Source organism: Vagococcus allomyrinae (genome assembly GCF_017829975.1).
GTDB classification, from domain to species: domain Bacteria; phylum Bacillota; class Bacilli; order Lactobacillales; family Vagococcaceae; genus Vagococcus_D; species Vagococcus_D allomyrinae.
In genome coordinates this window covers 115,343-170,976 of record NZ_JAEEGA010000014.1, presented here as the reverse complement: position 1 = coordinate 170,976, position 55,634 = coordinate 115,343, and the positions used below count along the sequence as shown (strand labels likewise).

Annotated in this window: 55 protein-coding genes (1 of these 55 cut by a window edge); 16 read left to right on the top strand and 39 right to left on the bottom strand. The window is 41.0% G+C overall.

Features of this window, described 5'->3' with window-relative positions; genetic code table 11:
• Positions 1-1,023 precede the first annotated feature (1,023 nt).
• The 4 genes from I6N95_RS19505 to I6N95_RS19490 all read right to left on the bottom strand — a co-directional run bounded on the left by I6N95_RS19505 (position 1,024) and on the right by I6N95_RS19490 (position 3,691).
• Positions 1,024-1,389 carry a hypothetical protein gene (locus tag I6N95_RS19505; protein ID WP_209531016.1) on the bottom strand — a complete coding sequence of 122 codons (366 nt, stop codon included), beginning with the start codon at positions 1,387-1,389 and terminating at the stop codon, positions 1,024-1,026.
• A gap of 75 nt (positions 1,390-1,464) precedes the next feature.
• Entirely contained in the window at positions 1,465-1,833 is a 369-nt protein-coding gene (locus tag I6N95_RS19500) for a CvfD/Ygs/GSP13 family RNA-binding post-transcriptional regulator (RefSeq protein WP_209531015.1), read from the bottom strand.
• A 362-nt stretch (positions 1,834-2,195) separates the two neighbouring features.
• On the bottom strand, positions 2,196-3,056 hold the full coding sequence (locus I6N95_RS19495) for an ROK family protein (protein WP_209531014.1): 861 nt from the start codon (positions 3,054-3,056) through the stop codon (positions 2,196-2,198).
• Positions 3,057-3,106: 50 nt separating this feature from the next.
• Positions 3,107-3,691, bottom strand: a complete 585-nt coding sequence (locus tag I6N95_RS19490) for a peptidylprolyl isomerase (RefSeq protein ID WP_209531013.1) — start codon at positions 3,689-3,691, stop codon at positions 3,107-3,109.
• Between the two features lie 170 nt (positions 3,692-3,861).
• Here I6N95_RS19490 and I6N95_RS19485 point away from each other — a divergent pair, with 170 nt between their 5' ends.
• The gene (locus I6N95_RS19485) at positions 3,862-4,860 is read left to right on the top strand and encodes an NAD(P)/FAD-dependent oxidoreductase (RefSeq protein WP_209531012.1); all 999 of its coding nucleotides are present in this window, start codon (positions 3,862-3,864) and stop codon (positions 4,858-4,860) included.
• Positions 4,861-4,979: 119 nt separating this feature from the next.
• On the top strand, positions 4,980-5,468 hold the full coding sequence (locus tag I6N95_RS19480) for a phosphatidylglycerophosphatase A family protein (protein WP_209531011.1): 489 nt from the start codon (positions 4,980-4,982) through the stop codon (positions 5,466-5,468).
• Between the two features lie 61 nt (positions 5,469-5,529).
• On the opposite strand, the gene I6N95_RS19475 is transcribed toward I6N95_RS19480, so the two are convergent.
• From I6N95_RS19475 to I6N95_RS19430, 10 genes are all read right to left on the bottom strand, one after another.
• Positions 5,530-6,198, bottom strand: a complete 669-nt coding sequence (locus I6N95_RS19475) for a TIGR01906 family membrane protein (RefSeq protein WP_209531010.1) — start codon at positions 6,196-6,198, stop codon at positions 5,530-5,532.
• Positions 6,199-6,963, bottom strand: a complete 765-nt coding sequence (locus tag I6N95_RS19470) for a TIGR01457 family HAD-type hydrolase (RefSeq protein WP_209531009.1) — start codon at positions 6,961-6,963, stop codon at positions 6,199-6,201.
• Between the two features lie 106 nt (positions 6,964-7,069).
• Positions 7,070-7,741, bottom strand: a complete 672-nt coding sequence (locus I6N95_RS19465) for a YutD family protein (protein WP_245249707.1) — start codon at positions 7,739-7,741, stop codon at positions 7,070-7,072.
• 44 nt (positions 7,742-7,785) lie between these two features.
• Positions 7,786-9,165, bottom strand: a complete 1,380-nt coding sequence (locus I6N95_RS19460) for a bifunctional metallophosphatase/5'-nucleotidase (RefSeq protein ID WP_209531008.1) — start codon at positions 9,163-9,165, stop codon at positions 7,786-7,788.
• Positions 9,166-9,317: 152 nt separating this feature from the next.
• Complete coding sequence (locus I6N95_RS19455; RefSeq protein WP_209531007.1) at positions 9,318-10,064, bottom strand: tyrosine-protein phosphatase; 747 nt, start codon at positions 10,062-10,064, stop codon at positions 9,318-9,320.
• 27 nt (positions 10,065-10,091) lie between these two features.
• The gene (locus I6N95_RS19450) at positions 10,092-10,784 is read right to left on the bottom strand and encodes an MgtC/SapB family protein (protein ID WP_209531006.1); all 693 of its coding nucleotides are present in this window, start codon (positions 10,782-10,784) and stop codon (positions 10,092-10,094) included.
• A 435-nt stretch (positions 10,785-11,219) separates the two neighbouring features.
• On the bottom strand, positions 11,220-13,565 hold the full coding sequence (locus I6N95_RS19445; protein ID WP_209531005.1) for an HAD-IC family P-type ATPase: 2,346 nt from the start codon (positions 13,563-13,565) through the stop codon (positions 11,220-11,222).
• A 167-nt stretch (positions 13,566-13,732) separates the two neighbouring features.
• Entirely contained in the window at positions 13,733-14,059 is a 327-nt protein-coding gene (locus I6N95_RS19440) for a PTS sugar transporter subunit IIB (RefSeq protein ID WP_209531004.1), read from the bottom strand.
• 162 nt (positions 14,060-14,221) lie between these two features.
• Positions 14,222-14,872, bottom strand: coding sequence for a beta-phosphoglucomutase (gene pgmB, locus I6N95_RS19435; RefSeq protein ID WP_209531003.1), 651 nt, complete (start codon positions 14,870-14,872; stop codon positions 14,222-14,224).
• Between the two features lie 12 nt (positions 14,873-14,884).
• Positions 14,885-17,566: a glycoside hydrolase family 65 protein gene (locus I6N95_RS19430; RefSeq protein WP_209531002.1), complete on the bottom strand. Its 2,682-nt coding sequence runs from the start codon at positions 17,564-17,566 to the stop codon at positions 14,885-14,887.
• Positions 17,567-17,884: 318 nt separating this feature from the next.
• On the opposite strand from I6N95_RS19430, the gene treP reads away from it, so the two are divergent.
• Together treP and treR are read left to right on the top strand one after the other, a co-directional pair.
• Complete coding sequence (gene treP, locus I6N95_RS19425) at positions 17,885-19,849, top strand: PTS system trehalose-specific EIIBC component (protein WP_209531001.1); 1,965 nt, start codon at positions 17,885-17,887, stop codon at positions 19,847-19,849.
• Between the two features lie 211 nt (positions 19,850-20,060).
• Entirely contained in the window at positions 20,061-20,780 is a 720-nt protein-coding gene (gene treR, locus I6N95_RS19420) for a trehalose operon repressor (RefSeq protein WP_209531000.1), read from the top strand.
• 31 nt (positions 20,781-20,811) lie between these two features.
• Here treR and I6N95_RS19415 read toward each other — a convergent pair whose 3' ends face one another.
• Positions 20,812-21,339, bottom strand: coding sequence for a chromate transporter (locus tag I6N95_RS19415; RefSeq protein WP_209530999.1), 528 nt, complete (start codon positions 21,337-21,339; stop codon positions 20,812-20,814).
• Complete coding sequence (locus I6N95_RS19410) at positions 21,336-21,887, bottom strand: chromate transporter (protein WP_209530998.1); 552 nt, start codon at positions 21,885-21,887, stop codon at positions 21,336-21,338. Before I6N95_RS19410 ends, I6N95_RS19415 begins: the two co-directional genes overlap by 4 nt.
• Before the next feature lie 104 nt (positions 21,888-21,991).
• Here I6N95_RS19410 and I6N95_RS19405 point away from each other — a divergent pair, with 104 nt between their 5' ends.
• The 6 genes from I6N95_RS19405 (at position 21,992) to I6N95_RS19380 (ending at position 27,491) form a co-directional block, all read left to right on the top strand.
• On the top strand, positions 21,992-22,861 hold the full coding sequence (locus tag I6N95_RS19405; RefSeq protein ID WP_209530997.1) for a LysR family transcriptional regulator: 870 nt from the start codon (positions 21,992-21,994) through the stop codon (positions 22,859-22,861).
• An 80-nt stretch (positions 22,862-22,941) separates the two neighbouring features.
• Entirely contained in the window at positions 22,942-24,105 is a 1,164-nt protein-coding gene (locus I6N95_RS19400; protein WP_209530996.1) for an efflux RND transporter periplasmic adaptor subunit, read from the top strand.
• A gap of 2 nt (positions 24,106-24,107) precedes the next feature.
• Positions 24,108-24,824: an ABC transporter ATP-binding protein gene (locus tag I6N95_RS19395; protein ID WP_209530995.1), complete on the top strand. Its 717-nt coding sequence runs from the start codon at positions 24,108-24,110 to the stop codon at positions 24,822-24,824.
• A complete protein-coding gene (locus tag I6N95_RS19390) occupies positions 24,817-26,028 on the top strand; it encodes an ABC transporter permease (protein WP_209530994.1) in 1,212 nt (403 codons plus the stop codon). The genes I6N95_RS19395 and I6N95_RS19390 overlap by 8 nt, the downstream gene beginning before the upstream one ends.
• 457 nt (positions 26,029-26,485) lie before the next feature.
• Positions 26,486-27,094: a sugar O-acetyltransferase gene (locus I6N95_RS19385; RefSeq protein WP_283808999.1), complete on the top strand. Its 609-nt coding sequence runs from the start codon at positions 26,486-26,488 to the stop codon at positions 27,092-27,094.
• Positions 27,095-27,107: 13 nt separating this feature from the next.
• Complete coding sequence (locus tag I6N95_RS19380; protein ID WP_209530993.1) at positions 27,108-27,491, top strand: VOC family protein; 384 nt, start codon at positions 27,108-27,110, stop codon at positions 27,489-27,491.
• Positions 27,492-27,582: 91 nt separating this feature from the next.
• On the opposite strand, the gene I6N95_RS19375 is transcribed toward I6N95_RS19380, so the two are convergent.
• The 3 genes from I6N95_RS19375 to I6N95_RS19365 all read right to left on the bottom strand — a co-directional run bounded on the left by I6N95_RS19375 (position 27,583) and on the right by I6N95_RS19365 (position 29,057).
• Positions 27,583-27,990 (bottom strand): hypothetical protein, encoded by a 408-nt coding sequence (locus I6N95_RS19375; protein ID WP_209530992.1) that lies wholly within the window; start codon positions 27,988-27,990, stop codon positions 27,583-27,585.
• A 73-nt stretch (positions 27,991-28,063) separates the two neighbouring features.
• On the bottom strand, positions 28,064-28,627 hold the full coding sequence (locus I6N95_RS19370; RefSeq protein WP_209530991.1) for an NAD(P)H-dependent oxidoreductase: 564 nt from the start codon (positions 28,625-28,627) through the stop codon (positions 28,064-28,066).
• A 1-nt stretch (position 28,628) separates the two neighbouring features.
• Positions 28,629-29,057, bottom strand: coding sequence for a MerR family transcriptional regulator (locus I6N95_RS19365; protein WP_209530990.1), 429 nt, complete (start codon positions 29,055-29,057; stop codon positions 28,629-28,631).
• 213 nt (positions 29,058-29,270) lie between these two features.
• Between I6N95_RS19365 and I6N95_RS19360 the strand changes: the two genes are divergently transcribed.
• On the top strand, positions 29,271-30,572 hold the full coding sequence (locus I6N95_RS19360; protein ID WP_209530989.1) for an NCS2 family permease: 1,302 nt from the start codon (positions 29,271-29,273) through the stop codon (positions 30,570-30,572).
• A gap of 39 nt (positions 30,573-30,611) precedes the next feature.
• Here the strand turns inward: I6N95_RS19360 and I6N95_RS19355 are convergent, their stop codons facing one another.
• From I6N95_RS19355 to yeiL, 13 genes are all read right to left on the bottom strand, one after another.
• The gene (locus I6N95_RS19355) at positions 30,612-31,550 is read right to left on the bottom strand and encodes an alpha/beta fold hydrolase (RefSeq protein WP_209530988.1); all 939 of its coding nucleotides are present in this window, start codon (positions 31,548-31,550) and stop codon (positions 30,612-30,614) included.
• A 9-nt stretch (positions 31,551-31,559) separates the two neighbouring features.
• Complete coding sequence (locus I6N95_RS19350) at positions 31,560-32,075, bottom strand: DUF3278 domain-containing protein (RefSeq protein WP_209530987.1); 516 nt, start codon at positions 32,073-32,075, stop codon at positions 31,560-31,562.
• Positions 32,065-32,277, bottom strand: a complete 213-nt coding sequence (locus tag I6N95_RS19345) for a helix-turn-helix transcriptional regulator (RefSeq protein WP_209530986.1) — start codon at positions 32,275-32,277, stop codon at positions 32,065-32,067. The genes I6N95_RS19350 and I6N95_RS19345 overlap by 11 nt, the downstream gene beginning before the upstream one ends.
• Before the next feature lie 104 nt (positions 32,278-32,381).
• Positions 32,382-33,623, bottom strand: a complete 1,242-nt coding sequence (locus tag I6N95_RS19340) for a condensation domain-containing protein (protein WP_209530985.1) — start codon at positions 33,621-33,623, stop codon at positions 32,382-32,384.
• 14 nt (positions 33,624-33,637) lie between these two features.
• Positions 33,638-34,912 (bottom strand): phenylacetate--CoA ligase family protein, encoded by a 1,275-nt coding sequence (locus tag I6N95_RS19335; protein ID WP_209530984.1) that lies wholly within the window; start codon positions 34,910-34,912, stop codon positions 33,638-33,640.
• Between the two features lie 18 nt (positions 34,913-34,930).
• Positions 34,931-35,509 (bottom strand): DUF6320 domain-containing protein, encoded by a 579-nt coding sequence (locus I6N95_RS19330; RefSeq protein ID WP_209530983.1) that lies wholly within the window; start codon positions 35,507-35,509, stop codon positions 34,931-34,933.
• Between the two features lie 103 nt (positions 35,510-35,612).
• On the bottom strand, positions 35,613-35,786 hold the full coding sequence (locus I6N95_RS19325) for a hypothetical protein (protein ID WP_209530982.1): 174 nt from the start codon (positions 35,784-35,786) through the stop codon (positions 35,613-35,615).
• 2 nt (positions 35,787-35,788) lie between these two features.
• The gene (locus tag I6N95_RS19320; protein WP_209530981.1) at positions 35,789-36,364 is read right to left on the bottom strand and encodes a DUF1700 domain-containing protein; all 576 of its coding nucleotides are present in this window, start codon (positions 36,362-36,364) and stop codon (positions 35,789-35,791) included.
• Entirely contained in the window at positions 36,357-36,674 is a 318-nt protein-coding gene (locus tag I6N95_RS19315; RefSeq protein ID WP_209530980.1) for a PadR family transcriptional regulator, read from the bottom strand. The genes I6N95_RS19320 and I6N95_RS19315 overlap by 8 nt, the downstream gene beginning before the upstream one ends.
• A gap of 182 nt (positions 36,675-36,856) precedes the next feature.
• Positions 36,857-37,090, bottom strand: coding sequence for a hypothetical protein (locus I6N95_RS19310; protein ID WP_209530979.1), 234 nt, complete (start codon positions 37,088-37,090; stop codon positions 36,857-36,859).
• 71 nt (positions 37,091-37,161) lie between these two features.
• Positions 37,162-37,809, bottom strand: coding sequence for a TetR/AcrR family transcriptional regulator (locus tag I6N95_RS19305; protein ID WP_209530978.1), 648 nt, complete (start codon positions 37,807-37,809; stop codon positions 37,162-37,164).
• A gap of 109 nt (positions 37,810-37,918) precedes the next feature.
• A complete protein-coding gene (locus tag I6N95_RS19300) occupies positions 37,919-38,491 on the bottom strand; it encodes a TetR/AcrR family transcriptional regulator (protein ID WP_209530977.1) in 573 nt (190 codons plus the stop codon).
• Positions 38,492-38,563: 72 nt separating this feature from the next.
• The gene (gene yeiL, locus I6N95_RS19295) at positions 38,564-39,235 is read right to left on the bottom strand and encodes a transcriptional regulator YeiL (protein ID WP_209530976.1); all 672 of its coding nucleotides are present in this window, start codon (positions 39,233-39,235) and stop codon (positions 38,564-38,566) included.
• Positions 39,236-39,315: 80 nt separating this feature from the next.
• Here yeiL and I6N95_RS19290 point away from each other — a divergent pair, with 80 nt between their 5' ends.
• Both I6N95_RS19290 and I6N95_RS19285 read left to right on the top strand, forming a co-directional pair.
• Entirely contained in the window at positions 39,316-39,963 is a 648-nt protein-coding gene (locus tag I6N95_RS19290; protein WP_209530975.1) for a DUF6198 family protein, read from the top strand.
• Positions 39,964-40,527: 564 nt separating this feature from the next.
• On the top strand, positions 40,528-41,997 hold the full coding sequence (locus I6N95_RS19285; RefSeq protein ID WP_209530974.1) for a UDP-N-acetylmuramoyl-L-alanyl-D-glutamate--2,6-diaminopimelate ligase: 1,470 nt from the start codon (positions 40,528-40,530) through the stop codon (positions 41,995-41,997).
• Positions 41,998-42,094: 97 nt separating this feature from the next.
• On the opposite strand, the gene pbp4 is transcribed toward I6N95_RS19285, so the two are convergent.
• Positions 42,095-44,119: a penicillin-binding protein PBP4(5) gene (gene pbp4 / locus I6N95_RS19280; protein ID WP_209530973.1), complete on the bottom strand. Its 2,025-nt coding sequence runs from the start codon at positions 44,117-44,119 to the stop codon at positions 42,095-42,097.
• A 125-nt stretch (positions 44,120-44,244) separates the two neighbouring features.
• On the opposite strand from pbp4, the gene queG reads away from it, so the two are divergent.
• Positions 44,245-45,390: a tRNA epoxyqueuosine(34) reductase QueG gene (gene queG, locus I6N95_RS19275; RefSeq protein ID WP_209530972.1), complete on the top strand. Its 1,146-nt coding sequence runs from the start codon at positions 44,245-44,247 to the stop codon at positions 45,388-45,390.
• A gap of 142 nt (positions 45,391-45,532) precedes the next feature.
• Entirely contained in the window at positions 45,533-46,093 is a 561-nt protein-coding gene (locus I6N95_RS19270; protein WP_209530971.1) for an NADPH-dependent FMN reductase, read from the top strand.
• Positions 46,094-46,217: 124 nt separating this feature from the next.
• On the opposite strand, the gene I6N95_RS19265 is transcribed toward I6N95_RS19270, so the two are convergent.
• From I6N95_RS19265 to I6N95_RS19240, 6 genes are all read right to left on the bottom strand, one after another.
• Positions 46,218-49,967 (bottom strand): MSCRAMM family protein, encoded by a 3,750-nt coding sequence (locus I6N95_RS19265; RefSeq protein WP_209530970.1) that lies wholly within the window; start codon positions 49,965-49,967, stop codon positions 46,218-46,220.
• Positions 49,968-50,708: 741 nt separating this feature from the next.
• The gene (locus I6N95_RS19260; protein ID WP_209530969.1) at positions 50,709-51,488 is read right to left on the bottom strand and encodes a sulfite exporter TauE/SafE family protein; all 780 of its coding nucleotides are present in this window, start codon (positions 51,486-51,488) and stop codon (positions 50,709-50,711) included.
• An 11-nt stretch (positions 51,489-51,499) separates the two neighbouring features.
• The gene (locus tag I6N95_RS19255; RefSeq protein WP_209530968.1) at positions 51,500-52,099 is read right to left on the bottom strand and encodes a DUF5052 family protein; all 600 of its coding nucleotides are present in this window, start codon (positions 52,097-52,099) and stop codon (positions 51,500-51,502) included.
• Between the two features lie 151 nt (positions 52,100-52,250).
• Positions 52,251-52,997 carry a hypothetical protein gene (locus tag I6N95_RS19250; RefSeq protein ID WP_209530967.1) on the bottom strand — a complete coding sequence of 249 codons (747 nt, stop codon included), beginning with the start codon at positions 52,995-52,997 and terminating at the stop codon, positions 52,251-52,253.
• Entirely contained in the window at positions 52,994-54,217 is a 1,224-nt protein-coding gene (locus tag I6N95_RS19245; RefSeq protein ID WP_209530966.1) for a glutathionylspermidine synthase family protein, read from the bottom strand. The genes I6N95_RS19250 and I6N95_RS19245 overlap by 4 nt, the downstream gene beginning before the upstream one ends.
• On the bottom strand, positions 54,217-55,104 hold the full coding sequence (locus I6N95_RS19240; protein ID WP_209530965.1) for a DUF350 domain-containing protein: 888 nt from the start codon (positions 55,102-55,104) through the stop codon (positions 54,217-54,219). The genes I6N95_RS19245 and I6N95_RS19240 overlap by 1 nt, the downstream gene beginning before the upstream one ends.
• 192 nt (positions 55,105-55,296) lie before the next feature.
• Here I6N95_RS19240 and I6N95_RS19235 point away from each other — a divergent pair, with 192 nt between their 5' ends.
• A protein-coding gene (locus I6N95_RS19235; protein ID WP_209530964.1) for a Type 1 glutamine amidotransferase-like domain-containing protein crosses the window boundary here: on the top strand, positions 55,297-55,634 show its 5' portion. Its footprint extends 322 nt past the window's final position; 338 of the gene's 660 nt are visible here — the first part of the coding sequence; the start codon lies at positions 55,297-55,299; its stop codon lies off the right edge, out of view.

Sequence of the window (55,634 nt, the reverse complement as noted above, 5' to 3'; positions counted from 1 at the left end):
CGTCCTGAGCCAGGATCAAACTCTCATTAAAAGTTTTGATAAGATCCGAAGATCTCGCTCATTTGTTTGCTAGCGAATGTAACTTCACTATTCGATTTTTCATAAAAAATCGTAAAATCTTTTTAGTGTTCTTCTACTGAAGAAGAACAACTACACAATTTGGTTCGTCTTACTTTGTTCAGTTTTCAAAGGTCTAAGTTGTCAACCGCTTGTTTCGCAGTTGGTTGTTTGTCGCCTTAGCAACTTTATTAGAATAACATGTTTAGTTGTCTTTGTCAACAACTTTTTTAATTATTTTTCAAAAGTTTTTTTCAGCTTGTTGAAGTGGTTTAGCTCTTCATCAGCAACTCAATTAGAATAACATAAGTTAGTTGACGTTGTCAACAACTTTTTTAATTATTTTTTGAGCGGCATATTTGTTAAGATATGTCATCTCTTCAAACGACAACCTAATTAGAATAACATACAACGCTCTATCCTGTCAACGACTTTTCAAGAAAGTTTCATATTTATCTTTCATCAGATTGTCCTGCCTTAAGGACATGTATTAATATATCAATAGTTTTCTTAAAAAGCAAGCTTAAACCTGTCTTTTTTCCCTTTTTTTTACAAAAAGGATTAATAGCTAAAAACAACAGCTCAATGTTCGCTTTTATCGCAAAAATAGTTAAAAAATGCATTTCTTATTCGCATATTCTTTTTTAACGCCACTTGATCTCACTCATAAGTAAAATACAAGATATTAGAACCTCCCTTAGTGTGACTCATTAAGCCGAAGCCAAATAACTTTTGGAAAGTTATCTGATCATCTTTAGAAAAGCAAGTTGCCTCTCTCTGCTAGGTAATAGTCAACTCTTCTTTGACTACAATTAGTTGTCTCATTAAAAAACAAGAGAGATCGAAGTCAGCCCTGAAAGAAAAGTAGCAAAATAGTTACGTGATACTACTACGATAGAGAGAAAGTTTTATACTTTCCTAATAGAAAAAAACACCAACAGTCTATAAGCTGTTGGCATCTCTTGATTATTCAAAAATTGGAACTCCTGATATTTGAAACTTATTTAATACACTGCGTAATGTATTTGGTGTTTCCCAAGCATAACTATCACCTAGAACACCTTCATTCTTTTGCTCCTCCATCTCAAACACAAACAGAGGCATCTTTCGGTCATTGACACTGACATTAGTCAATTCAACTAAATCAATTGAATTAACATCCATCATCACTTCCGATTTCAACTCTTTTAAAATACAAGCTAAACTCGTAAAGTCTTCATTCATTGTGGTTGTGACAAAATCAAAATTTTCTTCGTTTCTTTTTACTAAAAACCTTTTATCACCGTTGGCACTGTTTAGCATGACAGTCCCCGCAACTAATTGGTTACTCAAAACTTCCACCTCAATTTGCAATGAATTTTCATTATACTATTAAAATAATAGCACATTTTCAGAAAAAAATCATGTTTATTTTTCGGTAAGTTCTTTCATACTCTCATCAATCCAGTTAGGCATCTGTAATCTCAAGCTCTCAAAGCCAATTTTCTTTTTCCGATTTGTAAAATACTTCTTGCGCTTGTATTGTGGGAGAGGCGCTTTTAAGTCTAAGGCTCTCATGGATAAACTGATTTTTTGTGAATACTCATCAATATCAATCACTTTCACTCTAACAACTTCTCCGATACTGAGCACATCCGAAATATTTTTGATAAAGCCGTGCTTTACTTCTGAAATATGTATTAATCCTTGAACATCATCATCTAATGAAATAAATGCCCCATAAGGTTGAACCCCTGTCACTTTACCTTCTATTACCATACCGATCGTATAGGTCATTTGTTTAGCCTCCTTTCACTAGCACCGAGAACCGAACACTCATTGTAGATTTTCAAGTCGCTCCGTAATCGCCACTACTCTTGGTATGTTCTGTTATATGATCGGTTTAACATCATCACGTACGATATTACATCTACTATTATACGCCAAAAGATTAGAAATATAAACTACGGGATTTGAGTTGTCTGCAAGAAAAACGCTCCTGTATTCCCACTATTCCTCATCATAAAAAAAGCTGAACCAAGCGTTGCCGTTGCTCTTAGTGCTTTAGCAATTAGCTCCAAACTTACGATCGGGAGAAAGTTTCCTACTTTCTTACAGAGTAAAAAAAGAAGCCTTCTATAATAGAAGACCTCACTACTTTAATTAACTTCTTCAATTGCGAGTAATAAACAACCGGTAATCCCGGCATTATCACCTAAGCCACAAGGTACAATATAGTCCTCCAAGGGAGGTGTGGCAACATAACCGTTCATCTGTTTTTCGAAAGACGCTCTCATTAATGGGAAGAGCTGAGTCTGTTTCATCACACCACCACCCATGACAACCATTTCCGGTGAAAGAATTAAGGTATAGCTCATTATGGCTTGGGCTAAGTAGTAAGCTTCAATATCCCAAGCTTTGTGTTTGGCCCCTAACTCATGACCTTTAATACCGTGGCGTTGTTCAAGAGAAGGACCAGCGGCCACCCCTTCGAGACAATCTCCATGATAAGGACAAGCTCCCCCATAGGTATCTTCTGGGTGTTTTCTCACTAAAATATGGCCGACTTCCGGGTGACCATAGCCGTTGATAATCTTTCCATCAATCACGACACCGCCGCCAATACCTGTTCCAACTGTGATGTACAAACAACTATCTTTGCCAACAGCCGCCCCTTTTTTTAATTCACCATATGCCGCCGCATTTACATCCGTCGTCCAAGCTACTGGCACATCATACCGCTCTGTTAAAGCACCTAAAAAATTATAATGAGCCCAGGCTAGTTTTGGCGTACTGGTTATATACCCATAGGTCTCAGATTTTTTATTAACATCTATCGGACCAAAAGAGCCCACACCAATTGACGCCACATCATGCTGATCAAAGAAAGCAAAGACAGCAGTCATCGTCTCTTCTGGAACAGTTGTCGGAATGCTGACTCGTTCCTTAATATCCAAATTTTCATCGCTAACGGCACAGACAAACTTTGTCCCACCTGCTTCAATTGCTCCATATAACACTATAAAAAACCTCCTTATAAAAAGTGAAAGAACTTTCGACTCATTTCATTCTATTCAGAAATTTCAATTGTCTCGATAACAATATCATGAACTGGCTTATCTTGAGGACCACGTTGCACACCAGCAATATCATCCATTATTTCTAGCCCTTCCATAATGTGACCAAAAACGGTATGACGGAAATCCAACCAAGGGGTTCCACCATTTTTATAGGCTTCAATTACTTCTACTGGAAAATCAGCACCTTCTAATTGCTTAACCATATTAGCAGGAACATTTTGATTTTGCACAATAAAGAATTGACTGCCGTTGGTGTTCGGTCCAGCATTAGCCATTGATAAAGCACCACGTAAGTTAAACAGCTCTCTCGAAAACTCGTCTTCAAAAGAATCGCCGTAAATACTTTCGCCGCCCATACCAGTGCCAGTTGGATCGCCACCTTGAATCATGAAATCTGGAATAACACGGTGGAAAATAATGCCGTCATAATAGCCTTTTTTCGCTAATTCAACAAAGTTTTTTACTGTTTTAGGGGCAGCTTCTGGAAATAATTTAAAGGTCATATCCCCTTTATTTGTTTTAATCGTTGCGATTGGTCCTGGTGCATCTTGCACATTTAATTGATGAAAAGTCATTGATTGTTTTCCTCCTAATTTGTATTCCTTTCCATGATACCTAAAATTATGATTTATTTCTATCTATTTCGATCGAAAATGCAAATTTGTGTCGTTATTGCTATAATTATTCTATACTGAAGCTGTATGGCTGATTCTATACAAACGAAGAAACGGAGGTGCGTAACAAGATGTCAACTAATGAAATTTACGATATTACCATTATTGGTGGTGGCCCAACTGGTCTGTTTGCGGCTTTTTATGCCGGCATGCGCCAAGCCAAAACAAAGGTCATTGAAAGTTTGCCACAACTTGGTGGGCAGCTTGCCATGCTTTACCCAGAAAAAAAAATTTATGACATCGCTGGTTTTCCAGATGTAAAAGCCAGTGAGTTAGTCAATAATCTGATTCAACAAATCGAACGCTTTGAGCAAACCATTTGTTTGGAAGAAGAAGTCCTTGATTTAATCAAAGTTGAGGATAACATCATTAAAATCGTGACCACAGCAGGTGAACACTTGTCACATAGTGTCATCATAACGGCTGGTAACGGTGCTTTTCAACCGCGAAAACTGCAAATGGAACAGGCGGATAAACTAGAAGGCCAATCCCTCCATTACTATGTGACCGATACTGAAAAGTTTCGCGATAAGAACGTCATGATCTGCGGCGGCGGTGATTCTGCCATCGATTGGTCTTTAATGCTTGAACCTATTGCTAAAACCGTTACCCTAGTTCATCGTCGACCGGATTTCAGAGCGCACGAACACAGCGTTCAGCTATTAACTAATTCTTCAATAAAGGTCAGAACCCCCTTTGTCGTTGATGAATTGATCACAGAAAATCATGGTTTATCCGCTATCAAACTAAGCAATCCCAAGGAAAGCCTTCAGGAAATCATGCCCATTGACGAATTAATCGTCAATTACGGCTTTAGTTCGTCTCTTGGCGAAATAAAAAATTGGGATTTGGATTTTTCACGACACTCTATTTTGGTCGGCAGCGATATGTCTACTTCAATGCCTGGGGTATATGCCGCTGGGGATATTTGTACCTATGAGGGAAAAGTCAAATTAATTGCCACGGGATTTGGCGAAGCGCCAACTGCTGTTAATAATGCGCTTCACTACATTCGCCCTGACATCCGAACCCAACCCACACACAGTACCAGTTTGTTCGAAGGACAATAACCATCCTTTTGAGCCTAGCTATTTGCTAGGCTCTTTTAGTCTCACGACTTGCTTTTTATGAAGAAGGCAAGGTACTATTAAGAAGAACTTAAAACCTAAGCAAAAGTGAGGAATAAAAAATGAAAATAGATAAACATCTTTTAGAAAAAGCGGCCCGTGACTTATTGCTTCAACGAGGAGTAACGATTGAAGACATTGCTGAACTGGTGTATTACCTTCAAAAAGATTATGTCCCCAATTTAACGCTTGCCATGTGTGCTGAAAACGTCGAAGCAGTCTTACTAAAACGCGAAGTTCAAAACACCATTATTACTGGCATTCAATTAGATATCTCTGCAGAGAACAACGAATTACTAAGTCCTCTGCAAGATATCTTAACAGAGGATGAAGGGCTTTATGGGATTGATGAGATCATGGCCTTGTCTATCGTCAATGTCTACGGCTCCATCGGCTTTACTAACTATGGATACATCGACAAAGTGAAACCAGGCATTCTCGCTAAGCTGAACTCACATGATGACGAACATGTTCATACTTTCTTGGATGATATTGTTGGAGCCATCGCAGCAGCTGCTGCCAGCCGAATCGCCCACGCTCAAGCCGACTAATTTAGCGGGGGAAATGGCTCACCTGTAATAAACCGCTTTACTCATCACGACAAAAAAGATGTTAGCTTTCGCTAGCATCTTTTTTGTAAACTTCAATATTACGTCTCATTTCCCGTTTCCCCAAATAAATCCCCACTAAGAGAACTAGCTCAAATAAGACAAACGCTAAAATGAAACAGTGCATAAAATATTCTTGTGGCAGGGCATTGATAATCGGGTCCGTTGCTGGATCAAAAATCCATGCATCATTGTTAAAAAACACACCGTGAAATGCTGTAAAAAAAGCATCAAATCCAATTGCCATAATAAATCCCAAAATAAGAGGGATCACCGCTGCAAATTGAAAAGGTCTTACCAATTGCCATAAACGCCTTTGCTTGACCAACTGTTTAACGTAAACCACCGTGGGAATAATCGTGACTAACAGCACACCATAGTTTAACATAAACAGCTTCTTGACCTCATAAAAATGAAAGGCACCTGAATCTGAAACGGGAAAATCAGGTAACACTAACTTAGTTACAAAAGGATTATTTAAGTATCTCATCAACTCACGATAATTTAACAGCAAGGTGTCTTTGGAGACATCTACCCAATCTAAAATATCCAAACGGCCAATATCCCAGACATACAGCGGATAGGCGTTAATTGTCACAGTAATCACAATTGTCAGAATGGTTAAGAACAAACTAACTAACCCTAATCGATGAAGCCATTTTTGTTTTGCCATCTAAACACTCCAATCATCCAAACTATCCACGATAAACGTTGGGGCTTTCACAAGAGCCGCAACATCCGCTTTTTGAGTAAAACCTGATAAAACCAATAAAGTGTCGATGCCATTTTGCAGACCGGCTTGAATATCTGTTTCATAATTATCCCCGACCATCAAGACTTGCTCGGCATTCAACCCCAATCGCTCCAATGACTTCTCCATGATGATGGCTTGCGGTTTGCCAATAATAACTGGCGCCACGCGAGTAGCCGTTTCAATAAGAGCCAACAAGGAACCGGCGCCCGGAACCAAACCGCGCTCTGTCGGAATATTCTTATCGGGGTTGGTTCCAATAAAATGAGCGCCCTTTTGAATAGCCAAAGTGGCCACCGTCAATTTTTCATAGGTCACATCACTGTCCAGACCTACAACCACGTAATCTGGTTCCACTTCTTCCAACTCATACCCCGCCTCAAGAATCATCTCCACAAGCCCCGCTTCACCAATCACATAGACTTTCTTTCCCAATCCCTTCGCAGCCATATAATCAATGGTTGCTAAGGTCGCCGTATAAATAGTTGCCAAAGGGACCTGAATCTCAAAATTATCGGCTAAATTCTGACGAACTGCTTGAGGACGTTTCGTCGTATTGTTTGTCACAAATAAATAGGGAATTCCTGCCTTTTCTAGTCGCTCTATAAAGCGTTTCCCTGCTGGAATAGGCTCTTTCCCTAAGTAGATGGTACCATCTAAATCAATTAAATACCCTTGATATCTCATTTGAAACTCCTATCTATTGCTAATAACAGCCATCATGTTTCCCATAAAACAGAAAATCCACTAAAGGATACCACGTATCTTCTTAGTAGATCTTTACTGCTATGAGTTACTCATCTTTTTGCCGAATGGTAAACCCGCGCTTCTTGTCTGTTGCTTTCTTAGGGATGGGCTTAGTTTCCGCCTTTTTTTTAGCTTGGCTTCGCTCTTTATCCTGACGATTTTTTATCACAGGCGCTTTTTTATTACGAGGGGTTGGTTTCTCGCTCGCTTTGCCTTGCTTCTCTTGAATGTGAGCTGGTTGGGTTGGTTTTTGAGTGTTTTTGCGATTATTGCGCTTGTTGCGATTTTGCGGTTTTTCTTTTCGCGTTCCAGCCCCTTCACGCTCTAGCACAAAATAAGCACAGCCAAAGTTACAATACTCATAGAGATAATCTTGCAATGAACCGATCCGCTGCTCCACCGGCATCCGTTTTTGTGTCTCAGAAAAAAAGCCTTTTAAACGCAATTGCTCAAAACCAATATCTCCAACAATATAATCGTAACGATTTAGCACATCACTGTATCGCTCATTCATTTTTTCAATGTCAAAAGCCTCACGATAATTTTCAACTAAGCGATATTTACGCTGATCAATCATGACAATATCTTCCTCAATGAGTGTTATCCGTTGCTTTTTCTCTTTTTCAGCAGGAGCATCCGTGGCGATATCCGTTAAAACTGATTCAATCTCATCTGTTATTGACTTCTCAGTCCCTTGTTCTTCGTTCATTGTTTCCATAGTGTCACCGCCTATTATTCATTTAAAGTTATTATAGCCTTTTTTTAATGACAAGGATAGTATTCTTCCAAATAGTCGCCAATAACGTGTCGTAAAAAATCGGGAAATAACATCTCGATCTGGCCTTTTTCGCGAATTGTCGGAAAAAAAGGAATAAACATCAAATGATCGACTGTTACAAAAGAATAGTGTTGTCGCTTTTCTAATGGCAAACCTTGCCAACGAATCGGCTGACTACGATCTTCCCAACTCAGCCCTAGGCTTCTTAGTTCACCAAATATTTTTCCGCGAAATCCCATGCCAACGATTGGAAAGTCACGCAATGCGTCTTTTTCTCGCCTCAATTCTGCCACTAATGACGTTAAGTCTTCACCAGTTAAGGTCACTTTAACCAAATGCATCGGATGGGGCAAACAACGATGAAGATCATCTTTCGTTACTCTGCCGGCCTTTAAGGTTTCCAAAAACAGACCAGAGTTTAAGATAGCCGCGTCTACTTGCCCATAATGAGCGATGGCCTTTAAAGCAAAATCAAGTAACCCATTTGGCACACGGGGATCCGCACTCAACTCCCTCGGCAATTGCCCAACCACTTGTGCGTGTAACAAGCGCTGGCCTTCAGCCAGGTACCCGTCAATTTCATCAAGATCTTCCCGATATTCTGGTAACTCCTTTGTGACTTGAACGCTGGCTTTTTTGTCCACCAGTTGATGATTGTCTAATTCTAATGTCACCTTTCCGACATAGCGACCAAATTTACCAGCGGCAGCCAGCAACGTCGTGCCAACTAGCATGCCATCAACAAATAAATGATGAGTATGTGAGCCTAGAATCACATCAATTTCAGGGTATGTTTGAGCAATCCGCGTCTCCTCTTCAATGCCGAGATGGGACATCAAAACAAGAACATCCGATCGTGAGCTAAGGTCTTTCAGCAATCCAGGTAAGACCTCGTCTACTTCAAAAACATCCCAACCATTTGGGTTATAAGTTAAAGGAAAGGGAGCTGTTAACGCCATAAACCCTATTTTGGTGCCGTCTTTACTTGTCATGATTTGAGAAGGTGAAGCCCAACTAGGGAACTGACTACCACCCGCCGCCTTTACATTAGCCAGCAATACGTTAAAATTTGCCTCATCATATAACCGATTTAACTGCTCATGGCTATTGCCAATCCCTTCATTATTCCCAATCGTCACCAGATCATAATGAACTTGATTCATCAAAACAGTATTGGCTTTGCCATCAGTCGCTTCCGTCAAGGGGTGTACCCTGTCAGAAAAATCCCCTAAATCCAACGTAATAACGGTTTTTCCTAACTCTTCCAAACGATCTTTTTCTGTCAATAGATAGCGACGAATCCGCGGCCATTTTTCAAAATGGGAATGGAGATCGTTGGTATGTAAAATGATTATTTCTTCCATAAAATTAAACACTTCTATTCATTAATTTTTGTTCTAATAATTCACGCGATAGTTCCCATTAAATGATCGCAGCAACTATCTGTCGGACTAGCTAATAGCAAAGATTAAACAAAAACTATTCCTTGTTGACCAAAGAATAGTTCGTCTATTTATTATACAGTATATAATGTTTTTAAATCTTTCACAAGATTATCAGATAGGCCTAAGCCATCCTTAACAAATCCTTTTAGCCCACCAAACTCGGCATTCATCGTCTCATAAGCAACATCCAAATAATCTTTTTTCACATACATCATCGTTTCAACTTCTTTTAATTGTGCCTCGTCCATCCCTTTTTCGCGCATCCCTGCAATCAATAGGTCGTTGGCTGCTTTACGCATCTGGTTGGTTTTTAAATAATCCGCGTAAATGTCAACTTTTGAGACTTCTAATAAATCCAACACAAGAGCTGCCGCCACGCCTGTCCGATCTTTACCAGCAAAACAATGAAAGATAAAAGGGTCATCACTGCTCGCCACTTGCTCTAAAAACTGACGATAGCCATTCTGACCAGATTTCGATAAAATCATTCCCTGATAAAGAGATTTCATATGATCGTCGGCCGATGTCGGTTCCGCTGTTAAATCTTCCAAGCTTGATGACTGTCCATCTAAATCTTTCATAATATCCAAATTAATGTAATGAGTGCCTGCAAATGTATCATCGGGACGTTCTGCCAACTCACTGGCACCGCGTAAGTCAAATATCGTTTTAATGCCGTACTCATTGACAAACTTGTCTTTATCCTCCACCGATAAATCAACAATTTCGCCGCTTCGATAAATCTTGCCAGTTTTTACCTTGTGACCCTCAGCAGTCTGATACCCGCCTGCATCTCTAAAATTAACTAATGTCTTCATCCTATTCTTCCTTCCTTAACACTCATACTAAACATCCACTAAACGAATTTTCATGACATTTTCGTGAATGGATAAATCCTCAATTAAATCGGCAAAATTCTTGCCACGAGGCAACTCAATCGTATATAGATTGGTGTAAATGCGCCGTTCGTCCACAAGATCCACATCAAAGTTGACATCTTTGACCTCTACATGGTTTTCGGCAAAATAATCGGTAATAAATTCTTTGGTTTCTACTCGATGAACGTATTTAACTTCAAGTTTTTTCATCGATGGCATGATAATAATTTTTTTCAATAAAGACAAGGTCAATTGAATCGTGATAAATCCGGCAATGGCAATTTGATAGTAGCCCATCCCGGTGGCGATTCCTAAACAGGCCACTGTCCAAAGTGATGCCGCAGTCGTTAGGCCCATAACCGAACGTTTGGTTACAATGATCGTGCCTGCCCCTAAAAATCCAATCCCACTGATAACTTGCGCGATTAGCCGCGCTTGATCCGAACGGACAACGCCTGCTAATTCAGGTTGATTGGTGGCGATATTTAGGGCATCAATGGAAATTTGATCTTGCATCAAAGCCACAACTGTCGCTCCGACACATACTAAGATATGCGTTCGGATGCCTGCTGGACGATTTTTGAATTCGCGATCAAAGCCAATCGCACCAGATATAGCCACGGCAATTAATAATCGCTCAATAATTTCCAATACAGTCATTAGTTCCTCCTTTCTAAAAAATAATCAGTCTCACCTTCAAAGACTTCGAATAAGAAAAGCTCAACGAGATGTTGCCTCGCAAAGCTGGATCCAAGCTACGATATAGAGAAAGTTTTAGACTTTCCTATAAAGTTAAAAACAAAAAAACAACTCTTGGTCATTCTATTTTGGAAAACCGACTAAACATTCCAAGCTGGCCTTCCTAGATCCCCACTCTATTAGTTTAGCACTACTATCAGGGAAATTCTAGTCATTGATGATTGCCAAAAAGGTAAAACAAGCCAACCAAACGCGCTGACTTGTTTTACCTTTTATTTCCCCATCATCAAGGCTCCAAATTGTTCGGCCTGAACAGTAGCCTCAACAACTTTGTGCCAATGCTTTGTTTAACTTGTCTCCGAGCACTAACAACATTTACACTAATCGAAGACTCTGTTATTTAGCGTAATGGTGATTTCCTAACAAACGATGGGCGATATATTTTAACCCATAAAAAAGTGGGATTACCCCAAGCATCATCGGGACGTAGACAACAGCCAGATGCCATTGGAACAGACTTACTAGGGAAAAGATACGCCCAAAAAAGATAAATAACACTAAAAACAAACTAAATAACAGACTGATCATTGTCATAATTTTCCAATTACTCGGTTTTGACACATAATACAATGCCACAAAACACACCATGCCAGTCATCCAAACCGTCACCGTTGATGTCTCTTCATAGCGCCAGCCAAACTGATTGCCCAGAAACAAAATCCCCATGGCAAAAATAACTACACTTAAACCACTTGCGAAAGCCGGTTCCAGCACATTTTGAAAAAAACGGCCTTTGATGGGCGCTACATTGGGACGTAACGCCAAGAAAAATGACGGAATGCCAACAGTCAAAGTGCTTATGGGACTTAGTTGAATCGGTTGAAATGGGTAAGGAGAGGAAATAAAAATAAACAGGGCCGCCAATAAAATTGAATAAATCGTTTTGGTTAAATAGAGGGAAGCCACGCGCTGAATATTATTGACAACTTTCCGCCCTTCTAAGACAACCCCTACCATGGAATCAAAGTTGGAATCCAATAACACAAAATCCGCAATTCCCTTGGTTGCATCACTCCCATTAGCCATCACAATACTACAATCGGCTTTCTTCAAAGCAAGAATATCATTAACACCATCTCCCGTCATCCCGACAGTCATCCCATTTGCTTGCAAGGCTTCTACTAAGGAACGCTTTTGTTCGGGACTTACCCGACCAAAAACCCGATTTTCTCGGACGAGGGTTTGATAGTTAATTTTCTCAGATACTTTACTCATATCAATCAACTTGTCACTATTTTTAACACCTGCCCGCTTGGCTATTTGAGCCACTGTTTGAGGATGATCTCCTGAAATAATGCAGATCTCAACCTCTTGCTCCATAAAATAATGAAGAGTTTGCGGCGCCTCCGCCCGTATTTCATCTTCTAAAAAAATCAGACCTTCTAAATTTAAGGAATGCGGCAGATCTTGTTCAATAATGGCTTCTTGACTTGTGGCAATCGCCAAAACTCGCAAACCTTCGGTAGTCGCAAGATGCATCCGCTCTGTTAACTCTTTATTAAAAGAATCAAACAAATATTCCGGTGCTCCAATCACCACACTTCCCTTCTGTTGATACTCGATGGCACTCCATTTACGTGCCGAAGAAAAAGGGATTGTTTTGGTGATGGGCCAACTATCAGCTGTTACCGGGAATGCTTTCATCAGCGCTAAGCCTGTTGCATTATCTTCATTTAGATCATGGGCCACATGACCGATCATTGCGCCAAATTCTTTCGGGGTCAATTTACCGATAACATCGGTTTTCAAAATCTTTAACTCACCACTTGTCAATGTTCCAGTTTTATCCAAACATAAAATATTTACCCGTGCCAGCGTTTCAATTGATCCCATGGTTTTAACGAGGACTCTTTTCTGCGTTAACCGAATAACGCCGACAGCCAAAGCGACCGTTGTTAATAAAACTAAGCCTTCAGGAATCATCCCAATCATCGCGGCAGTCGAACCTAAAATGGCCTGATTAACGGTCATATCTCCTAACATACTAGATAAAAATAGTAACGCCCCCACAGGAATAATGCCAAAGGTCAAAATACGAATAATCTTTTTCATCGTTTGAACTAATTCGCTGTAGATGCTTTTTTCCCCTTTGGCTTCAAGGGCTAGTTTAGAACTGTAGCTCTCTTTGCCAACCTTTGTCGCCTCAATAAGCGCATTGCCACTAACAACAAAACTCCCAGAATAAACGGTGTCCCCTTCATCTTTAATCACAGGATCAGCTTCACCTGTCAATTGGGATTCATCGCACTCGATCCCACTAGTTCGAATCACTTGCCCATCAACCACAATTTGTTGCCCCCGCTTGATCATCAATAAGTCATTTTTAACAATTTCCCCTTGCGAAACCTCCTCTTGCTGACCATTCCTTATAACGGTCGCCTTAGCTTGATTTAATAGGGCCAATTCATCCACATTTTTTTTGGCTCGTAACTCTTGGAAAATCCCCACCGTGGTATTGACGATGATCACCCCGAGAAAGAGTAAATTTTTATAACTGCCTGTATAGATAACAAAACCTGCAATAACAATGTTAATGAAATTAAATAGCGTCAGGCTATTTTCTAAAAATATTTGTTTCAAACTTCGAGTCATTGGTGGCAAAGCTTCGTTACTTTCACCACGCCCTTTACGCTCTTCGACTTCAGCATAGCTTAGTCCTAAATACCGATGTTCTTTCGTCATAGCAGATTCCCCTTTTAGTGTACAGCCAGGCACACTCGTTCACTTTATATTAATAGAATAAGCCATCTTTCTTCATTTAACCTCGGACTATAGTTCTAGTTTTACAACCTTAACAAAGTCTTTAACACCTTAATAATTTATTAAAGACTAGTTAGCGGCTTCAGAGATTAGTCACGACCTCTTTCAAGTTTATACGTCTCCAATGCCTGTTTTAAGACCTTTTCCCCAAGCATCCGTCCATAATCCAAGGAATCAATCACTTGGACAGTCACAGGTAATTCCTGATAAATTTTTTTCACCTGCTCTATCTGATACCGGACTTGCGGGCCGATTAATAAAATATCGATATCCTCCCTAACTGCGGCTACATTTCCAACCGGCATAGCCGCTACAGTCATCTCAATGCCCATTTCATCCCCAGCTTTTCGCATACTGGTTGCCAATAAACTGGTGGACATCCCACCAGCACACGCTAACATTATTCGGTACATCATTGACTTCCCTTCTTTCCTAATTTATTCTATCTTATCACATTAGCATCCGCTTACAATCAAAAAAACTTATCACTGATAGTTAGCCCTTATAGGCGCTGCTCCTTTAAGCAAAAAAAAGCTGTATGAAATGCTCCCTGTTAGAGCCCCTCATACAACTTTTATTTAATAAGCAAGCAACTCTGTCACCGATATTTCCCGCAAATCAGTCACATTTAAGGTTGTCGCCGTCAAATTACCATCCCTGACAATCCCCACTGACATGATGCCCGCCGCATTAAGCGCCTCAACGCCTGCTTGTGCATCCTCAAAACCAACGGCTTCAGCAGGCGCTAGCCCAATTGCTTCCGCGGCTTTTAAGAAAATCTCAGGATCGGGTTTGCCCTTTTTTAATGTTGCAGGATCGACGATTGCCTTAAAATTAGCGGCAACGCCCAACTTCTCTAAGATCATCGGGGCATTTTTTGAAGCCGATGCAATTGCACAAGGAACCTGTTGCTTTTTGGCTTCTGCCAGAAAGTCAGCAATCCCTGGCAATAAATCAGCTGGAGATAAATCTGTTAGTAATTCAACGTACTGAGCATTTTTTTTCGCTGCCAAGGCTGCTTTTTCCATCTCAGTATACGCCAGCTCTTGGCCACCAAAACGCAAAATCCGCTCCAAAGATGACAAGCGATCGATCCCTTTTAAGCTCTCATTAAAGGCTTCATCAATCTCTATCCCTAGCTCCCTTGCCAGTTCTTTCCACGCTAAGTAATGATATTTGGCCGTATCAGTAATCACGCCATCTAAATCAAAAATAAACCCTTTTTTCATCTTAGTTCTCTCCTAATAGCTAACCTTAAGTGGTTGATTTTTTGTCAAATCATAGAGGGTCTGCCCGATTAAAATTGAAGTATCTTCATTTGCTATGACTTCAATTGTAGCCGTAGTTAAACGGACCTGATACATCACCCCAAACCGTGTCAAGCAAAAACGCAAGGCTTGCCAGGTATTCGGCAAATCCGGAGCAAAACTCAACAATTCGCCACGACTATCAACGCCGCCATATGTTTGTAACGTCACCATTAAGGTTGCTGCCATCACGCCGGTGTGAATACCTTCAGCAGTAGTTCCCCCCTGAATGTCCTGATAATCCGATCGCAAGGCTTCTTGATATAACTGCCAAGATAACTCACGTTTGCCGACCATTTCGGCTAGCTGGGCATGAACAATCCGCGATAACGTCGAGCCGTGAGAAGTTCGTTGTAAATAATAATCCAGATTTTTTTCCAAATAATCCGCAGGTAAATGGTAATTCAAATCAGTCAGGATATCGTCTACTTTCGCTTTTGCTAAATTGTAAAACGTCATCAAGGTATCAGCCTGTTTCGCTACCTGATAATCATCAGCAGACTTGCCGTCTGCTTTTAAGATCCGGTCCATCCGATAAATATTGCCAAATTTTTCTCGGTAATACTCCCAGTCCACTTCTTTTAATTCAAAATAGCCAGCGTATTGAGCAATAATTCCCTCATCGTTAATTTCTAAGTTAAGCTGTTGACGAATGGCCTGCATTTCGGCTAGTTTCTCTGCCGTTATCCCCGTCTTAATTTGTAGCTCGCCTAATTCAGCTGTTGTCAATTCCGTCAGCAAAGTGGCAATTTCTTCGAACAACCAAACCACCATCATGTTCGTATAGGCGTTATCTGTTACCCCACCTTCTTGACTATTTGGGTATGCTTCATGAAATTCATCAGGTCCCATCACGTTAGGAATGGAATAGCGATTTAATTTCTCATTCCAAAGGGCTTTACTGCGCCAAAACTCGGCAATTTCCAATAGCATTTCGGTGCCGTACTGACTGATAAACTGACGGTCTCCCGTATTGTGCCAGTAATTCCAGACATTGTAGGCAATCGCTAAAGAAACGTGGCGCTGCAAGCGACTATAATCTTCCCCCCATTCACCACTTAATGGATTCAAATGGACTTCCTGGGTTTGTTCAGTTCCATCCAACCCGGACTGCCAAGGGTACATCGCACCAGAGTAACCGGCCTCTTTGGCATTTTCCTTTGCTGCGCCTAAACGATGATAACGGTACATCAACAGTTGCTTCGCCATCTCTGGAAAATGTAATTGATAAAAAGGTAAGATGAAGATTTCATCCCAGAAAATATGCCCACGATAAGCCTCCCCGTGTAAGCCGCGGGCAGTGATCGAGACATCTAAAGCCTGATTAGCAATTGGAGAACCTGATACTAAAAGATGGTAGGTATGTAAACGAAGCAATTTTTGCGACATCAGATCACCAGTTACACTGATATCCGCCTTTTCCCATAAACCTAGCCACGCCTGATAACTTTCAAGACGATTCGTCTCAAAGGTTTTGGCTGGTGTCGGTGAAACTAGGTAATCAGCCGAGGCAGACGCTTCTTCGGGGAAGAAATAAGCAACAGTCACACTTTTTTCAATGCCATAAGACTCCCCCTCTTTCGCCTCGACAGCGATTGTTTGCACAATCTCTGTCTCACTTATTTCATTCACAACCTCGTGTTCCAGAAGTTCCCCAGACAATTCAGAGTGTTGTATCACTTGTATTTTAGACTGTTTTGTCGAAACGGCCACGGTCGTTGTAGCCCCCTCAGCACTTAAATGAGTGATATCTAAATGCTCACTCGTTAAGCTGCGATAGCGTTCAGTATTAAAATTAATGACCGACGCATCACTTTTAGCAATTAACTTTATTTTCCCGCTAAAATTCATAGGCGTTACTTCATAGCTAAGACTGTAATGATCTTTAGCCGCCATGTTGACCACCCGTCTAGTGATAATTTTAAGCTGGTAGCCTTGGCTATTAACTAGAGCTTCTGCGGTAAACACCCCTGTTCTCAAATCAAGGTGTCGATGTAAAGAGGTAAGACTCTGTTCATTAATTTCTAAAACGGGTTGATTTTCAATTTTTAGCGATAAATACTGTAAATTGGGACTGTTAACAAAATCTTCGTTAATCACTGTTCGCCCTTCAATTACTGAAGGTGCCCCATTGTATAAGCCGGCCAAATAAGTGGCAGGATAGTGGGCTTCGGATATTTCCATTTCAGGTAGCGTCCCTCGTAAACCGATAAATCCATTACCAGTCGTCAGCAAAGACTCCACAGAATACTCACTTTTTCCAGGCGTATACCCATAATAATCCAAGGTCCAAGTCTGTTCTGCTGCCACCTGTTTAAAATATGCCTCAACATTGGCCACAGAGGCTAAGTCGGCCGCTAAAACAAGCGGGCAATTCACACTTTCACTAAGGGTTTGCATCGCTGATTTATCTAAATCTGTCAGGTCTTCTTTCGACAAATCAATCGCTATCCCCATAAACTCCCAATCAAACGTGTTAATTTTTTCTGCTAAACTAAGCACCTTTTCATGCCAATTATCTAATGAAACGGCCCATTCAGCTTTCGCGATTGGCAATCCCGTTTTTGAAACTAACTGAACTTGGCTAGCTTGCAATTTGATAGCAATATAATTCATCTCAGTTCTCCTTTTGGTTATAATAAAGAATCTTGTATATACATGTTTGTTTAAATTCAGTATAAACAACTAATGACTAATTTGCAAACATAAAAATTCGTTTTGCCAGTTTCTTCCTTAGTTCTCAGCCAAACATTTAAACAATAAAAAAGATGCTTAAATAAGAAGAGATTTCTCAGGAAAAATGAAAAAAAAGTTATTTTATATAAAACGCTTGCATGATTTCTCAAAACAGGTTATCATGTATATACAAGAACTTGTCTATACATGATTGTTGTTTGTTGTTGAAGTAATGAGAGTCTTAAAGGAGGATGTATGATGGCAGATTACAAAAATGATGCCGCACAACTATTAAAAGACATTGGTGGCAAAGAAAATATTGCCGCAGTCTCACATTGTGCGACGCGCATGAGGTTCGTGTTAAACGATCCCGCAAAAGCAGATGAACAGGCAATTGAAGATATTCCCGTGGTTAAAGGAATGTTTACTCAAGCCGGGCAGTTTCAGGTGATTATCGGCAACGATGTTCAAACTTTTTACAATGAGTTTGTCAAAGTCTCAGGAGTTGAAGGAGTCTCCAAAGAGGCCGCTAAGCAAAACGCCAAGCAAAATCAAACCACCTTGCAACGAATTATCGGCGTTTTCGCTGAAATTTTCTCGCCACTAATTCCTGCATTGGTCGTCGGTGGGTTAATACTCGGATTCCGGAATATTTTAGAAGGCATTGAGTTTGGCTTCTTAGATGGCCAGACCATTGTCCAAGTCTCACAATTTTGGGCCGGGACAAATAGTTTCCTGTGGCTGATCGGTGAAGCCATCTTCCAATTCTTGCCAGTTGGGATTACTTGGAGTATTGCTAAAAAGATGGGCACGACACAAATTTTGGGAATCGTTTTAGGGATTACCCTTGTCTCTCCGCAATTATTAAATGCTTATTCAGTCGCAACCACAGCGGCTGGAGACATTCCTTTTTGGGATTTTGGCTTCGCTCAAGTTAACATGATTGGCTATCAAGCTCAAGTGATTCCAGCAATGTTAGCCGGTTTCTTACTCTGTTATTTGGAATTATTTTTCCGAAAACATATACCACAAGCTATTTCGATGATTTTTGTCCCGCTTTTCGCCTTAGTGCCAACTGTTTTACTGGCTCATACAGTTTTAGGGCCGATCGGTTGGAAAATTGGCAGCTTTATCTCAACCGTGGTTAATACCGGCTTAGCCAGCGCCTTTAACTGGTTGTTCGCGGCGGCCTTTGGTTTCTTCTATGCCCCATTGGTCATTACTGGGCTTCATCATATGACCAACGCCATTGACTTACAATTAGTCGCTGACTTTGGCAGTACCAACTTATGGCCGATGATTGCCTTGTCAAACATTGCCCAAGGTTCCGCTGTCATGGCCATTATCTATTTACATCGTGGCAACGAAAAAGAAGAACAAGTCTCCATTCCAGCTGCCATCTCGTGTTATCTAGGGGTAACTGAACCCGCCATGTTCGGAATTAATTTGAAGTACCTCTATCCCTTTGTAGCAGGAATGATTGGTTCCAGTATAGCTGGTCTCTTCTCAACCTTAATGGGTGTGCGAGCTGCTAGTATTGGTGTTGGCGGTTTGCCAGGGATTTTATCCATCAAGATCGGGTACGGTTCGTTTGCGATCGCTATGTTGATCGCCGTCGTTGTGCCTTTCTTCTTAACTATTTTCTTTAGAAATAAAAACATCTTAAATAAAATCGACCGTGTTGGTGAAGAGCTAGCTTTTGCTGGAGTTAATGACAGCAATCTTGCTACTACGACTGTTGAAACAAGTCTGCCGACTGCCTCAAACACCACAGGAGATTTGGATTTATACGCTCCCGCTGATGGCGAATTAATTGCCATTACGGAAGTCAACGATCAAGTCTTTTCTAAAAAAATGTTGGGGGATGGCTTTGCCCTACGTCCTAAAAATAACGAGATTGTTTCGCCAGTCTCAGGCAAAGTCACTTCGATTTTCCCAACCAAGCATGCCATCGGCTTATTGATGGACAACGGCTTGGAAGTCTTAGTCCATATGGGCTTAGATACAGTTGAACTAAAAGGAGAACCCTTTGAGATTTTAGTAACCGATGGGCAAAGCGTCTCTCCAGGAACGCCTTTAGCAACAATGGATCTTGATCAAATCACTGCTTTAGGAAAAGGCACTGATATAATCGTTGTCTTAACTAATCTGGATGATCATTCTTTCAATTTAACCAAAACTGGACCTGTCAGCAAAAATGACTTGATCGGTGGGACTGACTAATTCGTAAAAACCAACAAAAAGTCAAGATTAACTTCTTGGCTTTTTGTTCAAACTAAATGAAGCTACCAATCATTAATTGTGCTGAAAAGGGGCTTGGTAACTGGGTTAAATTGTGATATGATGATGAATGGTAAGGGCCTCGACCATCAAGGTCCACTCCTATCCTTCAATTTTATTTTTTGATTACCGACCCATTTAAGGAGGGTTTTAAATGAACAAATTTCACGATATCTTTTTAGACTTAGAAGAAAAAATCATTAATAAGTACTACCCTTCGGGTGCGATGTTACCTAGTGAAAAGCAATTAATGGAAATTTATGGTGTCTCACGAGAAACAATTCGCAAAGCACTTGGACTGCTAATCAACTCCGGCTACATTCAAAAACAACAAGGAAAAGGCTCGATCGTCTTAAATTTTGAACGATTTGACTTTCCTATTTCCGGTTTAACTAGCTATAAAGAACTCCAAGATTCTCAACGAATTGCCAGTGAAACGATTGTAGCAGAGCTGGAAAAAGACCTTGTCACGCCCCACTTAGCCCAGTTAACTAACTGGAAACAAGGAGAGCCGATTTGGCGATTGCTGCGTCAACGACGAATTGACGGTGAGATTGTTATTTTGGATAAAGACTACTTGCTAATGGAGATCATCCCGGAGTTACCTGCTGATCGAGCGGCTATCTCAATCTACGATTATTTTGAAAATGACTTAGGGTTGACGATTGGCTATGCTCAAAAAGAAATTACCGCCGAAGAAATCACAGCTGAAGATCAACAATACATGGATTTAAATCCTGAGGATACCCACGTGATTGTGGTTCGCAGTTTGGTCTCTTTAGAAGACACGCGGGCCTTTGAAGTCACTGAATCACGCCACCGTTTAGATAAATTCAAATTTGTTGACTTTGCCCGCAGACGAAAAATAAATTAGCAAAGCCGTTGGCAACTGTCAACGGCTTTGCTTATGGTATAAAATAACTCAGATATCCGACGATGCCCGCCACTAAGGTCAAGACAATCGGGTTTAATTTTAATTTGTAATAGCCAAAACAACTCCCGATGATCACCCCTAAGCTTAACCAAGAGAATGTCCCCGCTCCCCACAGTGAACTTTTCCCCAAAGTCAACGCCACGGCAATAATTAAGCCAACAGCCGCCGCCTTAATCAGCACTAAACTATTACTCAAAAATAAATTGTCAGTAAAGAAACGTTCAAAACGAGAAAAAAGCCCAACAAAAACGAAAGAAGGTAGGGAGACCGCTAAGGTGGTCACCAATGAGCCCAAGATTCCTCCTTTTATCCAACCGATATAGGTAGCCGAATTAATGGCAATTGGCCCCGGAATAAGCATGTCTAAGGCATTTAAATCTGCAAATTGACTGACCGTCAGACCTAAGCGGATACTCTCTTCCAAGATTAATGACAACATCCCATAACCACCACCGAATCCTAAAAAGCCGATCTTTAAAAAGATCCAAAATAAACTCATTTAAGTCGCACCTCTTTTCCTTTAAGGAACCAGCCAATCACTAACAATCCAACGATAATCAGCACTGGATTAACACCGAACAACCCCGTGGCAATTAAACTCCCTAACGCTGTTAACCTCCTTAACTCACTTACCAGATTATGTTTCACCAAGGACCAACCGGCATCAAAAACGAACACACAAGCCGTCCCCCGAATGCCTTGAAAGGCCAACAAAAAAGCCCCTTCCTTGGGGATAAACTGATAAAAAATCGTGGCGATTGTCATCAAACTATAAGCCGGTAAGATCACAGCTAGCCCTGCCCACCAAACACCTTGCCAGCCATTGATTTTTTTTCCAACGAAGCAAGCAGTACTCAAGGCAATCACCCCTGGTAACCCTTGGGAAATGGTCGAATATTCCAATAAATCAAATTCACTGATCAATGACTGGTCCTCCACTAATTCTTTGCGGATAACGGGCAACATGGCCATGCCACCAGAAAAAGTAAAGACGCCTGCCGTAAAAAACACTTTAAACAACCGCCAATTTTTTTGACTACGTCTCATCTGCTTCCCCCCTCTCACTCCTAAAAGTATCTCATAGTCCTCAACATAAGCATAATAGCATTATGTTATAATCGACATAACTAAAAAGATATGGAGAGGCCAACATGAATAAACGCCAATTAGAAATCTTTATCGCAATTTGCCAGACTGGCAGTGTTACCAAAGCCGCTGCAACACTTTATTTGACCCAGCCAGCCGTCTCAAAAGCCTTGGCAGACTTGGAAGACACCTTACAAACCAAATTATTTGATCGTTTAGCTAATCGACTGTTTTTAAATCAAGATGGCCAGCGTTTTCTGCCAAAAGCCCAAGAACTGGTTAATTTACACGCAGAAACACTTACGCTAATGACCAATCCTGATCGACCAAGACAATTGCGTCTCGGTTCAAGTATCACCTTAGGAACCGATGTTTTACCTGAGATACTTGTCCAAATGAACAAACATCATCCCACTATCACACTCCAAGTGACCGTTGACAATGTGGATCAAATCGAACGAAAACTAAAACGAAATGAGATTGATGTGGCCTTAATGGAAGGCAGTATCAATCATCCCCAATTTCTAGCGATTCCCTTTTCGACTTATGAGCTTGACATAATCGCCAGTAGTGATTACCCTAAAAACCACTTAACTTTAAGGGAGTTAATCGCCGAACCACTCTTTTTAAGAGAAAAAGGCAGTTCATTAAGAGACTTATTTGACGCCAAGCTGATCTCGCAAAACTTAAAAGCACGACCTCGATTAGTTAGCGTTAATTCTCAAGTCCTGATCAATTGTGTTCAAGCTAACTTAGGATTAACGATTTTACCGGCTTCAATGGTGGCCTCCCAGCTAGCTCAACAGACCCTAAAAATCATCGACGTTAAAGAACTTCACTTAAAAAGTCACAATCACCTCCTGCTTTATCAAGAAAAAGCCGCTAATCCTGCTCTTCAAGACTTTCTGAAGATTGTCTTAAATTTACGAAAATAGGACTTAAGTCCTGTTTTCTTCACCTCCCCTAGACCATATAATTAAATGTGTAGACAAAGAGATGGAAAAGAGGAAAACAAGTGAAAAAGAGAACAAAAGTCATAGTTGGTGTTGCTGGAGCAGCTGTCTTATTAATCGGCGGGTTTATGTTGTTGAGACCAAAAGGAAACGACCCTCAACAAGCCACTGCTGAACCAGACATTGAGTATTTTAATTTAGAAGGGGCGGAGCAAGTTTTTATTAACGGCTCCGTCACACCCGTTCGTTCCCAAGAGTTCGTCAAAGACACTTCCTTAGGAAAATTAGGCGATTTGCAAGTTGAGAACGGTGCCTTAGTTGAAGAAGGGGCCTTACTTTATCAATACATCGATCCCAATAGCGATAAGGAAATTGCCGATATCGAAGGAAATATTCAAAACACCCAAGCGGATCGCTACAAAGCCGCTCGTCAAATGGAATTGGAGCTGCAACAATTAAAAGATAGTGCTGGCAAAACAGGTGAAGACGGGGAAGCAATCGGTGGTGACACTGCCGCCAACCGCGAAAGCATCGCCTTAAAATACGACATTAATGGCTTTGATGTTCGTCTCGCTCAAATGCAACAACAGTTAAATGACGTCTTGGAACGACAGGTAAACAAAGTAACCGCGCCTTTTAAAGGGAAAGTTTCCATTCCCCAAGATAAAAATCGCGACAGTGCCATCATGAATTTAACCTCTGAAGATTTTTACGTGGTTGGAACCGTCAATGAAAAAGACGTTGAAAAAATCAAAGTAGATCAACAAGCAGATGTTCAAACCATTTCCAATAAAAAGAATATCAATGGAAAAATCACCTATATTTCAGAAGTGCCTAACGCTGTTTCTTCTGAAGGCGGCGGCAATGGTGGGAGTAGCTTAAGCAACTATACGGTCAAACTCTCCTTGGAGACAACGGAAGGGATTAAAAATGGCTTTCACGTCCAAGCGGCGATCAACCTAGATAATAAAAAAATGATGATTCCAAAAGAGGCGGTTCAATATGATAAAGAACAGGCTTATGTCTTAGTGGATGATTTTGGAACGGTCTTAAAGAAAAACATCACTGTCGTCACACCAAAAGAAGCCACTGGCGATGAAGTTGAAGTCTCAAGCGGCCTTGAAGCCATGGATCGAATCATCGTCAAATCAAGTCAAAAACTAAAAGATGGAGATGTGTTACAGGCTGAAGAAGGTGCTGAACAACCAGCTGAAGGGATGGAATAATGATGAATCAAGCTAATGAAAAGAACTCTCCCTTAATCGTCATGAAAAACATCAACAAGTATTATCCCGTGGGCAAAAATCAGCTGCATGTCTTAAAGAATTTGGATTTGACCATTGAACGAGGAGAATTTTTAATGATTATGGGGAAATCAGGAAGCGGTAAAACCACTCTGATGAATATCTTCGGCTTCCTTGATACGATCTCCGACGGCGAGTATTTATTTGATGAACAAGACGTTTCAAAATTAACAGAAAACCAAAAATCTGATTTACGGAACAAATACCTTGGGTTTATCTTTCAACAATTCTTTTTAATCCAATCGCTAAATGTGCGTCAAAACGTGGAATTGCCAATGGTCTACGAAGGCAAACGCAAAGACCGAGAACGGCAAGACGTTGCCAAAAAATATTTGGACATGGTCGGCTTAGATACGAAAGAGAAGTCAAAAACTACTGAACTTTCCGGTGGACAACAACAGCGGGTCGCCATCGCTAGAGCCTTGGTTAACGAACCACTTTTAATCATGGCTGATGAACCGACTGGCGCTTTAGATAGTGAAACAAGTGCCGATATTATGGCGATCTTAACAGGGCTTAATAAAGAAGGAAAAACGATTGTGATGGTTACCCATGACAATGATATGACCAAATATGCCTCACGGGTAATTTATATGAAAGATGGGCTATTCTTAGATGAGGAGGCCTACAAACATGCTTAAAAACCTTTTACTTAGTACCTTACTCAGCTTACGAGCCCATAAACTTCGAGTGTTTCTGACGATGGTGGGAATTATCATTGGGATCGCTGCCGTGGTAACCGTATCGGCTATTGGTGAGGGCATGAAACGCAGCAGTTTGCAGATGTTGGATTCAACCAACTCCAATGTGATTCGCCTGATTTACAAAAATAATGTGGAAAGTGAAGAAATCAGCAATCCATACGACACCTTTGCCTTTAGCCGTGATGATCTAAAACGATTGCGAGAACTTAAGGGAATTGAGGCTATTTTCGCCGACTACGGTTATGGATTTGGTTCAATTGAAACTATTTCTGCTGATTTATCTTATTTCGATACTGAAAGCGGCGGTGAAGTCATGGCAAATAACGGCGAAAATACCGTCGCATATGGCCGGGATTTTCTAGAAGATGACATGAATCGGAACACAATTATCTTAACCTATGATACTTTGAAATACGCTCTTGGTATGACCAAACCCAAGGATATTTTAGGCCACGCCATTGACGTGGACGGTGAAAAATTCTTGGTGATTGGCGTCAAAAAAGAAATTGGCGATGATGAAATGATTAACGATAATTCGGTTTTCTACAATGTCATTCCTAAAAAAGCCTATAATCAGCTAGCCAAAAGCAAACCGATTAACGCGATTAAGTTAAAAATCGAGGCTGAAGCTGATCGGAATGCGATTATTGCCGACGCCAATCAACGTTTAATTGAGTATCACCCTGAGCTAGACGGCTCTTTTCAAGAAGATCGGACAAGCGAATCGATTCGCAAACAAATTGAAGACATGATTCAACAAGTCATCATTGGCCTGGTATTTATTACCGCCATTTCCCTGTTAGTTGGCGGAATCGGCGTGATGAATATCATGTATGTCTCCGTCTCTGAGCGAAAACGGGAAATTGGCATACGCCGAGCAATCGGTGCCAAACCACTGAACATCATGATCCAGTTTCTATTAGAGGCCGCTTTTATTACCCTTCTTGGTGGCATTCTGGGCATTTTACTCGGTTGGGGCATCGCCCAGCTAGTCTCGATGGTCGCAGGGATCGAAGCCATCCTCAGTTTGAAGATGACCTTGATTTCAGCTGGTGTCTCGATCGCAATCGGTTTGGTCTTCGGTGTTATTCCCGCCTTCAACGCGGCTCGAATGGACCCGATAAAAGCCATTTATCAATAAAAAAAATCCCCTGCTAAGCTGATTAGTGGGGATTTTTGGCGCTAAAATGGACGAAAGCCGCTCAATTTAATGAGCGGCTCTCTAACTAAAAATAAATATTTATAAGGTTTTTGTTCCGATAAAACTATTTGTTTGTTACTGCGATATTGTTTCTCATTTAAACGACTTAATCCCTACCAACTATTAAATCCTTGCAATCCTTAAATTGCGCCAGTGTGAATAAATTTCCTAAAAATCAATTGCGTAAATACTTATACCTATTTTTAATACTCCTTAACTATAACATAATCCACTGATTTTCACAAATTTATGAAAATATCTTAAAAAATTCCTATCATTTACTGGAAGATTTTCTTACAAGATACTCCAGTAAAGTCCATTAAGATAGTCCAGTTCACTTCTTAGTTCTCCGTGGTACAATAGCCATGAAACGACTTTAACTATTGGAGGATTTATCTTGAATCAAAAAGAACGAATGTTAGCCGGCTTACCGTATAAATCTTGGCTAGATGGCTTAAGTGACGAACGACTGGCCTTACGGAAACTAACCCATCAATACAATGTCTTCCCCCCAGGCGATCGCCAAGAAATGACGAACTTACTTAAACAAATTATCGGCAAAACAGGTGAAGACTTAATGATTGAACCACCCTTTCGTTGTGACTATGGCAGCAATATTGAGGTTGGCAACAACTTTTATGCCAACTTTAATTGCGTTATGTTGGATGTCGGTAAAATTACCATTGGCGAGAATGTGATGTTCGGACCGAATGTTTCGCTCTATACAGCTGGCCACCCGCTTCATCCGACATCACGAACCTCTGGCTACGAATACGGGATCCCCATTACGATTGGCGACAGCGTCTGGCTCGGGGGCAGCACCGTAGTCAATCCTGGGGTGACCATTGGTGATAATGTGGTGATTGGTTCTGGTAGCGTGGTAACTAAAGATATTCCTGCCAACTCAGTTGCTGTAGGCAACCCCTGTAAGGTCATTCACACCGTAACGGAAGCCGATCGAGAGTTTTATTACCGCGATTTTAAATTTGATGTAACGGATTATTAAAAGGAGGAACACCATGAAATTAGAGCACAGTGCCATCTACGTTAATGATTTGGAAGAAATGAAAGAATTTTACGTCACTTATTTTGCAGCAATCCCTAATCAAAAATACCACAATCCTAAAACCGGCTTGGAAACATATTTTTTAAGTTTTAAAGGCGACAGTCGCTTAGAATTAATGACTCGTCCTGATAAAGTTGAAATGGACAAAGATCTATATCGGACTGGTTTAACTCACTTAGCTTTTTCAACAGGCAGTAAAGAAGCCGTTGATCAACTAACCCACCAACTCATGACAGATGGTTTCGAGATCATTAGCGGTCCACGAACAACAGGTGACGGGTATTATGAAAGCTGTGTTTTAGACCCTGAAAATAACCAAATTGAAATCACCATTTAAGTCAAAAAAACCAGTGATTGGGACAATCGTCCTAGCCACTGGTTTTTTCACAACTATTTTAGGAAAGACAGACGTCACCAAGCTAACACCTCTACTTAGGCGACAGTTGATAACCAGTAGCAACTGAGACACCAGCAAAATGCGACTCATTATTAGTGAATGTATACGTATCACCTTGTTTCCTAACCAAATATTCCTCACTAACAGGTCCATCCAACTGTTCCTTATGGTACAGTTGGATAAATAACTTCCCGAAACGTTGATGAAATTTATAGTCATACGCCTTTTGCTGATCGAGTAAATAATCACCTTGAGCTGTTAGTTCAACCTCTCGCTCGATCATACTCAAAGGAATTAACTGCCTACCATTAACTTCCACTGCACGGTGACACCATATGTCTTGGAGTTTCTTAGTCATCCACACATTTCGCCCGTAATTCCCAAGTAACAACAAAATAATGCCACTTAAAACGCCCCACTTAATTATCGTTTTTTTCATACAGTCACCTCCTGAACTTATCTTAACACAAGAGGTATTCTTCTTAATAGACAGTTATCCGCTTATTAACTTTTTATTTAAGATTAGCGATTCTCCCTAAAAACGCCACTTTCTTCCCTCGTGAACTAGTTGTAATCGCCCCTTCATTAAGCCATTTGACTTTTTTTAAACCAATGTCCTTAAACACTCGTCTAATCAAGGTTCTACCAATAGGGTTACCACCCCAAAAGCGCAGGTACCAAGTAGGCGATTGAGATGTGGTCACAACATAAGTTTCTTTAATCTGGCTTAATCCGCCCACTAAGACACCAGCTCTTCCTTCACTATAAGCAAACCCCTTTAACATGACCTTATCAAAAAAACCTTTCAAAATGGCTGGCATCCCATACCACCAAATCGGGAAAACAACAAACAAGCGCTCAGTTGTCTTTAAGACTTGCTGATAGTCCGCCACTAAGGGGTCAATACTTCCCCCCTGCGAAAATAAAGCCAAGTCCTCAGCTCTCATAACTGGATCAAACTGGTCCTTGTATAAGTCGATCACCTGAGCCCTTGGGTACTGCTTTCTCAGTTGATCCAATATTCCTTGATTAAAACTGCCTGACCACGGATGGGCATAAACAATCGTCGTTTTCATATTAATCTGCCTCCTCATTGATTTTCTGATAAATAGTATCAATCCTAGCTGTTATTTCTGGTTCCACTTCTTCATAGTGACTGTCGATCGCCAAAGGTTTCACCTCTTTCAATAAAGCCAACACCTCCTGATAGCGGGCAATTTTCTGGGTTAATTCTCGCTCCTTTGTCACTAACAGTTGCTCCGATTTAAATTCGCAATCAGGAGTGGTTGGAAGGACCATCATGCTTAGCATCTGCTTAATCTCATCAATTGAAAAAGCGGCATACTTCATCACTAGGATATAGCGAGTCCGTTTTAACTCGTCATCTCCATATAATCGATACCCATTGTCACTACGCTTAGGGACTATTAAACGAACACGTTCATAATAACGAATGGTTGACACTTTGACTTTTAATTCTTTCGCAAACTCTTTAATGGAATACATGTTTTCACCTCACCCTTTCACCTTAACATTAAACTAGGGTGCAAGGTCAAGAAAAAGATCACCGTCGGCAAGCACACCTAATAAATTTACCAAAATTACGCGTTAAGAGAACACCTCTTCTTGGTTTTTAATTGCTTATGGCTCGATTATTTGTTAGGATATCAGAGGTATCATTTTTGTTTATGCCATCATATTTTGGAAAAGGAGTATTCTATGAATCGTTTTTTTAAACTTACCGAGCAAGGAACCACTGTTAAGACCGAAATTGCCGCCGGCTTTACGACCTTCTTAACCATGTCTTACATCATCATCGTTAACCCAGCTATTTTGACAGCCGCAGGCATTCCGGCTAATCAAGTCTTTATGGCGACGATTATTTCAGCTGTTATCGCCTCTGGCTGGATGGGGCTTGTGGCCAATTACCCCATCGCCATCGCACCAGGACTAGGCTTAAATGCTTATTTTGTCTCAGTGGTTGCCAGCGGTGTTGACTACAAAACAGCTTTTTCATCTGTCTTTATTGCCGGGGTGATTTTTCTCTTACTCTCTTTGACGAGTTTCCGTGAAAAGTTGATTTTATCCATTCCTGAATCACTTAAATCGGCAATTTCCGCTGGTATAGGCTTGTTTATCGCTTTTGTTGGATTACGCTTATCCAGTGTCATCGTCGCCGACCCAGTTAACTTAGTTAAGCTGGGAGACTTGCATAGTCCAGGTGTTTTATTAACCCTCTTTGGTTTAATGTTAACGGTGGTCTTACTATTACTAAATGTCCCAGGAGCGATTTTTGTTAGCATGGTCATCATCGCGCTTGTCGCCTTTGCCACTGGCCAAATTACCTTTGACGGCTTTGTCAGCCTGCCAAAATTAGGCAATCAGTTGATGATCACCAATCCACTTAAACCTTTTAAAGACATCGTTGATCACAGCTTGTACGGCGCGGTCTTATCCTTCTTATTGATCACGATTTTCGATACGACAGGCACGATGATTGGTGTTGCTAAACGGGCTGGTTTGATGAAAGACGGCAATTTACCTAGAGCGAAACAAGCTCTTTTCGCTGATGCTTTAGGAACGACCGTCGGCTCAATTTTTGGAACCAGCCCGACAACTGCTTATATTGAATCCGGTACAGGGGTTGCGGTTGGTGGCCGAACAGGCTTAACCGCCCTGGTTGTGGCTTTTCTGTTTTTCTTGTCCAGTTTCTTTTATCCGGTTGTCAGTGTCCTCTCAAGCGTTCCGGCTATTACATCACCTGCTTTAATCATCGTCGGAAGCATGATGATTGGCGAAGCCGCCAATATTAATTGGGACGATTTTTCGGAAGCATTCCCAGCCTTTTTGGTCATCATCGCCATGCCATTAACCAGTAGCATTGCCACTGGTTTAGCTCTTGGCTTTATGACTTACCCGATTACTAAATTCATCACAAAACAATCTAAAGATGTTCATCCCCTGATTTATCTATTTGCCGTTTTATTCTTTATTCAGCTCTTCTTACTGGGGGGACACTAAAAAAACAGGACTTCCTTTTCTAAGGGAGGTCCTGTTTTTTTAATTCTTAGCTGCCATAAAGCCTTGATACAGCGCCGCGATTTCTGCTGACTTCGTATGATGCAAATAATGCTCCCCTTCCAGAATTTCTAACTGCCCTTTCGCCAAGCCCTTCAGCATCTCCTCATGAAGGCTTAGCCAGCCTGCTGTGTCGGCTTCACTGGCACTGGCCAATAAAAATAAAACAGGCAGTGTTTTAGGATAACTTAGCTTCTTCGCTGTTTCAAAATTAGCTTTCATCTGTTTCGACTCACTGACATTGCTCTGACTCCCTAAATTTTTCAACGAAATCATTCGAAACTGCTCTTTTAGCTCCTGACTGACATTCGGATAAGTGAGGACCTCAGGGCTGATTTTGGTCAATAAGCGATAGATTCCTGATTGATTCAGCAAACGTAAACTCTCCCCTTGATTATCTTCGCCACCAGGTTGGTCAGGAACACTGCTGTCGATTCCGACAAAAGCCGTCACTTCATCGGGGTAACGGTTAATATAGTCTAAGCTATAGATACCAGAAATTGAATGCCCCATCAACGTGTAGCGCTCAATCTTCAAATCGGCTAACCCTTGATGAATTTCCTTGCTGATGTTTTCCATGGTTCGTTCCTTTGCCGTGTCATCACTTAACCCATATCCAAATGGCTCGACCACTACTACCTTATATGTTTTGGCAAGTTCCGCCGTCAACTGAGTGAAATCAATGACCGGTGAGCCTGTTAAAAATCCTGGCAATAAGACCACCGTTTCCGCCCCATCCCCTGTGATCTGAACAGTCATTTTCTTATTATCCACGTCAACACGTTGACCATAAGCTTCAATCCTTTTACTTTCACGCCCTGCGCTAACGCGATTAACGACATAGACACTGCCAAAGCATAAAACGATTAACGTCACCAAACTCCCCAGTATAATCAACAACACTTTGCCAAATTTTTTCATGTTAACTGCCTACTTTTCTGTGTATTTTTTTACTCTAAAGTGAATAAATAGATAAAAAATCAACCCAATCCCAAAGGTGCAAACGACAAGAGATTTGATGAAGTCCCCGCCATTTAGTACCACCCGTTCACCTAAAATTAACGGAAGAATCACGCCCGTTAACAAATAAAGAAAGACACCGATGACTGCTCCTTGGCTCAGCGAATACCACAGCGCGTTTCTTTTATACCGCTTTAATTCCGCCAGCTCTTCAAATTCCGTCGTATTTAACCCTTTGCCATAGAGCTTAATGACCAAATAGACTGACGACAACATGTTGATAATGACTAACCCAATACCGGCAACAGAAATTGTCTCATTCATCTGGTCAATCACTAAGACAATCGCCATCAACAAATTATTGGCAAATAAAAGCCCCATGCCCGTCCAACTAAAGACTTGGTGAATCTCATTCAATTCATACTCATCGCGCTTAGAATCGACGCCTACTAAGAAACTAAACAGACGTTCTTTTTTACTTTTCATTGTCAGTCCTCCTGATTCCTTCCCAAAACAAGGTGTTTAAGTCTGTTTTTAGCGCGAGCGCTAATTTAATACATAAATCCAACGATGGGTTGTACTTATCATTTTCAATTAAATTAATCGTTTGGCGCGCTACTTCCACTTGCCTCGCCAACTCTAGTTGCGACAATTTTAACGCTTTTCGATGCTCTCTTACCCTATTCATAGTTTTCCTTTCGTGATATGTCATGTATATACGACATTATAGAGTCAAAAAAAAAGAAATGTCAACTATATATGACACTTCTTCCTAAAAATCGGTCTCAAGGACTAGCGCTCATTGCCATAAATCACAACTTCTAAGCCAATAATTTGCGATAAGTAACGATAGAAATAGCGAATCACCTCATCTTCCTCGATGCTCTTAATAAAACTGACCGTCAGTTGATTGCCAAAGCTAATAATGCCACAATTAAGTGGGCTTTTGACGGTTGGGTAAGGCAACACTTCAAATTGTTCAATATGGCTCGCCATCTCACTTGGGAGTTCAATCTTCCCCAAATTGGACAAAGTCATGGTCTTACGGTTTTCGCCTAAATGATCAAACCCTAGTTTAATCACCCGATCTTTCAACCACAAGGGCGTGAATCGTGACCACCAACGAGTTTCCAATTGAGTATTGCCATCAATCAACTGCTGCAACTGGCAGCCCTTAAGCTGTTCCTTTAATTGTCGTTGAACTTCTCGGATAATCTCAGCTAAAGGCATTTCTGACGTGACCAACAGGCTGACATTGATCACCGTAAAAAAATTGCGCAAGGTTTGCGAGGGAAATGCCGTTCTTAAATTAACCGGCACTGCCATGACAATCGGTTTCTTTCCAGACTGACCACTGTGATAAAGACTGTAGATTAAAACAGCCAACAAATACGTCGTCAGCGATACCTGATGATTCTTGGCAATCTGCCTAAGTTGATCGACTTTCAGTACACCGTGATAGACACTGGTTTCCGCAAACTGATAAGGGGTGCCTTTGAGATGATAGGCCTTTTCGGCTTTGACATCTTTGGCTGGATGATTGCTGCGATAGTGATGGTAACTATCTTGGCTTTCTTCCCCACTGGCAGCCTCCTCCAGCCCTTTAACCTCACCTCGAAAGGGTAGCGAATGACCTTGAGCAACTAAATAATAGTACAACAAGCTTTTAAAGAATTCCATTGCCCCTAAACCATCGGTTAAACTGTGGTGCATTTCCAAGGCAATGCGCTTTTGATAATACGTCACACGCATTAAATAGCCGTGAGGTTGTTGACTCAACTTGCTACACGGCGTGGCTTTTTCTTCTTCGATCAGCAGCGGCTCGCTAATCGGTTCAAAATACCGCCAAAAGAGACCCTTGCGCAAGCGCAATTGAAACATTGGAAAACGCTGAATTACGCGACTGAGGGTGGCTTGCAAGACAAGAGGATCAACCTTTTGCCTTAACAAGGCCGCAATTCGAAAGACCGAAGTATTTTGTTGACTAGAGACGGCAGGAAATAATTTTCCCGCATTATCTAACTTAAGCCACATGTTGCTTTCGCCTCCTAGCGTTTGTCCACGAGACGACTGGCTTTGCCTTCTGTTCGTGGCAAGCTTTTTGGCCAAACCAATTGCACCCCAACCTCAATGCCTAATTGGCTTTTCAATTGGCGTCTTAAGCTTTTTTCTAATTGTTGGGCTTCTTCGATCGATTGATTGTCTCCTTGCTCGACGAAAGCTTCTAAGACATCAAAAAATCCTTGACGACTTAAGTGTAATTCGTAATAAGGCAAGACTTTTTGAGAACGCAGTAAGACTTCTTCAATTTGACTGGGGAAAACATTGACACCGCGAATAATCAACATATCGTCTGTCCGTCCCCGAGGCTTTTGCATTCTTACTAACGTTCGGCCACAGGTACACGTCCCCTGAGACAATGTTGTGATATCGCCTGTCCGATAGCGAATCATTGGCAAGGCTTCTTTGGTGACACAAGTCAAAACTAACTCCCCTTCAGCCCCTTCTTCTAAGACCTCGCCTGTTAATGGGTCGATGACTTCGGGAATAAAATGATCTTCATTGAGATGTAACCACTCTTTATCACCTTGACAACCGAAAGCCACACCAGGGCCGATGATTTCCGACAAACCGTAAATATCAAAGGCCTCAATGCCTAGCTGTTGCTCCAATCGTTGGGCAATCGCCGCCGACCATGGCTCTGCGCCAAAAATGCCCCGTTTCAAATTTAAGTCTTTGAAGGTCATCCCCATCTCATTCATAGCTTCGGCTAAGTATAAGCCATAGGAGGGAGTACAACATAAGACGCTAGCCTGCAAATCCTTGAGGATCGTCAATTGACGTGGGGTATTGCCGACAGAAATTGGCACGGTGGTTGCGCCAATCGTTTCAGCTCCTAGCTGTAAACCCACTCCGCCAGTAAAGAGGCCAAAGCCATATGAGATATGGAAACAATCAGACTCATCTGCCCCACTTGCGGTTAAACTGCGGGCCACGACTTCTCCCCAGAGCGCTAAATCTTGCTTCGTATAACCGACAATCGTTGGTTTGCCGGTGGTTCCTGAAGAGGCGTGAAATCGTACCACTTCTTTTGGGGATACTGCGAACAAGCCGTGAGGATAGTGTTGCCGTAACTCTTCTTTTGTGGTAAAAGGCAATTTGGCAAGATCTTTTAAAGAATGGATCTCTTGCGCCTTAAGGCCTTGCAACTTTTCAGCATAGACCGGTAGCTCAGATACCCGTTGAATCATGGCCACTAAGCGTGCTAATTTTAGTTGATCACGCCGGCTTTGACCAGCTGTTTCGATCTTATTCCAACTCATGTTTAGTCCTCTTTTTCTTTATTTATAATGAAATCTGCGAGCTACCTCACTTTTTAATTTAGTCCCAGTAAATAACACTAAGACAAGTAAAATCAAGGCGGCCGTTAAAATGCTTAAACCACTTGGCCAAAAAATAGTCAGCTTCCCGGCAATAAATAACCACAACAAACTTAAATTAGCCGTGATTAAACACAAAAGATAACCAAACTCTTGACGGAAAACCGTGCCCTTAATCAGCGACCACAAGACCAAAATCAAGACAGTGCTGACACTGATGATTGGCAATAAGTAATTTAAAGTCCAACCTTGATAGCCTAAAAAGTAGTCAAGGCTTAAAATAAAAACACTTAGAAAAATAAAATTTTTCCAAAGTGTTTGTCCCACATGGCGATACGTCCCATGCAAAAAGATCACTTCAATGACTTTCTTTAAATAAAGGCAACCTGAAAAGACAATGGCCGACCACCAGAAAGCATGAATCTGCCATGTCAGCATGTTTAACCACAGACTACTTCCGACGATTAGCCACTGACTGAGGTTTAACGCTTGCTGCCAGTAATGCCGCGTCTTTTTTATCGGCTGGGGCAAGGGATACATAGGGGAAGACGCTCCAGTTAAGAACAGAGTCTCATGGCATAAGGGGCATCTCCCTTGACTGGTTTTCACCTTTACTCGGCAGTATTCACAAACACCCATGAGCCTACTTAAAATTTCTAGGCACAGTGATCACTTGATGCCATTTTTTATCATCGGAACGAAATTTATCAAAATTAAACCCAGATAAGCTAAAGCCAATAACCGCCACAACTGAGCCAACTAAAATTAAGCCTAAACTGCCTCTAATAATCACTTTTTTTAACTCTTGTTCTTTCATCCTTACACCACTTTCTCTTTAAATAGATTAATTAATTTATGAGTAAATCCGCGAGTTAAGGTTGTCACCCGACTGGCGATTGAAATTGTCAGGACAAGTAACAATAAACCTAGCCCTAAAAATACTAACCCAACACCGACTTGGGCCACAATATAAAACAAGTCACTGTTAAATGGGGCACCGATAAAACTTACCACACCAATTGCCAAACCAGCAAAACTAAAAGAGCCAACCACTATTGGTAAGCACCACATTAAAAGATAAGCTGAAAAGACAAACAAGATAACCGTCAGCAAAATAACTCCCCAAAGTGGGGCTCCGAGTACTAACAAGAGGTAATTTAAGGATTTATTGCCAGTCGTTGGCAATGCCACGAAGTCATCTTCGCCTTCCGCTAAAATTGTTTGCGCAATACTTTCGATTGAACCAACTAAGCTCACCGCCTCTGTTTCTGAGTGACCGTCCTCTTGATAATCTTCAATCATTTCATCGTAATACATCAGATAGGTTTCAACATCTGTGACACCCATCAATTTTAATTTATTATCCAAACGACTGATAAACGTTGCTTTATTCATTTTCCACAGCTCCTTTAATAAAATGATACACATCCATCACCTGATTCCAGTCCTTTAAGAAATCATCCATATAAGCTTCGCCAGCTGGGGTGATTTGATAATATTTTCTTAAGCGGCCATTGTATGCCACCGAATGAGACCCAACATAATTTCCCCCTTCTAGCCGTTTCAAAATTGGGTAAAGGGTTGATTCTGACATTTCAATCACTTGACTCACGTCTTTCACAATTTGATAGCCATAGGACTCACCTTTTTTTAAGACAGCTAAGACACAAAACTCTAATAACCCTCGCTTCAGTTGAATATTCATTTTAAACCTCCTGACACGTAATACTATACAGTGCATAGTATTACGTGTCAACGGGCTTACGCTAAAAAATCGAAAATCAGCCTTAAGGACTAGACGCCGTTTTATCACTCTTTAAGCAAGGGGCAACCTTAGATAAAGGCCAAACTTGCCCCTTTCTCATCACGTTCCAGCCCTTAAACCCATTATTTCCTTTTGGCTTCAGACTTCATCAAGATACTACTGGCAATCGCCATGCCACCTAAAACCAATGTACCTTTCGTCTCCGTTATCACTCCCAAAGCCAGCAAGCTAGCGCCGGCGACTAAATTAATCAGACTATACCTTGTTAGCTTTGATTTGGACGTTTCAGGCAATTTTACCTCAACCCCCATTTTCTTATTGAGTTTGTTAATTTTATTATTTAGTTCATCAATCATCTCTGTTCACCTCCTTTACAGATATACATACCACAGGTATGTATATCTGTAAAAAAAATGCACGAAGGCATTTAGTTCATTTTTTTCATGATGACCTCATGCATCATGAGACAAGTGTCAATATATTCTTGATCAATCAAAGGAAAGTTAACCCCTTCGTACATCATCTGGAAAAAATACAATTTATGAAGAACTTCTGCTTGACTTAATTCATAAATCAAAGGCGCTAACCAAATATTCGTTGACAAAACAATCAACTCCGCCACTTCCTGAGGGTAATCCGTCTCAATCGAGCCATCCTTCACCCCTTCATCGATAAAGCTTTTCATCAGAGGAATTGCTGTTTCATAGGCTGTCTTATACTGATCGCCGACGATTTGTGGATTAGTTAAAAGAGTCCGCGCCGAATAGGCTAACATTTGATGATCCGTTGCCCGCATGGTCATTAAAGACAGCTCTTTAATCTTTTGAAACCCAGTCAAGCCTGTCAAACGATCTAATTGCAACGTCACTTCATTGCCATATTTTCGCTCTAAGACTTTATCAAATATATCCTTTTTAGATTTAAAGTGATGGTAAATCACCCCTTTGGTCAATCCTCCAAGGCGATCAATAATATCTTGAATCGTCGTCTGATCATAACCATTGCCTAAAAAAAGCGTTTCTGCCACATCCAGAATCTTTTTTTCAGTTTCTTCCGGATACTTATTCCGAGCCATTATTCCCTACCTCCACTATAGATACCTTTAGTATGTATCATACTGACTAACTCATTAAAAGTCAAACCAAAGAAGTTGTAAACAACAACACATGTTTACAACTCCTGTCTTAATCATCATTTTTAGGTTGCAAAAACAACTCAATTTGAAAGCGCAGATATTGTTGACGCTGACGGACATTTAAAATATCAATCCCACTATAATCTTTAAATGCATCCGCTCGTAACAATAATAATTCAGTAAAAGACATAATCTGCAAGGCAATCATCCGACAATAGGCCGTCGGAATTCGATTTTCATAAAATTCTTCAATGATTTCTAAATAAGCTGATTCTACTTTAAACTCTTTGGTCAGCAGTCCATAGGGGATGGTCAGCTTTAGAAAACGCTGATACTTAATGGCCGTCTCACAAAAGAAACTTAAGACTTGAAAGAGCTGTTCCTTCGGTTCGGCATCGTCTTTGATAACACTGATAAATTTATCGGTTTCTTCTTGCATAATTTGGCCAATGGCCAAATTAATTAACTCGTCTTTGCTCTTAAAAAAGTAATTAATCATCGCTAAATTTGCGCCTGCTTCCTTAGCGATTTGTCGAGCCGTAATTTTCTCTGGTCGGCTGGCCTCTGATAGCAACCCAACCGTAGCTACCAACAAGCGCTCTTGTGTATCTCGCTCTCCCATCTGACTTTCCTCCCTCAAAACGTGTTTAATAGTTGTTTAATTATAGTGTACCATTCTTGAAAGCAATTTCAACTAGGCTGGGATATCTTTTGCTAATTTTGCCAATTTTTGTCTATCATTTAAGCGATAGCCCAGCCCTTCTTTTGTTATCACCCCTTCACTCCGCAACTGTTGAAAGGTATGCAATAAATGCCGATAACTGACACTTAAGTATTCTGCAACTTCCGTGTGTTTTTCGCGGTAATAGCCAGCACTTTCTGTATACAAAATAAAGGCGGCCAAACGATTTATCAACGGATAATTTAAGCCTTCACTGAAACGGTTCGTGCGACTTAATAATTTCTCTGCTAGGTAAACAGACAACTGTTGCAAAAATAGGACATCCCTCAAGAGCTCCCCTTGGTGTTCTTCCATGGGAATGGCTAAACAAAGGCACGTCGTCTGAGCAACCACATCTTTTGTCTGCTCTTCCACTCCCAATAATGTCAACTCACCGATCAACTCTCCAGGGTGCATAAAATGAATAATTGACTGTTTGCCATCTTCGTGAATCATATAAATTTTAGCCTTGCCCTCTAATAAAATGAAAAGCTTATCGGTCCCCTGATCATAGCGAACAATTTTCTCTCCTCGTTGATACAATTCAAGCTGGGCAATCTCGCTGAGAGGCCTGCTCATCATTTGTTGAACCGAGGCCCCGATTCCATTGGAAATAAGCGCCTCATCTAATGCCATTTTTTTCATCATTTCCTCCAAAGTATGAGATATCTCCTATTATTATCGCCAATTACATGCTAAATTACAACTGAAAGGCAAGGTGCATCATGAAAAAAATAGCTTTATTGATTCTCTCTTTACTTTTTTACACTTTAACTGGTTTGGGCATTAGTTTAAGCATAATAGCAAACATTGGAGTCAGTAGCTTTAACGCCCTTAATTTAAGCCTAGCTGCAATAACAACCATAAAAATAGGGACGATGACAACGATGGTTAACAGTCTGTTCCTAGCGGTCTACATTCTTTTAACCAAGGGAAAACGACTCTCAAGCTATTTGATTCAAGCTGTATCAGTTTTAGCTCTCGGCTACGTGATCAATTTTTTTGTTTACAACATCTTTGGGCAAGTCGTCCTGACGGCTTACACAAGCCGCCTAAGTCTGTTTGTATTAGGCACACTGATTGGGGGCTTCGGCACAGGAATGGTGCTCAACTTAGGCGTATTAGCCTTTCCCATTGAAAGTGTCTGTCAATTTTTAGCAGAAAAATGGCAAAAACCCTTCGCCAGTTTACGCTATGGTGTGGACATCCTCTCAGTCGCCCTCTCATTGAGCTTTTCGCTATTTAGCAGCCAGCTTTTTGTCCGAGAAGGCACGCTTATCAGCTTGCTATTGCTTTCCTTTACCATTAGTTTAACGAAAAAAATGTACGAACTTTTCTGGCAAAAACGAAACGATGTCTTGCCCTCTTCATAAAGTTCTGACATTTAGATTATTGCCTCTTGCTTATCTGAGTATACGGTCGACACTAACTCAACCACCCCAATGGCAAGTATCAGAGATGACTATAGCGTCACAAAATGTCACTTTTCAATTGATCAATCGTGGCACAGCTCCGGAAAACATTAAGACTTACCTTAAACTGAAAGGCCATCGCTAAAAAATTGCTGGGGGAACTGAGCTCAACCACTCTTCAATGGGAATCCTCTCACCGTCCTTCATCATCAGTCCCAGTTTTAATTGATGGTCACGTCAGCAAAGGCGATTGCACAAGTATTTAGACACTAAAAACAGTTCATGTCAATAATCAATCCAGAAATGACGAGCAGCGGTTTTTACAGCTGCTTTTTTTGCTTAACAGCTACTTTTCCAATCAAAAATAGTGTGCTATCATAGGCATAGATATTGTCAAATCGCACCGTCGACCATCCCTTCACCCCTGTCTGATTCTCAAATGTCGTTATCACCTCAGTCACTTTTGTTACTTTTCTTTGTCAACTTCTCACGTCTCTCATCACTTATTCGGAAGGAGTCTCTACAATGAAACTACAACAACTACTTGCCAACTGCTTGGTAAAAAATGATATCTCATTGCTGAAGACCGTGACCATCACTTCGATCACCCAATACATTGAAGAGGTCACAACTGGCAGTCTGTTTATTTGTATTGCCAACAGTTATTACGATGGCCATGAGTTTATTCAAAAAGCCCTTAGACAAGGCGCAACGGCGATTGTCGTCGATCGTCTTCCTCAACGCCCTGGTCCTTTTATTTTGGTAACTAATACCGAACGAGCACTCGCTCAAATAGCCAGTGAATACTATGGCCATCCCAGTCGCGAGATGCGGTTTATCGGCGTTACAGGGACTAATGGCAAGACGACGATCACCATCCTTATCGATCACATTTTAACCTATGCTGGTTATCACAATGGATTGATCGGCACTCTCTACAATCGAATTGACCAGCAGTTTTTACCGGCCCCCAACACAACCCCCCATACCGTTGAATTGCAACACTTATTGTGGCAAATGGCAGCAGCCGGGGTGACCGATTGTGTCATGGAAGTTTCCTCCCATGGGTTAAAACAAGACCGGGTCCTAGGAATTGACTTTCAGGTAGCAGTTTTTTCAAATTTCAGTCAAGATCATCTCGATTTTCACACTGACATGGAAGATTATTATCGTTCTAAAACCCGCTTATTTTCTCGCTTGGGTAATCGCTTTGGTTCCACCCCTAAAATGGCCGTTATTAATATTGATGATCCCGTCAGTTCCGACTTAATCGCAATGACGCCGACTGATATCTTAACTTATGGATGTCAAGGAAAGGGCGATTTACAAGCTCTTGAGATTTCAACTAGCGCAACCGGAACAAGCTATACCATTTCACTTTTTGATAAACACTATCTGGTAAATACGCCATTAATTGGTGATTTTAATGTCTACAATGCCCTAGCAGCGTTTGGCGCTGCTTACGCTATTGGCATCGCTCCAGAACAGATCATCCAAGCTCTCACAACCATTAATGGCGTTCCCGGTCGGTTCGAAATTGCCGCAACTAAAAACGGTATTACGGGGATTGTCGATTTTGCCCACACACCTGATGGTTTATTGACTGTCCTTCAAACTGCACGCAATTTAACTCAACATAATCTTTTTTGCGTCATGGGGTGCTCAGGTAATCGTGATATTAGTAAACGACCAATCATGGCCCAGATCGCTGTCGATCACGCAGATCATGTCTTTTTTACAACCAACAATCCGCGTAAAGAAGAGCCACAACAAATTATCCGTCACATGATAGACGGCCTAAAGGCAACCAATTACAGCCTGCAAGAGAACCGTGAGAAGGCAATAGAAGATGCCTTCTCACTAACACAACCGGGAGACATCGTCTTAGTAGCCGGGATGGGTCCTAAAAGTTTTTACCATCAAACGTTAAATCTGATGGTGACCGATCGTGAGGTTATTCAAGCAATTACACAAACAAAAACACTTTCCAATTAACGGAAAGTGTTTTTGTCTCAGCTAATTACGTCGTGATTCCCCAGAAGGGTTCACTACAAACGACTTTAACTCCCAATACTTACTTAAAAACATCCTGCTACTTGGTCATCAAGGTTTGAATCAACTCTTGATTTAAAAGAGTGGCGGACTGACCAGCTTCGGCACTCTCTACTAAAGAAACAACCAGCGTTTGATTGGTTTCCCCATCAAAAGCTAATAGAAAGCTATTCTCCAAGCCCTTAGTATCTTGCTTTTCTTTTATTTCAGCTGTTCCCGTTTTAGCTGCCAGTTGATAACTGTCACTCATTAAAGCATGGGCAGTTCCATTAGCATCGGAAACTACTTTTAACATCGCCTCTTTAACTTTAGTAGCAGAATCCGCTGTGACAACATTGGGAACTTGTTCTTTTTCTTTGTCTTTTAGTAATTTCGGAAAGGTCATCGTTCCCTGATTAGCAAAAACACTGTACATTGTCGCCTGTTGTAAAGGACTTATCAGCAACTCGCCTTGTCCATAAGCAGTATCCGCTAATAAAATATCACTGCCAAACTTCTGTTCATTGGATATCTGTCCCGTCGCCACTTCTATCGGTAGGTCAAATTGATGATCAAACTGAAATTTAGTTAAACCAGCTCTAAAGACTTGCTCTCCCATTTCCAATCCTTCTTGTGCAAAATAAATATTATCCGAATAGATTAAGGCATCTACCATGTTAACCTGAGGGACGTTAGACACCCGTGTTACCCAATAACCACCCCAAGAATCATCTTTCTGCCACTTTTCTCCTTGAATTTCTTTTGTCTTATCTGGCGTTGTGATGCCTGCATCCATTCCAATTGCCGCTGTAATGGTCTTAAAGGTTGATCCTGGTGCATAACCTGTCGCATAACGTGCTAAAAAGGGCTGATTAGCATTAGTCGCATAGCTATCATAGTCTTTTTTAGAAATTCCGTTGGCCATCTTATTGGGATTAAAAGAGGGGCTGCTCACTAAAGCCATCACATCACCTTCCAGCGGATTCATGACGACTGTTGCCCCTTTAACCCCAGCAATTTCTTCGTAAGCTTTCGCCTGAACAGCTCCATCAAGAGTTGTCACAATATCTTCCCCTGCTTTGGTGTCCTGCTTGATCAAAATAGCTTTTTCAGTCCGATTTTCATCAGCAATTTTCAGCACACCCCCTTCGACTCCTCGCAATTCTTTGTCAAAGGCGGCTTCCAAACCCGTTTTCCCAATAAGCGAATTTGCTTTCAACGTTGGATTTTTTTCAATATCTTCAGCCGTCACCTGCCCCGTATAACCGACCAACTGAGCCGCCGCTTCTTTTAAGGGATAATAACGAATCGTTGTTTGCCCGAAGGTCACGCCTCCGATCCCTTCAAGATCAGGGGTCTCATCAATCAGCGTTTTTATCGGAACAAAATGGTCATCTTGCACCCAACTAGCACTTAGCTGTTCCGTAATAAAGGCTTCCGTAACATCCAAGGCCGTGCTTATTTTCTTGATAGTCGCTGCTTTTTCTTCAGCAGTTCCAAGTTGCCCAGGAATAAGGCCTACTTGATTAGCCGTCTGATTCGTCGCTAATTCGGCACCATTGCGATCTTGAATCTTTCCGCGAGCTGGAGGTTCCATCTCTAATAACACAATATCTTTTCCGCTCATCCCTTCAAAAATCAAACTAGGCGACCAATCAATTTTATAATCTTTAGCTTCTTTGATAATGTCCGTCTGATAGTTTTGATCCAATTCACCTAAAGGTGTTTGCATGGTCAATTTATACGTCAGTGAAAAGGTTCCTTTAGCTTCCCCTTTGACAACTTTCACTTCTTTGGCTTCAATGTTCGTAATGCTCAACCCATTAAAGATAGCATCGTATTTATCCGTGATTTCCTGCTTTTGATAGCCGCTATTTTTAATAGAGGCTGTGGATAATTGTTGGGTCATTTTTTGATAATCTTGCTTCTCTAAAGACGCAAGATACGCTTCCTTGACCGCTTTATACGGTTCTCTGTTTAATGCAAAATAAATACCACTACCGGCAATAGCTAAAACCACCACTGCTCCAATCCCTAATCCTAGCCAGTTAGTAGTCTTTTGCTTCCGATCTCTAGTCAAAGCCATCTTACCTTCACCCCAAATAGTTTATTTTTCTCTACTGATATCATATAATAACTAAAGGCAAAGGGAAACCTAATTATCATTAATTTAATAACTCCTGCCTTTTACGACTGAAAGGATGAACCTTTATGTATCAGGAATTAAAAGAAAAAATTATCGCTGCTAGCCAAAGTATCGGTATAGATAAAATCGGGTTTACTGACGCAGCCCCTTTCAATCATTTAAAAGAAAGTCTGGAAGCACAAAAAGCAGCTGGCCATACAACTGGATTTGAACATCCAGATATCGATGACCGCCTTTATCCTGAACGAATCTTTGACCAACCACAATCAATTATTTCAATTGCACTGGCCTATCCAACTAAAATAAAAACCAAAGCTCCTTCAGTAAAAGGCGACCGTCGCGGCAGCTTCGCCCGAGCATCATGGGGAATTGATTATCACGATGTTCTGAAAGAGCGACTTCAAAAATTAATCGATTATATTCAAGAAATCGCTGGTGATGAGCCTGAGCTTCACTTTAAACCAATGGTTGACACTGGTGAACTGATTGATGTTGTAGTGGCTCAACGAGCAGGATTGGGGTTTATCGGAAAAAACGGGCTACTGATAACCAAAGAGTTTGGCTCTTATGTCTATTTGGGTGAGATAATCACAAATATTCCTTTTGAACCGGATACTCCCATCGCCAACCAATGTGGCAGTTGCACCAAATGTATCGATCTTTGTCCGACTGAAGCCCTTTTAGGTGACGGTCGAATGAATGGTCAAAAATGCCTGTCTTACCAAACACAAACCAAAGGCTTCATGCCCTTAGAATACCGCTCTAAGATTCGAACGGTCATTTACGGGTGCGATATCTGTCAACAAGTTTGTCCCTTCAATAAAGGAAAAGATTTTCACTTTCATGAAGAAATGGAACCTGATCCGGAAATTGTCACCCCACTGTTGACACCGATGCTAACGATCTCTAACCGAGAATTCAAAGAGACCTTTGGCTCATTAGCAGGTTCTTGGCGAGGGAAAAAACCGCTACAACGAAACGCCATCATCGCTTTAGCTAACGCTAAAGTAAAAACCGCCATCCCCAATTTACTAGCTGTTATCGAAACGGATCCACGACCTGTCATTCGCGGAACAGCTGTTTGGGCCTTAGGCGAATTGGCTTCCCCTGACAATCTGGCAATTGTCGACTTCTTAAGCGAGCTTCAAGAAAAAGAGTCCGATCAAGAGATTCTAAAAGAAATCGACTATGCCCTTAATCAGCTCAAATAAGTCACTAACTTAATAATCAAATAGACACTCAAATGCTCCTTTAATACATATCTCTTGCCTTATTTGACAATCAGTTATACACTTAGCTTATCACTTACTAATTAATGGTAAGTAAAATAAAGTCAGTGAAAGGACGTTTTTTATGTCAAACAAAAAAATTGGTGTCTTAGTCGGAAGTTTAAGAACAGAGTCATTTTCAAAAAAGATTGCAAAAGTATTAGCAGGTCTATTTCCAGCAGGCTATGATGTCGAACTTATCGATATTAGTAAGCTAGAAATATACAATCAAGATTTTGATGATGAAAACCGAGCACCCGCTTCTTATGCTGAATTTCGTCAAACACTTAGCGAGCAAGATGCCTTCCTGTTTATTACCCCTGAGTATAATCGCTCAGTTCCTGCAGTACTAAAAAATGCTCTAGATGTTGGCTCTCGTCCTTACGGTCACAATTTATGGGCGAAAAAAGCTGGAGCTGTTGTCAGTGTATCACCGGGTAACCTTAGCGCTTTTGGTGCCAATCATCACCTTCGTCAAAGTCTGGTCTTTTTAGATGTCCAAACATTGCAACAACCTGAAGCTTATATTGCCAATGTTCACACCTTATTGGCCGAAGACGGCTCCGTCACCAATCAAGGAACCATCGACTTCTTTCAATCAATTGTCGATGCTTTCGTAGCCTTAATAGAGCAATTAGCAAAATAAACCCTACCAAAGAAGCCAATAGCCTTTAACCAGTAAAGGACTATTGGCTTCTTTTTGACTTTATAGGAAAGTAAAAAAACTTTCTCTCTATCGTACTCCCCTACGCTTCGTCCAGCTTTTCTTATTATCTTTCTCGTTGGTGACGTCTTTTAAATCGAACAAGTGTCACTAAAATTAGCGCCATTCCTATGTACAATCGATAACTCTCGTAGGCACCTCCTGTTTTAGGTAGAACCGTTTGAGAATTTTTTGTCGTCTTTGTTGGCAACTTACTACTTGTTTCTGGAAGTTTATTAGTTGGCTTCTCCACGATGTTAGTATCCTTATTGGGAAGTTCTTCTTCCGGATCCGCTGGCAATTCTATTACTTCCGGATCATCTGATAAAATATCCGTTGCCGTTTTTTGATTGGTTTTACTAACTTTTAAGACTTCCGTCTGCCCTTTTAGGATTTCAAACTTCACAGGCGTGGCGTCCAACTGATACCCGGTCGGTGCTTGAGTTTCCACTAATTGATACTTGCCGGGAGTCAAATCAGCAATCTCCAACAAGCCATCGATTCCTGTTTCATAAGTCCCACTAATCAGCGCCCCTTGTTCATCTTGTAGTTCAAAGATCGCACCGGATAATCCTTCTCCAGTTGCCTGATCCACTTTCTCTAGCTGGACTGCCCCTAAGATCAGTCGATTGGTCTTACTAACTTTTAAGACTTCCGTCTGCCCTTTTAGAATTTCAAACTTCACAGGTGTGGCGTCCAACTGATACCCGGTCGGTGCTTGAGTTTCCACTAATTGATACTTGCCGGGAGTCAGATCAGCAATCTCTAACAAGCCATCGATTCCTGTTTCATAAGGTCCACTAATCAGCGTCCCTTGTTCATCTTGTAGTTCAAAGATCGCACCGGATAATCCTTCGCCAGTTACCTGATCCACTTTCTCTAGCTGGACTGCCCCTAAGATCAGTCGATTGGTCTTACTAACTTTTAGGACCTCCGTCTGTCCTTTTAGGATTTCAAACTTCACAGGCGTGGCGTCCAACTGATACCCGGTCGGTGCTTGAGTTTCCACTAATTGATACTTGCCGGGAGTCAAATCAGCAAGCTCCAACAAGCCATCGATTCCTGTTTCATAAGGCCCACTAATCAGCGTCCCTTGTTCATCTTGCAGTTCAAAGATCGCACCGGATAATCCTTCGCCAGTTACCTGATCCACTTTCTCTAGCTGGACTGCCCCTAAGATCAGTCGATTGGTTTTACTAACTTTTAAGACTTCCGTCTGCCCTTTTAGAATTTCAAACTTCACAGGCGTGGCGTCCAACTGATACCCGGTCGGTGCTTGAGTTTCCACTAATTGATACTTGCCGGGAGTCAAATCAACAATCTCCAACAAGCCAGTAGCACCTGTTTCATAAGGCCCACTAATCAGCGCCCCTTGTTCATCTTGTAGTTCAAAGATCGCACCGGATAATCCTTCGCCAGTTACCTGATCCACTTTCTCTAGCTGGACTGCCCCTAAGATCAGTCGATTGGTCTTACTAACTTTTAAGACTTCCGTCTGCCCTTTTAGGATTTCAAACTTCACAGGCGTGGCGTCCAACTGATACCCGGCCGGTGCTTGAGTTTCCACTAATTGATAGTTGCCGGGAGTCAAATCAGCAAGCTCCAACAAGCCATCGATTCCTGTTTCATAAGGCCCACTAATCAGCGTCCCTTGTTCATCTTGCAGTTCAAAGATCGCACCGGATAATCCTTCGCCAGTTACCTGATCCACTTTCTCTAGCTGGACTGCCCCTAAGATCAGTCGATTGGTCTTACTAACTTTTAAGACTTCCGTCTGCCCTTTTAGGATTTCAAACTTCACAGGCGTGGCATCCAACTGATACCCGGTCGGTGCTTGCGTTTCCACTAATTGATACTTGCCGGGAGTCAAATCAGTAATCTCCAACAAGCCATCGATTCCTGTTTCATAAGGTCCACTAATCGGCGTCCCTTGTTCATCTTGTAGTTCAAAGATCGCACCGGATAGCAGTTCATTCGTTTTCTCATCCGTTTTAACCAGTTCAACTTGACCTTTTAGTAACTCATTCACAACACTGATTTCAATACCAGCATTATTTTGTGCGGTCATACTAAAGCGTTCGCTTGGACTGTATATTGGCTCGCCGTAACCGTCCAAGCCTTTGGTTTCAACAATCTGATAATCGCCATAGCTCAAACGTTTATATGTGACAGTTCCATCGCCATCTGTGACTCGCTCAATCCCTCCTAGATTATCTTGCGGAACATAGTCAACATAGTCATTTGTGACTGTGTTTAATTTTTGCAATTTAAATGAGACACCCGTTAAAGGAGTGCTTTTGTCATCCATCTTTTTTATGACAACACTGCCGGGCTCATTGGTTTCTGCTCCACCATTAATATCATTAAATTCTATTGTAGTCGCTGAACTGGCTTGCTCACTATTGTTATAAGTTAAGGTTGCCGTATTGCTATATGTGTCTGACCCACCAACTACTGTGGTTGGTATCGTGACCACCCAACCGATAATTTCAGGATCATTCTCATATTTTTTATAAGTTTCATCAGCCTGTATTTGACTGATTTTGGCACTCTCAACCATTTCCTGCAACTTATCTTTAATCCACTGACTGTTATTGGCTGTTGCCGCTCCAGGATATTTTATATTTGACCCAGGAAGGTTTCCGAAATTTATCATCACTTTCCTGTGAGCATAAACACCGTAAGCTGGTTTTGTTGAGCTTTTTACGGCAGTTTCAAAATCACTTTCACTCATTCCCTCAACATAAGGAATCAAGTCAAACAGCTCTTTAAACGAATACCATTCCAATGATAGATTAGTCATTCTTCCTTCTTCGTTCGCAATATAAATCGAAGATTCAATCCGAATGTCATTATCTTTAACAACTAAACCTTGCTCAATTTCATCTGTTAAAACTACGTTATTAAAGGGAACGACACTCTCACCATTAAACTGTTTTCGGAAATTGTCGTAATTAACGAAAATGCGCCACTCAAGATCCCCTCTCTCTTCAAACTTGGCGCCGGATTTGAATAAATCACCAAAATCATCGATTTCTCCACTCCCAGAAGAACCACCTGGATTAATGGTTATAGGAGGTAACATAATCCCACCTGTTGTCAGGCTGATTTCATCACCTTCCAGAACCGTATAGCCAATCCCCGATAAAAAACCGTTTTTAATTTCATTTTTTGACGTTCCTAGCTCATTTAAAGTCGAGACAATGCTACCATCTCTAACGGTAAAGGTCCCAATAACTGCTCCGTTCTGATCAGTTAATTCATAATTGCTGGGTGTATCGTGAAATTGAAAATAAGTACTGGGTAAAGCCACTTCAAAATAGTCGCCAGGCTGAAATAAATTTAAACTATCACTGGAAATATCCCAACAATATTCAAACTTAATTCTCATCCCTTTACTAAATGAAGGGATATTGGGTTGTAACTCATTATTCTTAATAATATAAATCCAAGTACCCGCAATATCGACCAACATATTAACGCCGGTAATATCCACTAATTCACTGCGATTTGTTGGTTCACCTGCGATCCTTTGACTCTCCTTCACAGGAGGAGCACCGCTTTCAATCGTTGATGAAACCGCGGAAGATATCTTTGGCAAGCTCTCTTCTTCCTTCTCCAGTTCTTCACTGCTCAATAGCTGATCTGTTTCTTGTTCAGTTATCTCGGTCAAACTCGTCTCCGTTTCACTAACTTTCTCACTATTGTCATTCGCCACAATATCAGCAATAGCTGCTGATGGTAAAATATTAACAAACATCATGATAACAAGTAATAAAGAAACTATTCTCATGTTAGATTTTGTCAATTTCCACATACTATCTCTCCTTTTATATAAAAATGAATAAGAAAAATCAAGTCTAGTCAAGCGACCATTGGCCCCTTTATTGAAAAAGAACTCACACCTTCTCCATCGCTCAAAAACTGATATCAATGGCTCAATTTGATCAATTATAGAGAATTAACCTGACGAATAGACAGAATTTTCAGAAAAAATATATTAAGTTTAATGGTACTTTCCTAATAACATCATTATATAATTTTACCTCATCATTTTCCGTATCACATCAGATTCACCTTCCATCAAAACAGTCTTTTTCGCAACATAATTACCAGTTAAACTTAATAATAACATTATTAAGTTTCTTTAAATATAATATATCAGCGAAAATGTAAAAAAATAACAAAAAAAGTTTAAAAAATGACATTGACAAACCTTTTAAGACAATTTTATTAAAACAGTAGAAAAACCACATGCTTAATATTGTACCATAACTCGCTTCATTTGCATTCAAGGTTTTCAAATAACTGAATAAACACCCCTTAAATATCGTGATTAACGACGAAATTATTTCCTTTGACATCAATTGGTTTACAGATTTACTAAGCCCATAAAAAAATCGCAAAATACACACTATTTACAAACGAAGCTAAACGATTAATTTAGGTCTTTTTGTATTAAAAACACGAAAAAAAGAAATGAAAATTAACGAATTACTCGTCAACTCCTCATTTCTTTCCTAATCCTAATTGTCCTTTAACAGCTAATTAAATAACATCAAAATAACTTAATCCCATTTATGATATTAATAAAAATTACGCCGATCACTACCACAACAAATATTTTTGAAACGGCTTTGTCTGATATTTTTCCACTCAGTACACCACCTAGATAGCCACCTATTAAGGCTGCCGGAATAATCGCAAACAACATCGTTAAATCGTAGATTCCGAAGCCCGTTGAAAAGCCAACTTCCACTAATTTTGCTAGTTGTGAGAAAAAAATCGTAATGATCGAATAGACCGTCGCATCTTTCATGGTCAAACCAAAACAAAATACTAGCAATGAAACATTAATTGGACCGCCGCCAATTCCTAAAAGCGTTGAAAAACCGCCTAAAAACAGACCTACTAGCAAATAGGCTACAGGCTGTTTTAACTGCAACGTTTTGCCACTTCCAAGAGTATAAATTAAGACCAATCCCAAGGACACAACGGTTAAGACAATTTGAATCAATTGAACTTCCCGTTCATTCCCATAAAAATCCAAAAGAAAAACAAATAATTTATTCCCAGCGACGCCACCTATTACGGAACCTATTGAAATAAAAAGCGACTGGGACCAATTGACTTTAATGCCATTTTTCAATTGTTTATATGTGGAAGAAATCGACATGGTAAAAACTGCTACGCTTGAATAAAAAGTGATAGCCGCCAGAGAATGAATTCCAAAGGTGTCAAGGACTGGCTTAATGATCACCCCACCTCCCATGCCTGAGACTGCCCCGATGGTATTAGAAAGAACAATAATAACAAAGTAAATCAAATAGATCCCCACGGATTCAACTCCTATTCTAGTAACTCTAAATCGTAAATGGTATAATCACACCGATAAATAAAAAGGTAACTGCCATCAATCAAAATCCCCGTGCTCTTGGGCACATCCGTTTGATATAAGGACACTTTATCACCGGCATATGTCGCTAATGGATACCCGCGCTGACTGCGAATTAGTACGACTTTTTTCTTGCCAGTAAAGGCGTTTTTAAATTCATCCACCATTTTATTCACAATTGGGATCGAACGGTCTTGGTCAGCTAAATCATATTTTGTCGCGTAATCATCAAACACATTTTCTAAGCCCTTTTCTGCTACAACCATTGATGACCCAACATGGTGTAACTCTTTACCACCAACGCTGACACGCAATACGGATGAATCGGCACTATCTTCAGCCGTATCAAAATCAGTGTCCCGCTCAATTGAAACAGATTTCCCCGTGATTTCATCAATAATCTGACTCTCATCATCATAGGTTCGAATGGTCATATTGAGCCCTTTAAAGGATTGTTCAAAATCTTTAAACCACATACGAGCGTTTTGACAACCACTCAGGCTGATCACCACCACAAACAAGATCCCGATTATCTTCTTTTTATGTCTTCTCATATTTAGGCCCCCCTTTTCTATTATCTTCAATTTTACCTTTAAAATTTAACATTTCCTAGTCTATTTATCAATTATCAGCAAAATTATCAACAAGGACAGTAAAAAACATCTGCCATAGGCTCACTCGTTATGGCAGATGTTTTTATTTTGGCTAACCCGCTCGATAACCGCCTCCTCCAGAGCTTACTTCTGGAATCGTCATCCCAAAGCCACCCGTTGCATTTCTACTTAGTCCTAGCAATAATAAAAAACGATAAAACAAACCCAACCCTTGGGGTTTTTCAATAGTATGCACCTTGACTTGCTTTTTTATGTCACATAAGTAGATGGAAATGCCTTGCTTCTGATACTCATAAAGAAGGTACCTTAAATCTTTTTGAAGCTGATTGGTTCGCACAACCACTTCCTGAATACCGTGCTTTTTTAAATAATTGGCAGAGGGCAAGTCCTGTTTAACGACACACCAGCGATTATCAAAAGTACCTGGCTTTTGTTTGGCACCTTTTAATCGATTCGCATCTAGTAAAAACACCGGATTGGCACTATTATTGATGCTGATCGTTTCTAGGACGGCGCCACCTGTTCTTAAGCCATCCACGATTGGTTTACTAGGCACTACCGCTTGGCCACTGCCAGGGACACCATTGTATAGCGGTACCGGTCGGTAACCTTTTCTAGCTAGACCGATCCCTTCTTTAACGCCTTCAGCTCCCGGCAAATCAACGATGATCAGTCTGTTAGCTTGATAGTCCGTCCAGTTACCCAACGAACGCTCATAAACCACTGAACCATAGGCAAGATTCATATTGATATTCATAAAGACAACGGGTTTAGCCCACTGAGTCCACAGAGCAGTGTCAGGTGCCCATTTTTTATATAACTCTAATTGTTCGCTCATAACTCCTCCTTAGCTCGTTTCATTAAAATTGGAATATCTCGTGCTTTTTCATCTATTCGAGCATAAGGACTAATTCTACCGTAAAACCCGGCAAAAGCCCCATCGATGACAAACACCCCGATGCATAGATGAAATGATTGACCGTCCTCCGTTTGAATTGGTTGACTATTGAACCGTTTCTGGACGATCCATTCTTTTTTCCGCTTTAAAGCTTCTTTTCTGATACTCTTAAATTCTTTTTCTGACGTTGCTTCTTTAATTGTAATATCGCCCCCGACTCGTCCAAATACCGGTTTATAGAGATACTGCTGGTCATCGTAGTCTAAGGGATAGACCTTTTTAGTTTCAGGCAATAATTGTTGCCATGTCTGGCAGTCACTTTGAAGTTTGGGCCAAATCAATGGCAAACTTTTTGGTTGAGTGAGCATCGCCACTGGATGATTACAGGAAGGGGTCAGAGTTGCGTAATAACCTTGCCATTTTGCTGAAAAAGGCAATCTTGTCATCCACTCTAAAGGAAAAAAACGAATAATCCCAGCTAATGGTTGTTTGTGATTATCCAACAGGCTATACGCTCGATAATCATCAAACACTAGATGATCTGGCGCTAAGTACAAAGCCTGATACCCGGCCTTTTCAAAATAATCCCCCATAAACTGCATAACTTGCCGATCATCGGCATAAGAGGTAGCATGAACAAAACCTATGGTGCCCCCGGGACTGATCCGCTTTTCAAAGGCTTTAAAAAGATGGCTAGCAAAGTTTTCTGATGGTTGCACATCGGGAACATACTCACTGGCGATTTCCGGTAAAATTGAACTTTCGGCAAAACCACCTGGCACATCGCTGTTAACCTCTGAAATTTGCCAGCCTTGATCAGTGGGATGAAAATCAAAGCGCATTAATCGGACATGATCTTCCTTTTGATAATTCGTCGCTTTTTTCATGCTGCGGCACATCACAGGAGGCAAGCCGAGCTCTCGTCCAAAATGTAGGTTGTCTAACAGTTCCGTTTCCATGGCCACCGTTTCGACAGCTAATTGCTCTGCCAAAGCGGCCAATTCAGCGACTGCTGTCTCATCAAGAACGGCAACGTACTGGCTCACAGTGTTATCATCCTCCACTTGAGGGTCCCACTTGTAAGCTTGGAAAATAACCTCATAACGGTAATCTGAATAGTTCTCTGCTGGTATTTTTACCAACTGGATATGTTTTTCCATTAGCGTCCTCCTGATGTAGGAAGCATCAATAGACAAACCAGTATCCCATATAATAAATAACAAACAGCAACGATCACTGAGAGTTGCTTCTGTTTCTCTGGCTCATCCCCTATCGCTCCAAATAAACGGCGCTCAAGAACGATCATCAGCAAGGCTAAAGGAATAACTGGCCAGCCGACAAAAAACTCGCCAACAGTTGCTAGTAACGACGTCCAATCCCCAGAAGAGGCCACGGCCAAAATCAGGCCAGATCCTACCAAATAAGCCCCAAAGCGAAGCCCGCTATTAACATCATGTTCCATAGTTATCGACTCGATGACAGCGGTTAGTTTGTCAATGAGGGCACCCAAGAGCAGCCAAGTTAACGTGCCAAGGCCACCGGCAATCACCACAGTCCACCAGCCAGGTCCATCACCGATATTGGCCCCAGCATAAATTAATGAACTCCCAATAATCGCACCAGTTACCGCCACTATAGCAGCTTTATTGCGCCCCATTAAGACATCGTCCTCATAAGAAAATGACCAGAATAACAACATGCCATTTAAACTAGCCCATAGCCAAGCAATGCCTAAAAGCAAATACATCAGAACATAAAAGAATTCCCCAATAACATCCCAAGAAGCCACTGTATTAAGTGTGATAAAGTACAAGAACACCGGAATACACGGCAGTAAATAAAAATACAGTCGTAGCTGAGCCTGCTCAAAAAAAACTGTCACACGATGAGCTTTCCGATACCACCCCACGATAAACACGACACTCAAATAACCAGATAACCCCAATACAACCCCTTCTCCAATCGAAAAATACAAAATCTCCCAAGCAAATCGAGCAAAGAAAATACAGAACAACAAAACATAACCAACTTTTTTTACAATAGCCATCTAACGCTCCTTTACATTATATAATCGTTAAAAAAACTCTCTTTACAAATTGTACTACAAATCCTGCAGCACGTCCCATTTTTTCTTGCTGATTTATGAGCTACTGTTCGCCGCTCTGTAACTGGTGATCTTTGCCTGTTCAGTATGTTATCATAAACCAAAGGATATCTTTTAAATTTAGGAGGTTTTATCATGAGACAACTACTTTTTAACTTGTATAATTTTCACGAAGATTGGGCCTATCAACACGTTGCTCCCTATATAACCCCCAATATGACTGTGACGATTCTTCCCTTCTCTTTTGCTGCCAATCAGATTACGGCAGATAACTGGCAACAATTTTACGGTGAACAGGGCCACTATTACGACGACTTAACCGCACCTTTCAAGGCTTTTGGTATTCCGAATTCAGCCATCTCTCTGATCAATTATTTTACTGCTGACCCAGACAGTTTGTCGTCACAACTACTTAATTCAGATATTATCTTTCTAACCGGTGGGCTCCCTGATAAAACCATGGACCGCTTAAA

Coding starts and splice junctions, on each gene's coding strand:
- I6N95_RS19500 (WP_209531015.1), bottom strand. CDS start 1,833: ATGACCTATACGATCGGTATGGTAATAGAAGGTAAAGTGACAGGGGTT.
- I6N95_RS19490 (WP_209531013.1), bottom strand. CDS start 3,691: ATGACTTTTCATCAATTAAATGTGCAAGATGCACCAGGACCAATCGCA.
- I6N95_RS19485 (WP_209531012.1), top strand. CDS start 3,862: ATGTCAACTAATGAAATTTACGATATTACCATTATTGGTGGTGGCCCA.
- I6N95_RS19480 (WP_209531011.1), top strand. CDS start 4,980: ATGAAAATAGATAAACATCTTTTAGAAAAAGCGGCCCGTGACTTATTG.
- I6N95_RS19475 (WP_209531010.1), bottom strand. CDS start 6,198: ATGGCAAAACAAAAATGGCTTCATCGATTAGGGTTAGTTAGTTTGTTC.
- I6N95_RS19470 (WP_209531009.1), bottom strand. CDS start 6,963: ATGAGATATCAAGGGTATTTAATTGATTTAGATGGTACCATCTACTTA.
- I6N95_RS19465 (WP_245249707.1), bottom strand. CDS start 7,741: ATGGAAACAATGAACGAAGAACAAGGGACTGAGAAGTCAATAACAGAT.
- I6N95_RS19460 (WP_209531008.1), bottom strand. CDS start 9,165: ATGGAAGAAATAATCATTTTACATACCAACGATCTCCATTCCCATTTT.
- I6N95_RS19455 (WP_209531007.1), bottom strand. CDS start 10,064: ATGAAGACATTAGTTAATTTTAGAGATGCAGGCGGGTATCAGACTGCT.
- I6N95_RS19450 (WP_209531006.1), bottom strand. CDS start 10,784: ATGACTGTATTGGAAATTATTGAGCGATTATTAATTGCCGTGGCTATA.
- I6N95_RS19445 (WP_209531005.1), bottom strand. CDS start 13,565: ATGACGAAAGAACATCGGTATTTAGGACTAAGCTATGCTGAAGTCGAA.
- I6N95_RS19440 (WP_209531004.1), bottom strand. CDS start 14,059: ATGATGTACCGAATAATGTTAGCGTGTGCTGGTGGGATGTCCACCAGT.
- pgmB (WP_209531003.1), bottom strand. CDS start 14,872: ATGAAAAAAGGGTTTATTTTTGATTTAGATGGCGTGATTACTGATACG.
- I6N95_RS19430 (WP_209531002.1), bottom strand. CDS start 17,566: ATGAATTATATTGCTATCAAATTGCAAGCTAGCCAAGTTCAGTTAGTT.
- treP (WP_209531001.1), top strand. CDS start 17,885: ATGGCAGATTACAAAAATGATGCCGCACAACTATTAAAAGACATTGGT.
- treR (WP_209531000.1), top strand. CDS start 20,061: ATGAACAAATTTCACGATATCTTTTTAGACTTAGAAGAAAAAATCATT.
- I6N95_RS19415 (WP_209530999.1), bottom strand. CDS start 21,339: ATGAGTTTATTTTGGATCTTTTTAAAGATCGGCTTTTTAGGATTCGGT.
- I6N95_RS19410 (WP_209530998.1), bottom strand. CDS start 21,887: ATGAGACGTAGTCAAAAAAATTGGCGGTTGTTTAAAGTGTTTTTTACG.
- I6N95_RS19405 (WP_209530997.1), top strand. CDS start 21,992: ATGAATAAACGCCAATTAGAAATCTTTATCGCAATTTGCCAGACTGGC.
- I6N95_RS19395 (WP_209530995.1), top strand. CDS start 24,108: ATGAATCAAGCTAATGAAAAGAACTCTCCCTTAATCGTCATGAAAAAC.
- I6N95_RS19390 (WP_209530994.1), top strand. CDS start 24,817: ATGCTTAAAAACCTTTTACTTAGTACCTTACTCAGCTTACGAGCCCAT.
- I6N95_RS19380 (WP_209530993.1), top strand. CDS start 27,108: ATGAAATTAGAGCACAGTGCCATCTACGTTAATGATTTGGAAGAAATG.
- I6N95_RS19375 (WP_209530992.1), bottom strand. CDS start 27,990: ATGAAAAAAACGATAATTAAGTGGGGCGTTTTAAGTGGCATTATTTTG.
- I6N95_RS19370 (WP_209530991.1), bottom strand. CDS start 28,627: ATGAAAACGACGATTGTTTATGCCCATCCGTGGTCAGGCAGTTTTAAT.
- I6N95_RS19365 (WP_209530990.1), bottom strand. CDS start 29,057: ATGTATTCCATTAAAGAGTTTGCGAAAGAATTAAAAGTCAAAGTGTCA.
- I6N95_RS19360 (WP_209530989.1), top strand. CDS start 29,271: ATGAATCGTTTTTTTAAACTTACCGAGCAAGGAACCACTGTTAAGACC.
- I6N95_RS19355 (WP_209530988.1), bottom strand. CDS start 31,550: ATGAAAAAATTTGGCAAAGTGTTGTTGATTATACTGGGGAGTTTGGTG.
- I6N95_RS19350 (WP_209530987.1), bottom strand. CDS start 32,075: ATGAAAAGTAAAAAAGAACGTCTGTTTAGTTTCTTAGTAGGCGTCGAT.
- I6N95_RS19345 (WP_209530986.1), bottom strand. CDS start 32,277: ATGAATAGGGTAAGAGAGCATCGAAAAGCGTTAAAATTGTCGCAACTA.
- I6N95_RS19340 (WP_209530985.1), bottom strand. CDS start 33,623: ATGTGGCTTAAGTTAGATAATGCGGGAAAATTATTTCCTGCCGTCTCT.
- I6N95_RS19335 (WP_209530984.1), bottom strand. CDS start 34,912: ATGAGTTGGAATAAGATCGAAACAGCTGGTCAAAGCCGGCGTGATCAA.
- I6N95_RS19330 (WP_209530983.1), bottom strand. CDS start 35,509: ATGTATCCCTTGCCCCAGCCGATAAAAAAGACGCGGCATTACTGGCAG.
- I6N95_RS19325 (WP_209530982.1), bottom strand. CDS start 35,786: ATGAAAGAACAAGAGTTAAAAAAAGTGATTATTAGAGGCAGTTTAGGC.
- I6N95_RS19320 (WP_209530981.1), bottom strand. CDS start 36,364: ATGAATAAAGCAACGTTTATCAGTCGTTTGGATAATAAATTAAAATTG.
- I6N95_RS19315 (WP_209530980.1), bottom strand. CDS start 36,674: ATGAATATTCAACTGAAGCGAGGGTTATTAGAGTTTTGTGTCTTAGCT.
- I6N95_RS19310 (WP_209530979.1), bottom strand. CDS start 37,090: ATGATTGATGAACTAAATAATAAAATTAACAAACTCAATAAGAAAATG.
- I6N95_RS19305 (WP_209530978.1), bottom strand. CDS start 37,809: ATGGCTCGGAATAAGTATCCGGAAGAAACTGAAAAAAAGATTCTGGAT.
- I6N95_RS19300 (WP_209530977.1), bottom strand. CDS start 38,491: ATGGGAGAGCGAGATACACAAGAGCGCTTGTTGGTAGCTACGGTTGGG.
- yeiL (WP_209530976.1), bottom strand. CDS start 39,235: ATGAAAAAAATGGCATTAGATGAGGCGCTTATTTCCAATGGAATCGGG.
- I6N95_RS19290 (WP_209530975.1), top strand. CDS start 39,316: ATGAAAAAAATAGCTTTATTGATTCTCTCTTTACTTTTTTACACTTTA.
- I6N95_RS19285 (WP_209530974.1), top strand. CDS start 40,528: ATGAAACTACAACAACTACTTGCCAACTGCTTGGTAAAAAATGATATC.
- pbp4 (WP_209530973.1), bottom strand. CDS start 44,119: ATGGCTTTGACTAGAGATCGGAAGCAAAAGACTACTAACTGGCTAGGA.
- queG (WP_209530972.1), top strand. CDS start 44,245: ATGTATCAGGAATTAAAAGAAAAAATTATCGCTGCTAGCCAAAGTATC.
- I6N95_RS19270 (WP_209530971.1), top strand. CDS start 45,533: ATGTCAAACAAAAAAATTGGTGTCTTAGTCGGAAGTTTAAGAACAGAG.
- I6N95_RS19265 (WP_209530970.1), bottom strand. CDS start 49,967: ATGTGGAAATTGACAAAATCTAACATGAGAATAGTTTCTTTATTACTT.
- I6N95_RS19255 (WP_209530968.1), bottom strand. CDS start 52,099: ATGAGAAGACATAAAAAGAAGATAATCGGGATCTTGTTTGTGGTGGTG.
- I6N95_RS19250 (WP_209530967.1), bottom strand. CDS start 52,997: ATGAGCGAACAATTAGAGTTATATAAAAAATGGGCACCTGACACTGCT.
- I6N95_RS19245 (WP_209530966.1), bottom strand. CDS start 54,217: ATGGAAAAACATATCCAGTTGGTAAAAATACCAGCAGAGAACTATTCA.
- I6N95_RS19240 (WP_209530965.1), bottom strand. CDS start 55,104: ATGGCTATTGTAAAAAAAGTTGGTTATGTTTTGTTGTTCTGTATTTTC.